The sequence below is a fragment of the Nostoc sp. genome, assembly GCF_036917275.1.
Classification (GTDB): domain Bacteria; phylum Cyanobacteriota; class Cyanobacteriia; order Cyanobacteriales; family Nostocaceae; genus Nostoc.
In genome coordinates, this window is the sequence record NZ_JBALDF010000075.1 from 1 (window position 1) to 48,389 (window position 48,389).

Sequence of the window (48,389 nt, forward strand, 5' to 3'; positions counted from 1 at the left end):
AATAAACGACTACCCGAATTCAATAAACGACTACCCGAATTCAATAAACGACTACCCGAATTCAATAAACGACTACCCGAATTCAATAAACGACTGCCCAAATTCAATAAACGGCTGCCCGAATTTAAGAGGTTGTCTGAAAAATAGTTTGCTGTGATTTTGCATTTGGCGATCGCATTACTACCACCCAAACAATCAACTATATGATAATCAGGAGAAAATCTGAATAAATCACAAAAATGACTCTGTTTCTTTCAGCAAGAGAAGCCTATCACCAACAGCAAAATACTACTGCAATCTCTGAACCGACAAAAACTAACTCATATAATACTGGGTATCTAGCAGTGTTGAACGATTCAAAACAGCAAAGTTGGGGTTATCAACATGTAATGGCTTTCCCCACAGGTATTAACTTGCTAGTAAAACAGTACGACTTAGCCGAGGATTTAATTATTGAGACAAATTTTTATAACCTTCCTTTAATGGAGTTTAGTTTTGCAATTATCGGAGACAATGAGTCAGAAATGATACCTGTAGGACAAAATTTCACTGCAACTTATTTTGATTTCGATCAGGAAATTCCTGGTAGTGGATCTTATTGGCGGGCAGGTCAACGCATTCTGGAGGTAGAGGTTGGGATCAATCCGCAGGAATTCTTTTGCAGAGATGAAGTTAGTGGCTTAGATTTTCTACCTAAATCACTCCAGTTGTACCTAGAAACTGACAATATATCCTTTCTCAACTACTTCCGCATGGGACAAACTACACCCGAAATGCAAATTATTTTGCATCAAATAGTTAATTGTCCTTTCCAAGGTTTAATAAAAGAAATTTACTTGCAAGCCAAGTGTCTAGAATTAATGGCTTTGAAGTTAGAACCCGATACATCTGGAGAACGGGAATTGATGCGATCGCGCATTTTACGAGGAGATGATATTAACCGAATTTACCACGCCAGAGCAATTTTAATCTCCGATTTTGACAATCCACCCTCGTTGCTAGAATTGGCGCGAAAAGTAGGTTTAAACGATTACAAGCTGAAAATCGGGTTCCGTCAGGTTTTTAACACAACAGTATTTGGCTATTTATGGGCATACCGGATGGAAAAAGCTAGAACACTAATCATGAGTCAGCAAATGACTATAAAACAGGTAGCTAAGATAGTGGGTTACGACTGTCCTAGTCGTTTCGCTGTGGCTTTTAAAAAGCGCTTTGGCAACCAACCAAGTCAATACTTAGATAAATTTGTTGTTGCCAAAAACACCTAGAAAAATCCGTTTCGGCATATACCTGGCTCGGATTTTTCACTATAGATTCCCGTATGCTATTGATAATAAATCCCAAATCCAAATTGCTGTGATCTGGGATACTGTGGTGTGTGAGAGAAAAATGAGCAAGCGAATATTCCAAATCTTTAGTTGCAGACTGAAATGGTTGTTGATACTTTTTATGGTTTTGGTGGTTCAGCCAGCCAAAGCGCAAGATATTTCTAAATTTGATTTATTGATTAATCGGCTTCGCCCAGCGAAAAAAGTACAAGAAGCGAAGCCACCTCAAACAACTAAAAAGATTCGACAACTAAGCGAAGTAGAACCCGTTATTACCAGTGCCCAAATGTTACTGGTACAGTCGCCAACACCAAATAACCTCCCTAATCAGGGGGGTGAAGTTGTGCAGGTAACAGGAGTGAAGGCAAATCCCACGAATCAAGGCGTGGAGATAATTTTACAGACAACTAAGGGGCAACAGTTGCAAGTTATAAATCGCAGTGCTGGTAATAGCTTTCTCGCAGATATTCCCAATGCTCAACTGCGTTTACCGTCAAGTGAAGCCTTTACATTCCGCTCGACTAAACCAATTGCAGGTATTACTGAAATAACAGTCACTAACTTTGATGTCAATACAATTCGGGTGAGAGTTATCGGTGAGGGGAGTGTACCAGCAGTTGAGTTATCTGACAGTCCAGATGAGGGTCTAATCTTCTCGGTTGCCAGTGTTGCATCTGTGCAACAACCTCAAACACAAGCAAGTCAGCAACAGAACCAGACACAGCCAAAACCGTCAACACAAGGTGATGAGCCAATTGAGTTGGTGGTGACGGGTGAACAAGACGGATACAATGTACCAGATTCATCAACTGCAACGAGAACTGACACACCGTTGCGCGATATTCCTCAGTCGATTCAGGTGATTCCGCAAGCAGTGATCAAAGACCAACAAATTACGAAGATTACTGATGCTGCCCGCAATGTGTCTGGAGTAACGCTCTTATCAGGCTACGGTGGTTTCATTGATGAATACACAATTCGCGGCTTCACCAACTACAACGTTCTCAGAAATGGCTTTGCAAGTAGCGACGCTTTCAGTTATGGTGCCAACGTAGAAAGAGTTGAAGTTCTTAAAGGTCCTGCCTCTGTCTTATATGGTCAGTTTGAACCCGGTGGTACCGTTAATTATGTCACCAAGCAACCTTTGAGCAGTCCTTACTACGCAGCAGACTTCACTGCTGGGAGCTTCAGTTTTTATCGTGGTGCCATAGACCTTTCTGGACCACTCACTGACGACAAAAAATTACTCTATCGCTTAAATGTTGCCTACGAGAATTCCGGCAGTTTCCGAGATTTCTATCATCAGGAGATTGTCTCTGTGACACCTGTAATTACTTACAAGCCCAGCGAAAACACAATCCTAAGTTTTGAATATGAATATGGCAGACGACGGGGGTCATTTGATCGCGGTTTGCCATCTGGCTCTGTGTTTCTGAATCTTCCCATCAGTCGTTTCTTGGGAGAGCGTAGCGATTTTTTAAATTATGATTACCAACGGGGAACCGCGACAGTAGATCATCGTTTCAGTCAGAATTTACAATTGCGAAGTTCTTTTTCTGTGCAATCGATATTTGACAACAATGCCTATACCCAATCCGGTAGCGATTTTGAACCAGATGGTCGTAGTGTAAAGCGTGGCTACATTGCAAATCTCAATCGCAGAACAGAAGACTACTCCTGGCAAACTGATTTAATTGGTAAGTTCAACACAGGTTCAACAGCCCATCAAGTCCTGTTGGGTTTGGAGTTGCGTCGCAACACAGACATTAATCCTATCTTCGACACTGATGATATTGCCTCAATTGATATTTTTAATCCTGTCTATGGTGCCCGTCCAGGGACACTGAATAAACGTCTATTTGGTACGAAGATAAATACAACAGGTGTTTATTTGCAAGATCAGGTAACTCTACTATCTAATCTGAAGTTATTGGTCGGTGGCAGATACGATTTTGTTTTTAGCGATAACAGTGCAAAAATCGAAGATGCAGATACCACTTACTCTAATTTTTACAACAGTGCTTTTTCGCCCCGTGTGGGATTAGTCTATCAACCCATTAAATCGATTTCGCTTTATGCCAGTTACAGCCGTTCTTTTGTCCCCAACAATGCGACAACGTTTAGTGGGGTATCAATAGAACCTTCTCGCGGTACACAATACGAAGTTGGGATCAAATCTGAGTTTTTTGATCGACGGCTTTCCGCAACCCTAGCAGCCTATGACATCACTAAAACAAATATACTTAATACAGACCCCGACCATATCGAGTTCTCAATTGCGATCGGAGAAGTCAAAAGTCGAGGAATTGAACTGGATGTGGCAGGGGAAATTTTACCCGGTTGGAAGATTATCGCTTCTGGGTATTTGAATGATGCCTTTGTCAGCAAAGATAACACCATTCCAGAAGGAAGCAGGCTAGGAAATACTCCATACCACGGTGCAACTCTGTGGACAACCTATGAGATTCAACAGGGGAGTTTAAAAGGGTTACAGTTTGGAGGAGGGATCTTTTTTGTCGGCTCGAGCATTACTGACCCGAGCGATCCGTTTACTGTTCCTTCTTATCTAAGAACTGATGCTGCTATTTCCTACAAACATGATAACTGGCGGGCGGCGCTCAACTTTAAGAATATCTTTAATGTCAAATATTACGACAATCAGGGCTACTTCGTCGTGCCTCAAGCACCGTTGACTGTGCTAGGAACGATTTCGTTTGAGCTTTGACATTTATTTAGCCACGAATATCTACCGTGACTTACAAAACCCTGCGTAATTTCGTATTTGCTTTACACCGCTACATTAGCTTAAGTGTTGGACTGATTGCGATTCAATATTGCTCGCTTAAGAATATTCGTAGGTTGGGTTTCGTTCCTCAACCCAACCTAGACACTTTTGTTTTTTAGGCAAAACTTACGCAGTATTAGCTTCATAAGCTGTCGCGCTATAGTCTGATAAATGCGGAATTTGTCAACCCCTTAACAAGAGAGGATTTTGAGGCAAATAAGTGTCTGTGTAAATTATAAAAATAACAATTATTACAAAAAACTAGTTAAATATTACTTAGTAACGTTAATTTTATTACTTTAAATAGCAATAGATTTACTAATAATCTTTAAGAAAATTACGCAGAAATCAACTTCAATGAGACAATCTGACCTAATCTTCTCAACCCAAAGGAAGACATGAACGATCGCACAAAGGCTCTCCAGGCTCTCGCGGCTGAACGTTGGCGGGTATCCCTGATTCTCAGTGGAGCCATGATGTTTATTTACTTTGGCTTTATCCTATTAATCGCGTTCAATAAGCCCCTGCTGGGGTCATTAGTAGTTCCTGGCCTTAGCCTGGGAATTTTATTGGGGGCGCTGGTAATTGTCTCAGCATGGATCTTAATTTTTATCTACGTGCGTTGGGCAAATAGCAGTTATGACGACCAAATCGCCAGGCTGACACGCAAGTGAATTAGCTATGAGCAATTTCTAGTCCCAAATCCAAAATACTAAACCAAAAAAGCATGAATAGTGTGTGGTTCGATCTGCCACTAGCGGCTGATATTACCAGTCTTGGTAAGTTTAACCCGTTGGCGATCGCTTTCTTCTTTGTGTTTGTTGCAAGTTCTTTAGGCATTACCTTTTGGGCGGCAAAGCTGACCAAAAATACCGCTCACTTCTATACAGCTGGCGGCAAAATCAGCGGTTTCCAAAATGGGCTAGCTTTAGCAGGAGACTTCATGAGTGCAGCTAGCTTTTTAGGTATCACTGGGCTGGTGGCACTCAACGGCTTTGACGGCTTAATTTATTCTATCGGCTTCCTTGTGGGCTGGCCGATTGTGATGTTTTTGATTGCAGAACCACTCCGTAACTTAGGTAAATACACCTTTGCCGATGTGGTGGCTTATCGCTTACAACAAAAACCAGTCCGCATCGCATCTGCAATTGGAACCCTGGCAGTGATTAGCTTTTACTTAATTGCCCAGATGGTAGGGGCTGGGGAGTTAATCAAACTGCTGTTTGGCTTTGATTATGAATTAGCCGTGGTCATCGTCGGTTGCGTGATGATGGCTTATGTGATTTTTGGTGGGATGATTGCCACCACTTGGGTACAAATTATTAAAGCAGTTCTGTTACTGGGCGGAACAATCTTGCTAGCTATCTTGGTACTGGCACGATTTGGGTTTAACCCACTTGCTCTTTTCGCCGCAGCCGCAGATAAGTATCCAGGTGTATTAGCTCCAGGCAAACAGGTTTCTGATCCCTTTGATGCTATCTCCTTGGGGATGTCGTTGATGTTTGGCACTGCTGGATTACCTCACATCCTGATGCGTTTCTACACAGTACCCGACGCCAAAGCAGCGCGGCTCTCTGTTACTTATGCTACAGCTATTATTGGCGTTTTTTATCTCCTTACCTTCATCCTGGGCTTTGGAGCGATGGTGCTAGTAGGTCAAGATGCGATCAAGCAAATTGGGACTGGTGGTAACATGGCTGCACCGATGTTGGCAGAATTTCTCGGTGGTGATGCTTTCTTAGGCTTTATAGCTGCTGTTTCCTTTGCGACGATTTTGGCGGTTGTGGCTGGGTTGACACTCTCAGGAGCCGCTGCACTGTCTCACGATTTATGGGTGAACGTGGTGCGATCAGGTCATGCTGACGAGTCAGAACAACTAAAGGTAGCTCGTGGTGCGACAATGGTTTTGGGGTTAGTGGCGATACTCTTAGGTATTTTGTTTAAAGGACAAAACGTCGCTTATATGGTAGGTTTAGCATTTGCGATCGCTGCTAGTGCCAACTTCCCAGCGTTGCTCTTATCAATGCTTTGGCGACGCTTTACCACCAACGGGGCGGTTGCGAGTATGTTAGTGGGTACCTTCTCCTCGTTACTGCTGATTTATTTGTCACCTACTATTCAGATAACAATTCTCAAGCACGCTTCTGCACCCTTTGGGCTAAAAAATCCTGGATTAGTTACTATTCCCCTATCGTTTCTGGTGGCGATTGTGGTTTCCCTATTGACTACTGAACAGCAGGCACAGGAAAAATTTGCTGAAGTTGAGGATCGCATCCACATTGGTTCTGGGATGTGATTTTGTCAATGCACAAACAAGTCTAAGCGGCGAAAGCCGCTCATAACTCTGGTGGAAATGCGTAGAATAACGAGTGATAAGCGTTGGGGGTGATCTTGAAGTTTGAGGGTGTTGAACCAGAGAAGTTTGGTCAACTGATCGCATCTGCGCCCGATTGGGTGGAATCGATGGTTTGAGTTGTTAGGCTAAGTAAACCTAAACAGTTACGAGCGATCTTGTGTCCGTAAAATAGTAGTGCCAACAGAACTCGCTAATTCCACATCTTCTAAAAACATTTCATTAATAGTCTTTTGACGGTAAATCATCATTTCCCGCACCCAAGAGTCATGACCTTGCTCGATGTACTTACCAATACAGTAACCAGAGTACTCAATATGCTTAGTTTCGTCGAAAATCAACAAATCAGACATTCGAGTTACTTTTGCTAAGTTATTAGGTGTAGCATATGCTTGCAATACTGGACGCAACAATAATTGTAGAATCAATGCCCGAATTTCTAAGAGATTGATTTGGATAATCTCATCCATCACTAACTTTTCATCCATTATTTGAGCAGAAGAAATGGGTGTTAGGGGCGGATGCTTGTGGTGATAGTATTGTGGAGAGAAGGCTTTCAACTGTGTGCGGAAATCTGCTTCTATTTTCGTCGGAAAAACAATATTCAACAGTGCTACAAACATTAGTGAGTGGCGTGACTCATCAATAGAGTGATTTCTCACCAACTGGGCAAACTCCTGATTTTCGATCTGCTCGGAGAATTGCCAAACTTGTTTAGAACCAGTTCCTTCTTCAACGACGTTAGTAATCAGGGAATTAGAGAACCATTCAGCATTACGAGCAAATTGACGATAGGAATTACCGTACCATGCCATCCCGTGTGGTGGTGGATGAATTTCGCAAGCCTGTCTCAAAACACTTTGATAATCTTCAAGAATCTGGCAGTTATAACGTTGTAGATAATTGAGCGCCAACTCACTAACATTGTTCATATATTTCTATCTAAAAAAACTAGACTTAGTAGAATTACTACGGTTGATTGGATAATTATTAGTAGCACATAGCTCTTAAAGCATAGGTGTAGATACAAAGCTTAGGAATAAGAATTAAATAACATACAATTTATGTCCCTGACTTACCTCACCCTCAATCCCTCTCCGATATATTGGAGAGGGAAGCAAGATAGAGGATGAAGTTTTGTATTTTATTTAATCCACGTTCCTTAGAGGATATTTTAAAAGTCTTGGGCGAATATAATTCGCTATTATACAAACATTGGCGTAGCGTCTCGCAGAGAAGTCCACTTTGAAGTTCTGAACGCCGGAAGTCGGCGCCCAGACTTCTATCTATGCGAACTAATAAAAAATTAAGGGTGTTTAAACCTAAAGAGGTGGGTAAAGTCTCGTGTAGCCGCGATTTATAGTCGCTAGGGCTAGTAATAAATTAGACTTGTTCATTCATCCTCTTAAACTTAATCTTTTAATTTAATGATTAATCGTCCTTGGATTTGGGTGGTACTGCAACGATTGTAATTGTAAAAGGGGGCTTGGGTGGTACTGCAACGATTAAAATTCCAAAAGGGTGCTTGGGTGGTTTTGCAACGATTAGAATTCCATAAGGGTGCTTCGGAGGGGATGGACAGTTACTACCAGTCGAAATAGGTTTTGGCGCACTTATACCACCTTTGATTGCCTCCATGTCTTCTGGACTTAAATCAAAACTAATTAGTTCGTTATCTAGATTCTCTAGTTTTGGATTTTCCATCTGTTCAACCTCAATTTAATTAGTATCAACCGGCAAGGATCTCTAAATACACAAGCTGATTTATGAGTTCAAGAACTTAAACAACGCTTTTCAAAGAATTCGTAGCTTAAATTTATCTTGAAGATTCACTATAATTTTACAAATTAGCATTATTCTTGTACAGTTTGGCAACTATTTTTTTATATAAAAGGGACATAATTAATTTATTTTTACTCGAATATTAATAGGACTTACGCAAAAATTACCAAAAAGCTTAATTTACCGAACCGCCAAGACGCCAAGAGCGCCGAGAATTCGTAGAGTGTGCGTAAGTCCTAATTAATAGTAGCTAGGTCAAAGGCGAATGGCACGCTTGAAAAGCTAAAAGCTGTGAAACAAAGGATTGCAGCCTTTCAATGCCATTGAGCAGTGGTTGGATGGGTCAGGCGATCGCATTCTTGGTAGACGTGGAATCGCCATCGCTCTCCATTGCAGGTACTGCGTAATAGATGCGGTAATGATACAAAAGTTGTCCAAACTGAGCAAGATTCCAGTAGGATTTCTATAAGTAATTATACTTTTTGCAGTGATCGCACTCTCGTCTGCGCTAGACGCAGTTGTAAAATAAAAAATTATTTGTCGTTCCTCACACATTAGTATCGCTCACTTAATGCACCATCAATTTAAAAGTTTAACGACATTAATTTGATAGCACGACAAATAAATTGTTATCCACGAACATAAGGCGATCTGTCTGCTTTTACAGCATTTTGCATCTAAATTAAGTACATCCTTACCCCCCTTAATCTAATCCCCCCTTGTAAAGGGGGGAAATTCCCAATCTAGTTCCCTCCCCTTTCTAAGGGGAGGGTTAGGGAGGGGTATTTTTGTACTTCATTAACTTGCAATCTGCTGTAACTAAAACCCTGCTTTTGCCTACCGTCCAAGTTCTTTGATATTTTTTGTCACTTGTTGGTATAAGTCGTTGTTACCCTGACTTTGAAAAATGCTTGCTGCTTGTTCTAAGTCCTTAAGCGCTCCCTGCTTGTCTCCATTGGTGGCGCGAGCATTTCCTCGGTTATTGTAGGCAGGGGCAAAGTTAGGATTGAGGCGAATGGCTTGATTGTAATCTTCGATCGCTCCCTGTGGATCTCCAGCAGCACGGGCATTTCCCCGGTTATTGTAGGCGATCGCATATTTTGGATCGAGGAGAATAGCTTGGTCAAAATCATCTAGCGCCCCTTTTTTATCTCCAATGGTGGCGTGGGCATTTCCCCGGTTATTGTAGGCTTCGGCATAGTTGGGATTAAGGCGAATCGCTTCACTGTAATCTTTGACTGCTTCTCTGTTGTTTCCTAGTGAGGCGCGGGCATTCCCTAAATTATTGTAGGCTTCGGCGTCGTTAGGGTTGATGCTAAGTGCTTGATTGTAATCTGCGATCGCTTTCTCCTTGTCTCCTAAATCAAAGTAGACTAATCCCCGGCCGTTGTAGGCAGCACCATATTGAGAATTTTGATTAATTGCCTTGTCATAGGAAGCGATCGCAGCTTGTAAGTCGCCGTTTAAATGCTGATTCTTTCCCTCAATATAGAATTCCCCACCTTTGGAAGTTGTAGCTGAACGACGGCTAGGTTGACTGACTCCTATTTCTGTTACCAATACATTGTCATTCTTACTACAAGAAACACTGCTAATTGCGGTCAATGTAGTAAAAATAGCTATGGTAAATACTTGATTTACCCTTGTTCGCTTTTGCCTAAATAAACGCCGTCTCATAAGTTAATATAAACTGCCATAACACCTGAACGAAATTAGTACTGAAATCTAGATTTTAATTCTTTAACTCAATAATTATTCTAACTTTTGATATACATTTAAAGTCAATTGACAAATTTCCCTGATATTTTACCGATTTATAAGAGAAGGTAGTTGTTGCTGGACGAAATAATTATGAAACTTCAAGATTTCTCCTTCACGATAACTCTATAAATTTTGGCATTTGTAGCCTGATGAACAATTTACTCATCCTCAGTTTCACTCGCTTGAGTTTTGGCAATTAGCCTCCAAGAGGTAGTTTTGTCAATATCTACAGACAGTTGTTCCAGATTTTGCCCTAAATCTTTTTGGAGTTTCTGAGTTAGTGTGATTGGAAAATCTAAATTGATACCTTGAGTTTGTGCTAGTCTTGCCAATTCTGTAAATGCGGCTTTGACTGTAGTCCGCTCATAACTAGTCAGTTTATAATCAAAAGTTTCCGCTATATTCTGAGCCTGCATGGCTTTTTTTATACGTTCTTGCAAATGCTCAAATTCTGAATTTAACAACTTCCATTGCTGCTCAAGTTGCGAGTATCTAGTACTTAGTGATATTATGTCTTCCGTTGTGGGTTCGGGGCTGGCTTGGGCTTGTAATCCTAACAAATTTAAGTGGATTTGAGCAAGATAAATACAATCTAAGTAAGCATACTCGATCTGTTCTTCAGTCAGGGGACGTTTTGCCCAATCGCTTTCTTGTTCTTTTTTGTCAATATTGTTAAAGCTACAAAGTGCTGTAGCTATGGTTTTGAGTTGGTAGTTGGGTAATGGCAAAAGATAGTAGGGAATTTTTTTTGCCATTTCCAAAGTACAAGTAATATTTTTGGCTTTCTTGTTACCGAGAAGCTTTAGATCATAACTGGCGTTGTGAAAAACTTTTTCAATAGCAGAATTTATCATAATTTCTTCAATAAATTCAGCTATAATATTAGGCTGATCTAGGACATCTAAAAGGTAGACGCGATCACCACTCATATCTTGAGGATTATCTAATACCTGAATCAGCGATAGTCGGGGATTACGACTTTTATAGTCAGCTACTTCTGTATCTATCCACAGCGTTTTAGCGTTGGTATATTCAGCAACAATGGCACTAATTTCGCGGCCGGAAGTAAGGTACGGCATTGGCTAATTTTTCCTGATATTTGGGGCATTGTAAGCAAGCCATAGTTTTATAAAGTAACATTTTGTTGGTAATTTTGCTGGCACAGGATTGCAAAAATGCTGAAGTTTTGAGTTGCTTAAGCGTAGACATCGCCAAACTTGCCTCAAATCTGATAACATCGAGTCACCACTGTAAGGCTGCATAGTCTACCCTCAAAAAAAAGCTCCTTAGCATCTACGTTAAATTCACAGAGAGCCACAAACTCTATGCACTATGCTAGTTACCAGCCGTCAGAAAAATTGAATTAGGCGCTTCTCATAAATGGCTACAAAATCTCAGCCTGAAGAAATCGTCCAAGTTTAAATTTTCAGTAACCTGAGTGCTTGCTTGGGCATTTTTGCTTCTTCACCTTTAATTGCTTTTTAACATCTGCTCCTCACCATGACACACACCTCAATTAATCGCTTCAAGTACTCAATTCGGAGATAGATAATGAAAAAGCTAATTCCATTACTAGTTAGTAGCATTTTGGTAGTTGGTACTTTTGGTTGCCAAGAGGCTCCTAAAACTGGTTCTGAAACTCCTAGCACTACTAATGAAGCCGCTCAAGCACCAGCAAAACCAGCTTCCCAAACAACTCAAACTGCCAAAATTCCCGGAACAGCAACGACTCCTTTAGCAGCTAGTACAGATACTAAAGTTAAAACCGGTTCTGAAAAAACGGCAGCAACAAAAGTTAAGAGCGACTTAAAAACTGAAGTTAGCAAAAAGTTGAACAAAGGCTTACCAGGCAATAAGTTACAAGTTGAAAACAAACAGGGTGAAATTATTCTTAAAGGCACAGCAGCTTCTGTTGAAGAACTAAAGAAAGCTGAAAACCTGGCTAAAGAAGTTCAAGGTGTAAAAACGGTGAAGATAGAAGCAAAAGTTGATGCTGTAAAAAAGTCATAAAAGAATAACTGAAGCTTTCAGTTAGCATCAGCATAAAAGCCAAACAGAGACTTACATCTGTGTAAGTCTCTGTTGTTTACTTGCTTAGATAAAAGTAAGCAGTAGGTAATTGATACCACTTGAAAGACTTTAGAAACCTATAGCTAATAGTTAAAGTCTTATCAAAAAGACTACAAAATGGTTTCAGTTTAGCTATGACTTCTTTTTATAAATACTTGAAAAGCTTATCTAATTAGCAATCCAATCCTATCAAATAGGTTTGCAGTCATGGTGATATATAGAGTTAAAATTCTATATTTTCATCTTTCAACTTCCATTATTTGAACCTCGATAAATTCGCTCCATTTGCTCTGGAGAAAGGCGTTTCATTGGAAACCACTCAAATGGAGAAACAGACTGCTTCTCATAAGGTTGAACATCATCCTGCTGGTTTTGAGGGGACTGCACTACTACATTGGTATTTGGAAACCGACCTCTCACCGACTCATCTATCTCTGATTCTGAAAGCTGACTTTGAGCTAAAACATAAGCGTGCTTCTGTGGATCGTATGCGAAAACTTCTCCTGTTTCAATGTGATAAATCCAAGCATAAATGCTGAGTTCCCCATGATAAAGCTTAGAGCGAACCACTGGATACGTCCGCAAATTCTCAATTTGAGTAAGAACATTTTCAGCAATCATAATCTCTAGCAGTTCTTCTCCGTCGTAGTCACTGTAGTGGTCTATAACTAACCTTCGAGTTGCCTCTGCATATTTAAGCCAATCATGTACAAGCGGCATTTCATCGCTGAGATTGTGTAACTTCATTAGTCCTTTCATTGCACCGCAATGAGAGTGACCACAAATAATAATTTGGCGAATATCTAAAGCTTGAACAGCATATTCAATTGTCGCACCTTCACCGCCATTACTTGCCCCATACGGTGGAATTATGTTACCTGCATTGCGAATGACAAATAATTCACCGACTTGGGCTTGTGTAATTAGATTTGGATCGAGACGCGAATCAGAACAGGTAATAAACAATACCCTGGGCTTTTGACCATGTGAAAGTTGCTCAAACAATTGTTGATGTGTCGAAAAATAGCTAGATTTAAATTCGCGCAGACCTTTAATTAATCTCTTCATTACTAAGTTCTACAAATATTTGCGGGTTAAGAGCCAAATTACAGAGAGCAGATTGAGGTAGTAAAGAGGGCTTTCTTTCTACGCTTTTACAATCGTAAAGATTACTATATTATAAGTTCCTTTGGTGCTTTTAATATCCTCTGGCATTTGGTTGAGTTGCTTTTTTCCCTTGCTCCCCCTGTTCCTTAACAGGTCATGTTACTGTGTGAAAACGCCTAGAGCGTATTTTCAAACTTGTTATATCCTGAAATAAACATGCGATCGCCTTGCGGTAAGCCCTTCAGGTAAGCCAGTCGCTCATGGGGTAAACCCCCTGTTGCCGTAGTGGTGGCTTCTCAAGACTGCGCTGGCTCACCGCTACGTGTCTACAATGATCCCCAATTCTCCTCTCTACCCTCTTGCGAATTTTTAATTAGTTGATACACTTGTTCTTCATTAGCCCAGTGAACCAGCGCCTATGGTGCACATCAAGCGGGTGGAACTTACGAACTTCAAATCCTTCGGTGGCACTACCTCAGTCCCTTTGCTACCGGGGTGTACTGTCATATCTGGGCCAAATGGTTCCGGTAAATCTAATATTCTAGATGCCCTGCTATTTTGCCTGGGACTCTCTAGTTCTAAGGGAATGCGAGCCGAGCGCCTTCCAGATTTGGTAAATAACACCCAAACGTCTAAAGGACGCGCTTCTATTGAAGCTAGCGTCACTGTGACGTTTGATTTGTCGGGGGAGGATATCTTACCCAAAGCAACAAAAGCGCAAAATGAGGAAGACTTAGAGACAGTTGAGGAAGTTGAGGAAGAAAATCCAAAATCCAAAATCGTTCGACTGAGCAAAGCCGAAGTCCAAAATCCAAAATTGGGAGAGTGGAGTGTCACTAGAAGGCTGCGGGTTACTCACCAAGGAAGTTACACGTCGAATTACTATATCAATGGTGTAGCTTGCACGCTGACGGAATTACATGAGCAACTAAGTAACCTGCGGGTTTATCCTGAAGGCTACAACGTTGTGCTGCAAGGAGATGTCACCAGCATTATCTCGATGAATACGCGGGAACGGCGGGAAATTATTGATGAATTAGCTGGGGTGGCGGCGTTCGATCGCAAAATTATCCAAGCCAAATCAACTTTAGATGAGGTGAAGGAAAAAGAAGATAGTTGTCGGATTATTGAGACGGAATTAACTGCACAGCGTGATCGCCTTTCCCAAGATCGGGCTAAAGCTGAGAAATATCAAAAACTCCGCACGGAATTTTTGGCTAAACAATCCTGGGAAGCTGTTTTATCATGGCGATCGCTACAAGCACAACAAAAAAAATTAGTTAACGAAATTCAAACGGGCGATCGCAATTCTGGTGAACTCACTACCCAACTCACAAATCTAAATTCCGAAATCGTCCAAAAAACGGCTGAACTTGAACAACTTAATGCCCATGTGAAAGCATTGGGAGAAGATGAACTTTTGGCGGTACAATCTACCCTCGCCACCCAAGAAGCAGAACGAAAACAACTCCAGCGTCAGCTAACGGAATTAGAAACAGCTTCTGAAGAAACTGCCAAACGTCTGGCTCAAACTCAGCAAGAGATTCAAAAATACCGTCTTTCCCTAGAAGAAATTGCCGAAACACAAGTTGTAGAGACGCGATTTATCGCGTCTCTACAGCAGCAAAGAGATGAGGCGCAGCAAGCTTTAGAAACTTCCCGCGAAGCAGCAGCAGAAATTGCCTCAGCTTCAGAAGCATGGGTGCAGCAACAAACGGCATTCAACCGTCAAATTGAAACTTTGCTGCAAACTCTGGAACCGCAACGCACGGAACAAGCACAACTTAGGGAACGCAATAATCAGTTACAGCAACTAATTTCCGAACAAACCCTGTTAATTGAACGCGACGAACCCCAATTAGCCCAAAAACAAGCTGAATGCAGTCGAGTTGAAACAGAATTTAATGCCTCTAGCGAACCCATCCAAAATTTAGCCGAAAATCTCTCAGCCACAGAACAAGAATTACAAATCCAACAGGAAACTCAAAAGCGGTTACTTTTTGAACAACGAGAAAAACAACGTCAGTTGGATAAAATAGAAGCGCAAACGCAAGCACAGCAGGAAGTCCAAGGAACCCAAGCTAGTAAAGTCATTTTACAATCGGGAATGCCTGGACTTTGTGGCTTAGTTGTGCAGTTAGGAAAGGTGGAACCCCGCCATCAGCTAGCTTTGGAAATGGCCGGCGGTGGACGTTTGGGACATATTGTGGTGGAAGATGACAGCATCGCCGCAGCAGGAATTGAATTGCTCAAACAAAAACGTGCAGGGAGGGCGACTTTTTTACCGCTGAATAAAATTCACGCTGCCAAATTTACTCAAGATGCAACGCTGCGTTTTGCTAACGGTTTCGTTAATTATGCTGTTAACTTAGTCGATTGCGATCGCCGTTACAAAGATGTATTCAGCTATGTTCTCGGCAACACGGTAGTATTTGCCAACCTGGAGGCGGCGCGGAAAAATTTAGGGCTATATCGCATCGTCACCTTAGATGGGGAATTGTTGGAAACTAGCGGTGCAATGACTGGTGGTAGCAATACTCAGCGTTCAGCGTTACGGTTTGGTACGGGTGAAGCAGCAGAATCTGATGAAGCGATCGCTTTAAAAAGTCGTTTGGTGGACATTGAGCGGGTTTTAGAGCGTTGTACTGAAGCGATCGCTACTTTGTCAACCAGAACCAAAAAACTCACCCAGGAACTCACCGAAGCGCGTCAGGCGCGGCGCGAACAGCAGTTGCAATTGGAACAGTTGCAGAAAGACATTAAGAGTTTGATAGCGCAATTAGAGGGGACGCGATCGCAACTCGCACAAAACAGCCAAAAGCTAGCCACTGCTCAATCCCGATTGGAAATTTTAGAGCGGGAATTACCGGGACAAGAAACTCAATTGCAACAATTGCGACACGCTTTAGCAGAGTTGGAAGCATCTCAAACTCCCAGTGAATGGCAGCAAATCCAGGCAACGATTAAAATTCAAGAGCAACAATTGCAACAACGGGAGACAGCATTACGCGAAGCTGAACAAAGATTAAAAAATTTGGAAAATCAGCAACAGCGTTTGCAAGAGAAAAGCCAAGAAGCAGAGACACGAATTACCGAATACGAAACCCAAAAAATCTCATCTAGAGACGCGATTCATCGCGTCTCTACACAAATCACAACGATAGATGACCAAATCAGCCAAACCCGTCTATCGTTGAGTCAAATGGAACAGAATTTGGGAGAAGAGAAACAAAAACGCGACGCTACAGAACAGGAAGTGCGATCGCATCTTTTGCGCCAACAACAATTGCAATGGGAAATAGAAAAACTCAAAGAAACCCAAGAGAAACGGCGGGAGGAATTAGTTGCACTGCAAAGCCAGTTGCGGGATGTGGGAGCAGAATTACCAAATCCATTGGCAGAAGTTCCAGATCAGGTAGATTTGGAAGAATTGCAGAAAGAATTGCGATCGCTTACCAAACGCTTGCAAGCGATGGAACCCGTTAATATGCTGGCGTTGGAAGAATACGAACGCACCCAAAACCGCCTCCAAGAACTGACGCAAAAATTAGAGACATTAGAAGGAGAACGCACCGAACTACTTTTGCGGATCGAAAACTTTACCACATTGCGGCAACTTGCCTTTAAAGAAGCTTTTGATGCTGTCAACGAAAACTTTCAATCGATTTTTGCTATCCTTTCAGACGGCGACGGCTTCCTGCAACTCGAAAATCCTGAAGATCCCTTTAGTAGTGGGCTGAATTTAGTCGCGCATCCCAAAGGGAAACCCGTACAGCGCCTAGCTTCCATGTCTGGGGGAGAAAAATCACTCACAGCCTTGAGCTTTATCTTTGCCCTGCAACGCTACCGTCCATCGCCATTTTACGCCTTTGACGAAGTGGATATGTTCCTAGATGGGGCAAACGTAGAACGATTAGCTAGAATGATTAAGCAACAATCACAACAAGCGCAATTTATAGTTGTGAGTTTGCGTCGTCCGATGATAGAATCAGCCGAACGCACAATCGGCGTTACTCAAGCACGAGGAGCTTACACTCAAGTTTTGGGGATTAAGTTACAATCATCCAATACATCTGCTTGAATTTTTGTTAATAATAGTGTATAGATAAACCGGATTCGAGATCAGGACTCGGTATAGAATGACCTCTGAACAGATAATTAGGCGTTCCGACATATTAAATACCCAGGTGATTACCCGCGACAACGGTAAGCGGCTAGGCATCGTCAGTCAAGTCTGGGTTGATATTGATCAACGAGAGGTTGTGGCTCTTGGTTTGCGAGACAGCCTGATCTCTATTTCGGGCATACCGCGCTACATGTACCTCAACAACATCAACCAGATTGGTGATGTCATCCTGGTTGATAACGAAGATGTAATTGAAGATATCGAAGTTGAATCTCTCAGTAATCTGATTAACTGGGAAGTAATTACAGAAACAGGTGAAGTATTAGGGAAAGTTCGGGGCTTTAAGTTCAACGCCGAAACCGGGAAGCTTAACTCCATAGTCATTGCTTCTTTAGGATTGCCCCAAATTCCCGACCAATTTTTGAGTACTTACGAGTTCTCAGTCGATGAAATTGTCAGCACTGGCCCTAATCGGTTGATTGTGTTTGAGGGAGCCGAAGAACGGGTAAACCAGTTGACAACTGGTTTGCTAGAGCGCCTGGGTATTGGCAAAGCGCCGTGGGAGAGGGATGCAGATGAAGAATACGGTTATACTCCACCACGCACAATTGCAGCACCCAATCAACTGCCCAGTGGAGTGCCATTACAGCCACCCAAGCAGAGAGTTCGTGCCCCTGAACCCGTAGCGCGGGAAGAGGAATGGACAGAAGACTATGTGGAAGAGCAAAGGCCACAGCGTCAAGTAATGAAGGCGCGCCAGTATGAATCTATTCAATACGAAGAAGACGAGGAAGAAGATAACTGGAGTGAGGCAACGGGCAACGACAGGTATCAACAACCACAACCGCTAAAGTATGAAGCCCAGCCCTATAGCAAGCCATACGTTGACGAATACGATGATTATGACGACGTAGAGGGCGATGCTTGGGAAGATGCGCCAAAGCCCGTGAATATTCCTAAGAAAGTCAAGGAAAGACAGCCAGAATACGAAGAAGAAGGCGGATATTAGGCTAGCCCCATCTCCAACCCCCTCCCCGCGCAAGCGAGGAGGGGGCTTTTTTTATGAACAAAAGCAAAACAAAACGCACCGTCTAAACTAGTACTCCACCACAGGGATTATGCTTACTTTTCACGTTATGTGGAAAAGCCCACGAAAAACCTAACCCCCTTCCCGACACGGGAAGGGGGAAAATTCAAAGTCTCTCTCCTTAAAGGAAGAGAGAAATAGAAGTGATACCAATTCTCCGTGAGCTTGCACTTAATGATTACTCCTTCTGTCTTGGCGTACTTGGCGTACTTGGCGGTTCGTTTAATAATTAAGTGCATCTTCATAGAGAATTGGTATGAGGTTTTCCAGATACCGTGAAAAGTTAGAGGGATTATCACAGGTTAAGGGGAGCTTCTAGTAAAGCGAATCTACATACCCCACTCTTAAGCAAGCTACGCACACGTCTCGTAGAGAAGCGACAGGACTATTTTGTTAATGCTGCATTCGCAGCTTCAGAGAGTACCCTCTAGGGTACTATTAACCTCTAAGTAGTCATGCTACGATGTAATCAAGTAATCAAGCGGTTAATTTATAGATTTAAGTAAGTAGAAAAGTACAAAAAAAGATAGCTATGTAAAGAAAACTAACGGGCTAAAATCCTCTTCGCTTCTGCCCTTCTCCTAATGGAGACGCTTTTGCTAGCAAGATTCCCGTAGGGGTACGATTACTCGCTACCGCTGCGCTAACAACAGTTGCTCATGAAAGAAACCCTTAAGACTGCACTGCTTTACCTTTTGATAAATATCTAGTACAAGTCGGCAAAAATCCAGCTACCATCTCAATTAACCAAGTAAGGGGCCAAATCCCTTGTTAAAGGTATGCAAACTTCCACCGACTTGTACTAGTAGTCTGCCAATCAAATTTTGCTTAGTATAGCAGACTTGAATTACTTCCTAAATAAGCATTTTGGCTCCAATTACCTAGCAAAGTTATCTTGGTATATCGGTCTAAAATACCTAGCTTATCCGCTATTTTGATTAGGATGAGCAGAGGTTATTTTTCACTGCCTATACCTGTAGTTTCTACTATAGCCAACAATATTATTTTTAGAGATTAATCATGGTTTCAATGGATGAATCACCCCTACCTAATATTTTGGGATTTTTATCATTAGCTAGTTATATATTCACATTAATTCCCACAATTATAAGAATTGTTTTTCCGCAAACTAAAGAGACTGGAATTCCCCAATGGCTGCTCAAACACCGCAGGAGCATCGGTATTATTGCTTTCTTTTTGGCTTTAGGTCATGGTTTCCTAATGGTTCAAAAGAGAAACTTTGATTTTTTGGACATCAAGACATTTTGGATATATATCCAGGGTATAAGCACCTTCATGATTTTTACACTTCTGTCTATAACTTCTAATAATTGGAGTGTAAAAAAGCTGAAAAAGAACTGGAAGCAATTACATAAACTCACTTATATAGCTATGGTTCTTTTGATTTGGCATATCTGGGATAAAATGTCAGGTCACTGGACGTATTTAACACCGATTAGCCTTGTTATTACTACCATAATCACAATTTTATTTATCATCAGACTTTGGATTGAACACCAGGGTAAGCAACAAAAAATTGCAAATAAAGTAACGAAAGCAGATTTAGGATAAAAAAACACTAAGTAGTTTCATTAGTACAACATGGCGGAAGTAACTAATTAGTTGAAAAAGTTAAAACAAGCTTTCTTTTCTTCTAGCTTCTGTTTTCTTGGACTATTTGTCACCAAAATTATGTAAATGGAGAGTCCCTCTGTAGTGTCAAACCCAATTGTTAAGAAAATTACAGTAGTACTGGCAATTACATCTACAGCAACCTTGGTTGGGTTTAGCTCTTATCGTTTACCATTAGCGTTCGAGATGGTTACACCTGGCGTTATCTCCTTACCAATCATTCAACCTTATCAAACCCTTAAAGGACATTCAGCATGGATTTATGCGATCGCTATCAGTCCTGATGGTAATACTTTAGCTAGTGGTAGCTATAATGGCACGATCAAGATTTGGAATCTGCACACTGGCAAATTACTCCACACTTTTAAAGGTCATGCTGATGCAGTTGTATCCTTGGCGATTAGCCCTGATCACCGTATACTCGCTAGTGGCAGCTGGGATAATCGAATTAAACTGTGGAATCTGGAAACAGGAACTCTCATCCGTACCCTTAATGGGCATAAAGACGATGTAGAAGCAATTGCGATCAGTGCCAATGGAAAATTGCTTGCTAGTAGCAGTGCTGACAATACTATTAAGCTCTGGAATCTGGACACAGGCAAAGAACTCTTTACGCTCCCGGATGTGGGCTGGGTAAAGTCTGTTGCTTTTAGCCCCGATAGCCAGAAGTTAGCCAGTGGCAGTAGAGATAACTCCATCAGAATTTGGCAGCTAAGTACTGGCACTCCGACACTCATACAGACTTTCACAGGGCATTCCCAAGAAGTATGTTCTGTCGCCTTTAGTCCTGATGGGGAAACCCTTGCCAGTGGCAGTAGGGATAAAACCATCAAACTGTGGCGTCTGGGCGATGGCAAATTGTTGCACACTCTAGCGGGGCATTCCCAAGCCGTATGGTCTGTTGCCTTTAGTCCTAATGGACAGACCTTAGCCAGTAGTAGTTATGACACAACAATCAAGCTCTGGCATCTAGCTACTGGCAAACTCCTTGCTAATTTTGCCGGACATACCAAGTCTGTATGGTCTGTTGCCTTTAGTCCTAATGGGCAAACCCTAGTAAGTGGCAGTGGTGACGAAACCATCAAACTTTGGTCTATACCCCGCGATCGTACTGCTTACACTCAAACACTTGAAAAAATGAAACACAATCAAAGATATTTAACCCCAGTGACATCAAGCCTTCACAAATGGCATTTGTAGCTACGCAGATGCATTGCACCTCTAGGGATTAACAAACAATCATCGATATATTCTGATTCGGCAACGTCACTTTTTGGAACTAATTAGTTAACTATTCAGAAACTCCCTAAAAGCTGATAGCGTCAAACAAAGGAAAGACATCGTTGTGGACCTTCGAGCTTGAAAACGCGTTCTAATTACTGGCAACTTCTGCCTTATATCCGACTCCAGTGGCAAACCATCACCAAGGGACTTATTGGCATCTTGGGATACGTACTGGCGACGTTAGTGTTGATTAATCTCGCCGGTAAATTGGCAATTCCCTTTGCACAAGGTAATGTAGTAGCGATCGCTCAAATAACTGGCAGCTGTGCCTTAGTCTTTCTTGTCAGAGGCTTGTTTCAGTCTATACAAGATATGTACATGGCGAAAGCTGCTTTAAGAGTTGCTTTTCATCTCCGCCAGCAAGTCTACGCCCATCTTCAAAAGTTAAATCTCAGCTATTTTGAAACAGCAAAAGCAGGTGATTTATCTTACCGCCTCACCGAAGATGTTGACCGGGTTGGCGAAGTTGTAAATAAAGTATTTCACGACTTTATCCCTTGTATTTTGCAGTTGCTAGCAATTCCAATTTACATGGTTTACTTGAATTGGCAACTGACACTAGCGACGGTGTTAATTGCGCCACTGATGGGTATTTTAGTCGGCTGGTTTGGTGAACGGTTACGCAAGTATTCTTTAAAAAGTCAAAATCGCGTATCAGGTTTATCAGCCATCCTCGCGGAAGTTTTCAACGGTATTCGTTTGGTACAGGCTTTTGCTGCCGAAAATTACGAAATCGCCCGCTTTGGCCATGAAGCAGAACGCAGTCTCAAAGCCAAATACTCAGCCGAACAGCTAAAAGCGATTCAGATTCCGATTGTGGGATTTCTGGAAGCCTTAAGTGCGTTATCGTTACTGATTGTGGGAGCGTGGCAAATTTCCCAAAATAACTTGACAGTGGCGAATTTTTTCAGTTATCTGGCGGCGGCGGCGTTGTTAATTGATCCCATTGGTCATACTACTAACAACTACAACGAATTTAAGCAGGGTGAAGCATCTGTTGACCGCGTTTTTGAATTGATGGCGATTCAGCCGACGGTGATTGAAAAGATAAATGCGATCGCTCTTTCCCCAGTCAACGGCAAAGTAGAATATCGTCATATTTCTTTTGCTTATAAGCCAGGTGAACCCGTATTAAAAGATATCAGTTTATTCGTATCGCCAGGGGAAGCGATCGCTCTTGTGGGTGCTTCTGGTGCTGGTAAAACTACATTTGTGAATCTTCTTCCCCGTTTTTATGACCCCGAAGTTGGTCAAATATTGATTGACGGTGTTGATATTCGGGATGTGAAGCTGCATAGTCTGCGGCGACAAATTGGGATTGTTCCTCAAGAAACCATCATGTTTTCAGGAACAATTGCCCAAAATATCGCTTTTGGACAAGATGTTTTTGAAATGAAAGCAGTTACAGAGGCAGCGAAAATTGCTAATGCCCATCAGTTTATTAGCAAACTGCCAGAAGGTTATCAAACTTGGGTGGGTGAACGTGGGGTAAACTTATCTGGTGGACAAAGACAAAGAATTGCGATCGCTCGTGCTGTTCTGCTCAATCCCCAAATTTTGATTCTCGATGAGGCGACATCAGCATTAGATTCTGAGTCAGAAGGACTGGTACAGGAAGCACTGGAAAGATTGATGCAAAACCGCACAGTGTTTATTATTGCTCACCGTTTATCGACCGTGAGAAGGTGCGATCGTATTTTAGTTCTTGAACAGGGACAAATTGTCGAATCGGGAACCCATGAAGAATTATTAGCCTTAGAACGTCGCTATGCGCGGTCCTATGCCCAGCAGTTTAGTTAGCCAGAAGAAGAGGTAGGGGGAGAAACAAATTCTTTGTTTTGTACCCCAGTCCCCTTGCTTCTTTATATGTCTATTTCCTAGACTGAATTACCTTGATTAACTCATAAAAAGGTTGCCAATTATCTTCCTGAGCAATTGATTCCCAAATAGATTCAATCACAGGTCTTAATAATACCGTTTGCGGATTATGAACAGCTAGAGTTTGAGCAATTACATCGATGCGATCGTACTCCAAATCATTCAAAATTTGATGATATAGTATGCACCAATCATCAAAAATTCCTGACGCACCCGGTACTGGTATAATATCTGAACTGTTCATCACAAAACCTGGTTCATCTCGCCATTTAGATGAAAAAGTACGAGCCATCTCATAAAAGAATTGGTGATAACCAACTTGGCTCTCTTTCAAGAATTCAATCGTTAGATTCAAGAGTTCCTCATTTCCTGAATGTAGCAAATCCTCAAATCCCAACTTTTTCAACATCAAAGAACTGTACTCAGCTTCATAATATTCGCCAAACTTAACTAATCCAGCTTCCATTTCACCTTTATCAATAATCGCCTTTAAAGGTTCTTGGAGCATTTGCAGATTCAGCTGGCAAATACTTGGTTGATTACCGTAACAGTAGCGTCCAGAATAGTCAAAGTATGCAGCTATAAAGTAGGGATTATAACTAGGGATAAACGCGTAAGGGCCATAATCAAAACTTTCTCCGGTAATTGACATATTGTCAGTATTCAGGACTGCATGACAAAAGCCAGCAGCCATCCACTGCGCTGCTAATTCTGCAACTCGTTTCACTAATTCGGCGTAAAACAAGGCATATTTATCTTGTTCAGCACTTAAGTGAGGATAATACTGCTCAATTACGTGGTCTAACAGCTTCTTAGTTAAATCTGGACGCTGGAAATAGTGCAGTCGCTCAAAAGTGCCAAACCGAATATGAGAACTGCTCATTCTGACCATCACAGCTGAACGGGTAGGCGAAGGTTCATCGCCTCGCCAGAGTGGTAAACCTGTTTCAATCATGCTTAGACAGCGCGAGGTACGTACACCCAAGTAATGCAGTGCTTCCGCAGCCAGAACTTCCCGCATCCCACCTTTGAGCGTGAGCATACCATCGCCACCACGGGAGTAAGGCGTTCTCCCAGAACCTTTCGTACCAAAATCGTACAATTCCCCATCATTGGCTCGTACTTGCCCGTAGAGAAAGCCTCTACCATCACCCAACTGTCCGTTATATTCACCAAATTGATAGCCGTGGTAACGCAGTGCCAACAAGGGTTTACGCCCCTGAAATTTTCCAAAGGCTGTGATAAAATCTTCGTCTTTGACTAGTTGGGGGTCTAAACCTAAACGGGGCAGTAGTGCATCGTTACGCCAACGCAGGAGGTGTTGTGGAAATTCCGCTGCTGCAACCTCATCATAGTAGTCATCGCCTAGAGATTCCAAGGCGCTTTCGTAGTTGAGGGAGAGAAAAGGATTGTTAGAATTCTTGTAGTTTGGAGTTTCAGCCAGAGTCATTACGAGCAAAGCTTAATTCATTCTTCCCTTAATACTACCTCTGGCTTCAAACATCAGCATAGACGCAAAAAGCGACCCATATCTAAAATATGGCAGCGCCACCATCAAAATCTGGAGCGCATAATGGATAAAGTTTTACAATTCAAAAAAAAGTTGACTCAATTAGCTATTTTAGACGCTACATTTGAGGTTTTTGGCTCACAATCACACCAATATCAATTTAAACCTCGCTTGATTAATAAAGATATTCAAGTGTTTGAATCCAGATACAATATTACGCTACCAAGTGAATATCGAAACTTTCTCTTAGAAGTTGGTAATGGTGGTGCGGGGCCAGGATACGGCTTATCGGGACTGTCGGGAATTGAATATGAAGATGTCATCCTAGAAAAACTATACCACGAGAACTACGAAATTCTCTCTAAACCATTTCCTTTTACAGAAGCATGGAATGATTTGGATATGATTGTCAAGAATAATACAGGTTTGATTATTAACAATGATGCCTACTTCGATGATAAATTCATCCAGGGCACTCTTCCCATTACAAATTATGGTTGTGGAATTTATGGGATGTTAGTTATTACCGGGGAGCAGTCAGGAAAAATATGGATAGATGACCGGACTAATGATAATGGAATATATGCTGCTTCTTTGAGTTTTTGTCATGCTTTCCATAACGCTGACCCTGATGAAAATCATTCAAATAGCGATGAAGATAAGCCTTTGAGTTTTTTTGATTGGTATGAAGACTGGCTCAACCGAAGTTTGGATCAAATCCGCCAGTCTTCCGAAACTTAACTTTAATTAAATAAAACTGATTTTTTACTTTTTAATTGGTTGTGGTGTTGATGGAGTAGCTCCTACTGAGTTTGATGTTGGTTGTGATGGCTGTGAAGATAGAATTTGTTTTACTTGCAGGTTATAAGTTTGCAAAACTGATTGAACTTGTTTCTGTTGATCTTGATTCAGATTCAAAGATGTTAACACTGTTCTGACTCTCTGACGGGATTGCAATGCTGCTTTAAATTTAGTAGTTTGGGACGGGTTTAATAAAGCCTCAATATCCTTATCTCTTTGCTGGCGAGCTACTTGGATTTGCTGGCGCTGTTGGTTTGTGAGTTTGATTCGCTGGTGTGATGCAGGACTAGTCTGAGTTGTTAAAGCTGGTGTAGGGACGGAACTTGGAACTGGTGCTGCTAAGACAACTGCATGTAAGATTGTAGCAAAGGCGAAGATAGTAGAAAAGACAGATAAGCGCTTTATAGAATTAATGGACACTTTGAAAAACTCCTCAATTATTTAATAAAATTGGACACATCGGCTAAAACTAACCTTGGTGATTGAGCCGGAGAGTGAACAAACATTACTATTGCATTCGCTTGTGGAGTTGTTGTGTATTTATTATGGATTTACGATGAAATTATAAATATTGCCAAATGATGTCTCGAATTTGTTAATTAACTGTATATAAATAAACATAATACCCAAATCCACTTCTTAGTGTTTTATCTTTCAGTAAGTTGAGCTAATTAAAACAGACTAAATAACCAAAATTATCAGGATGTCGGTTAATAAAATTCAATCGCCAAGGAGAAGACTCGGCTAACTCACTAGAAACTTTAATTTATTTACACCTAGCTACTTATTTGTTTAGAAAAATAGCTGGTTAAAATTTAGGTGTTTGCCAGTTAGTGTTTGTCAGACTTGTGAGAATATGATCTTCCCATTGCCCATTAATTAACAAATAGTCTTTAGCATATCCTTCAATGACAAAGCCTAGTCTTTTAAGTACATTGCCACTACGCCGATTGTGAGGCATATAATTAGCCATGACTCGGTGAAAATTTAACTCTTGAAATAAATATTCAGTTGCGGCTTTTAGCCCTTCTGTCATGTATCCTTTACCTTGTTTACTTTCAGCAAGGCTATATCCCACATAGCAAAAATGAGCGGCTCCTCTGATAAAATTACTAAAATTGATAGTTCCGATAATTATAGTGGGATTTTTTTTGGTAAAAATAAATAGCTTTAACGATTGACCATTAATAAATTCCAGAAAACTATTCTCTATCTGATATTGCCAATATTCTTCAGTGAAAAAACCATCAGCCCAAAGAGGGTAAAATGGAGTCAGATAAGTTTTATTATGAATAAAGTATTTGAGAATTAGGGGTATATCTTCATGGATAGCCGCTCGTAAGAACAGGCGATCGCTTGTAATTAATGGCAGTTCTGATATCATAAACTACTTAATCGACGGGATCTCTTTCCAGAAACATTCTCGCTAATTTTGTAAATTCTCTCATACCTGCGGTTTAACAACAGTGAGATTAGCTGTATTATTATGTACCAAATGGGATGAGCAGTGGTGTAAGTATAGGTCTTTTGCCAAAAACGCCATCCTTTTGCTTTACTTGCAGGTGAGTATTTTTGCTGGTAATCTGCCATTCAACCAAAATCTTGATAAGCTGATGTCTAATATCTAGAGCGGAAGGACTGAGAGCCAATGGGTGATAAAGCATAGTGCGCGGCATAACTTCGATAAAATCGCTTTGCCCAAACGCTGTACCGCAGGAGATTCTACCAAAGGATAGCTCAAAATTTAACCCAGTTTACAAGAAGGATAGTGATGTGGTGGGAATACGCTACGATTGGCAGGAATTAGAGATTCGGGCGATATACAACACGCCATTGCTAGAGCTTATTTATCAAGCTGCTAGCGTGCATCGCCAATATCATGACCCAACAAAAATACAAGTTTGTAAACTCATATCGATTAAAACCGGAGGTTGTCCAGAAGATTGTAGTTACTGTGCTCAATCTTCCCGCTATAAAACAGAGGTAAAGGCGCAAGCACTCCTAGAAAAGGAAACGGTAGTTAACATCGCCCAGAAAGCTAAAGAAACTGGTGTTAGTCGCATTTGTATGGGTGCTGCTTGGCGGGAAGTGCGGGATAACTCACAATTTGAGGAAGTCCTGGAAATGGTCAAGGATGTAACCGCAATGGGTTTAGAAGTGTGCTGCACTCTGGGTATGTTGACAGCAAATCAGGCTAGGAAATTGGAAGAAGCCGGACTTTACGCCTACAACCATAATTTAGATACCTCGCAGGAATATTACAGCACAATTATTACCACGAGGACATATAGCGATCGCTTGAACACAATTGAAAATGTCCGTCAGACAAATGTTACTGTATGTTCCGGCGGTATCCTGGGTTTAGGCGAAACTGTTGATGACCGGGTTGGGATGTTACAAACTTTGGCAAACTTACATCCGCATCCAGAGTCTGTGCCAATTAATATTCTCTCACAAGTACCAGGGACACCCTTAGAAAATCAGCCTGATGTCCCCATTTGGGATATTGTGCGAATGATTGCCACAGCCAGGATTTTAATGCCAGCTTCCGATGTGCGTCTTAGTGCTGGTAGGGCTAGGCTTTCTCAAGTTGAACAAGCTTTCTGCTTTATGGCAGGAGCCAATTCTATCTTTTCTAGCGATGATAACAAGATGTTAACGGTGACAACTCCCTGTCCAGATTACGATACTGACCGAGAAATGCTGAATTTACTTGGTTTGGGAATGCGCCCACCTTCTCAAAGACAGGAAAAGGTAGCAAGTCCGGCTGTTGTGGGATAAATATCTTCTTGTGGGATGGGTGTCTCACCTGTACCTGACTTAGGGCAGGCAAGATGCTTACCCCACAAGAGTCTTAGTTAAATTATTTTGGCAGTCCGCAGACCGAAGAACAGAGCAAGAGCCAAACCAAAGAACAAAGCTAAAAAGCCGATGTAAGCTGCAATTGCAAACATTTATTTTTCTCCACAATACTTCCTAAATCTATTGAATCATTAGTTGTTGGGCATTGGGCATTGGGCATGGGTTATTCCCCTTGTCTCCATTGTCCCCCTCATCTCCCCACTTCTCACTTCCAGATTGCGATACAATACAGCCCACGGGCGCTTGTTTGGGGTTGGGCAATGACTTCTGTAATTAATGTGAATTTACCAGAGCAGTCTTATGAGATTGCGATACCTGCGGTAAGCTACGCTAACGCACCTTCGAGTTTAGATCAACTAGGTCAACAGATGGCCAGTCTCAAGCTAGGCAAGAAGGTATTGCTAGTTTCTAATCCGACGATTTTAAAACATTATGGGGAAAGAGCCATCGCATCCCTCACATCTGCTGGATTTGAAGTTGCTAGCTGCACCCTACCACCTGGGGAACGCTATAAAACCCTCAATTCCATCCAAAAACTTTACGATATCGCTTTGGAAAACCGCCTAGAACGTTCTTCTACGATGGTAGCTTTGGGCGGAGGTGTAATTGGCGATATGACTGGCTTTGCTGCCGCAACTTGGCTGCGCGGCATTAATGTTGTCCAAGTGCCTACCACTCTCTTGGCGATGGTAGATTCGGCAATTGGTGGCAAAACTGGCGTGAATCATCCCCACGGCAAAAACTTGATTGGGGCATTCCATCAACCACGTCTAGTATTAATTGAGCCAGATGTGTTAAAAACTCTTCCTATGCGCGAGTTTCGGGCCGGGATGGCAGAAGTTATTAAGTACGGTGTGATTTGGGATGCCGAATTATTTGCCCAGTTGGAAGCAAGTAAACGCCTCGACCAACTCCGCTATGTAAAACCTGAATTAATAAATTACATATTAACGCACTCTTGTCAAGCTAAAGCCGACGTTGTTAGCAAAGATGAAAAAGAAGGGGGATTACGGGCAATTCTCAACTACGGACATACCATCGGTCATGCAGTGGAAAGCTTGACTGGTTATCGGCTAGTGAATCACGGTGAAGCGGTAGCCATTGGCATGGTAGCAGCCGGTCAAATTGCTGTGGAATTGGGAATGTGGCAAAATGTTGACACTGAACGTCAAAATGCTTTAATTCAAAAAACTGGTTTACCGACTCAGTTACCAACTGGGGTAGATATTGAAGAAATTATTCAAGCGTTGCAGTTAGATAAAAAAGTCAAAGCCGGGAAAGTGCGGTTTGTTTTACCAACAGAGATTGGTGTAGTGACAGTTACCGATGAAGTGCCATCGGATATTATTCGGCAAGTGTTGCGGGGAATGTGAACAATTTGAAGAAGAATTCAGGAGTCAGACTGCGGTCTAAATGATAAGTCTTTAGCCAGACTTGATATTACTCGAAGTTTACAGTTCAGAATTTGAGTTTTATAGGGATGAAAGCCTACCCTATTTTAGTTCCCAGGCTGCTACCCAGGAACTAGAATAACCTTGCTGAAATTAAGCGTTAGAAAACATTGTAAGCATTACTAATAGAACAACTAATGCACTGATCCAAAGGGCTAACGATCCCCAACTAACTGAATCTTTTTGTACTCTTTGCCAGAAATTGGCGACTAAATTATTCCGAATTGCCATTTTATAACCTCCAATTTTTATGAAACTTGTACTGACTCAATGCAGGCTTGATGCATTGAGTAAAAAAGTTCATCCTTGGGGATATCAGTCTTGATTTGCTGATTCCCAAAAATTAACCAACAGAGATTTAAATTAATCCGTGCAGCAATTGCTAATGCACATGTCTCAATGCATTACTGATCTAGAAAACAAAAATTTACAAAAACACATTTGTTGATGCTTAACTTGATTTTCCCATACGTAAGTGTTTACACTCCCAAATTTGGTGATTTTGAGAGAATTCTTAATGTTGTGTTAATCAAGGATAAAATTTAGTGTTTTTCAAATCCCAAACTACGTAAATAGTGAGTCTGTTTCACTTTCACTTGCGATTTCTTTAGACTTGAAAATAGAGACAATTAGGACTTACGCACACTCTACGAATTCTCGGCGCTCTTGGCGTCTTGGCGGTTCGATAAATTAAGCTTTTTGGTAATTTTTGCGTAAGTCCTAACAATAATAAAACTTACGCATTGGACATAAGTACTACACGCAATTCGGGTATTTCAGCCACGTTTAATACTGAGCGATGTCTACGACGGGCTATGCCTACGCAAATATGCGAATAAATCTTTTTTCTGCGAAGCGTCTGAAACGACCAAATACCATTATCCACATTATGGTTAATTTGTACAGTAGCCCTTTCAAGGTGGGTAAAAATGTTAGTCGAAAAACCTCTTTTTAACTTCTTACCTCTGTGTTTTCTGTGCCTCTGTAGTTAAATAAATTACTTTTAAACCGCAGAGTCACAGAGAGCGCTGAGAAAAAATAAGAGATTTTACGAGTCACCTTGAAAGGGCTAGTCCTAGAGTTTTAAAGAGTTTTTGCGTAAGTACCATCATAATCTTTGCAAAAATACAAGTCCCAACAATTGCAAACGGCTTGGCAAAAGTGACCAAAGCCAAGTATCGATATTCTTGATAACCACTGCTAAAGTTGATACAGCATACAATTATGATGTTATAAGTGTAAAACTTAAATCTGTAGGAAGTGCAATCAAAATTAGGTCAATAAATCAGGATTTTCAAGTCAATATTATGGAGCCAATTCAGCCACAACAGCGCCGCGCCGCTGATCAAGTGTTTCAACAATCCCTCGATCAGTTCGAGGATATTTTACAAGAAAGTTCAACTGAGGAAGAAGAAATCCCACAACTGCCGCAACTGGATACTAGTAGTCTCAGTGAAGTCGAAGCTCAAGACTTGATAAATATTGATTTAGCGGCTCTTGAGGACGCAGTTGCTGATATTGAACAATATCTCGAAGAAATAACAAAAACAAAATAGGGGTAAAAAGTTAAAATTCATTACTGACAAATCATTTGCCGCCGAGCTTCGTACAACATTAAAGCGGCTGCGATCGCCACATTCAATGATTCCACCCCAGGACTCAGAGGAATTTTTACTTGCTTGTCTGCGATCGCTGCCAAATCTGCTGACAATCCAGCACCTTCATTTCCTAGTAAAATTAGACTGGGTTTTCGCCAGTCTACCTCCCAATAAGTTAAAGTCGCACTGGGTAAGGTTGCCACTACCTGCATTCCTGCCTGCTGACTTTGTTGGACTGTCGCTTTTAAATCTTCTGTTACCGCCGTTTCTAGGCGAAACCATTGCCCTGCTGAAGCCCGGAGAACTTTGGGGCTATCTAAATCTACACTATCTCCACTTATCCACAACCCAGATGCTCCAGCGGCAGCAGCAGTGCGGATCATCGTACCCAGATTTCCCGGATCTTGCACCGTTTCTAAAGCTAGCACTAAACCAGTCAATGGTAGTTGAGTTTGGCGTTGGCTTCGTTTTGCCGTTGCCACCACACCATCCGGTTGGACTGTAGTAGCGATCGCATTTAATACTTCCTCGCTCACAATTTCGGTGCGATCGCTTTTACTACAAGCTTGTGACCACAGTGAGGAGTGGGCTGCTTGCCAATCTGAAGTACAACATACTGTTTCTAGCGGGTAATTAACCGCGCAAGCTTCCTCTAACAGGTGCGTCCCTTCTAGTAAAAATAACTGTTGCTTGTGCCGCTCTTTGGTGGAGTGGAGTTTGCGAATTTGCTTGACTAGGGAATTTTGTAAACTGGTCAACACGATTTTGAATTTTGGATTTTAGATTTTGGATTTTTGATTAATCTAAAAGACGCTCGTAGACTCTCTAACGCTGCGCTATCGGCAATCTAAAATCCAAAATTAATATGCGGAACCCGGGACTTGAACCCGGAAGCCTTGCGGCACTAGAACCTGAATCTAGCGCGTCTGCCATTCCGCCAGTTCCGCTGGCAATTATCTTTATTGACAATTTCTTACTATTGCGTATTTTTTTACCTTTGTCAAGTGAAAACATCACACTTTCTTAAAAATCAAAATCTCAACCTGGAAACGAGTTTTTCAGGGGATAGGTTGGGATAAAAATATTAACTGAGCAGTACAGCATTAATTTTTAGAGAACACTTAAGTTATTTTACTGAGTATTTAATTTTGCTTAAGCTTACTAATTATTAGTTCTTTTTTATTAAATTTTTCAAAAGCTCAAAAAGCTTGCTATTGCTTGTTATCAGCCCTAATCTTTCACCAAAAAAACAATTTTTTCATCCAAGATGTTGTCCTAAAATGTGGACAAATTGAATCTTTACTGTAGAATCAAAACCAACTTCAAGCATATAAAATACATATTACTTTTGGAGGTAGGCTTATTAATCCTTCTAGCAGCTTACCAGATGCCAAATTTGCTCCAAAAGCAGACTCCTCAGTCTTGCAAATCTGGGGTGGGCATCCTTTGCGAGGTCATGTGAAAATTAGCGGGGCAAAAAATTCAGCACTGGTAATCATGGCTGGAGCCTTACTGTGTCCGGGTGATTGTCGCATCCGCAATGTCCCCTTATTAGCGGACGTGGAGCGGATGGCTCAGGTATTATCGGCTTTAGGTGTACGCCTAACACGGCAAGGTGATATTTTAGACATCAACGCCAGCGAAATTAAAACATCAAAAGCTCCCTACGAACTAGTTACCCAATTGAGGGCGAGTTTTTTCGCTATTGGAGCCATTCTGGCAAGATTGGGAGTAGCACAGATGCCCTTACCAGGCGGTTGTGCTATTGGAGCAAGACCGGTTGACTTGCATGTCCGGGGACTGCAAGCAATGGGAGCTGAGGTACAAATTGAGCATGGCATTTGTAATGCCTACGTCCCTGGCAGCAACCGGAGATTAAAAGGTGCGAAGATTTATTTAGACATCGCTAGCGTCGGAGCGACGGAAAACTTGATGATGGCGGCTACCCTGGCAGAGGGCGAAACAATCATCGAAAATGCTGCCAGAGAACCGGAAGTAGTTGATTTAGCTAACTTCTGTAACGCAATGGGAGCCAAGATTAAAGGGGCAGGGACTAGCAGAATTATTATTGAAGGAGTCCCCAAGTTACATTCTGTTGACTACAGTATTATTCCCGATCGCATTGAGGCCGGGACATTTTTGTTGGCAGCAGCAATTACGCGCTCAGAACTTACCCTTTCGCCGGTGGCTCCAGAACATCTTGTACCAGTGATTGCCAAGTTGCGGGATATTGGGGTGACAATAATTGAGGAAAAACCTGAATACTTACGCGTTCTGCCAGCGGAAACCCTGAAGGCAACGGATATTGAAACTCAATACCATCCAGGTTTTCCCACAGATATGCAAGCGCCGTTCATGGCTTTGCTGGCATTGGCAGAAGGCGACAGCGTGATTAACGAATCCGTCTTTGAAAATCGCTTGCGTCATGCCTCAGAGTTGAATCGCTTGGGGGCAGATATTCGTGTCAAAGGCAACGCTGCTTTCGTTCGGGGAGTACCAAAATTGTCTGGCGCACCAGTATTAGGCACAGACTTACGAGCATCGGCAGCGCTAGTCATCGCAGGACTGGCGGCAGAAGGACAAACCACAATTCAGGGATTACAGCACCTTGATCGTGGCTATGATCGACTTGATGTGAAGTTGCAGCAATTGGGAGCTAAAATCCTGCGTGTGGGCGAAACATCAGCAGATGCAGAAATCGCTTCCAGCATCAGTAGCCTGTCAAGTTGAAATTGATCGGTTGAGACTGACGTTGGAACAAGGGGAATGAGGGAAACGAGGGAGACAAGGTAAAATTTTCTCCCCCTACTCCCCCTGCCCACCCTATTTAAATCGTTATACTAACTGTGGGAGGCTGTTTATTTATCCAGCCAGATTCCAGAGTTGTGTTTTTTATAGCTTGCTGCACTATGTCCTTCTTTAAAACCCCGCTAATTGGTTTAAAAGCCGACTCATTTCGTCATCCATTAGACCTGGAAGCTACCAAAACGCTTAAGCAAATACCAGGCATAGATATGTTGGTGCGAAATTGGCTTGGGCCAATGGCAGAGCAGGTTTTCTATGTGGAAAATATTGCCTCCAGCGTTCTAGTGGGTGAAAAGCAACTGCCCGATTTATATAAGCTGTTGTTAGACGCCTGTAAAATCCTGGATATAGAGCCTCCCCAGTTGTACGTCCGGCAACATCCGGCTCCCAACGCCTATACTTTTGCTGTGCGGGGTAAGCAGCCCTTTGTGGTGCTACACACATCCCTGATTGATATCCTCACACCAGAGGAAATCCAGGCAGTAATTGCCCACGAATTAGGGCATCTAAAGTGTGACCATAGCGTTTATTTGACTCCTGTAAATTTATTAATATTAGCTGCGGCGATTGTGCCCAATGTCGGCACCTTCGTTGCTCAAGCGATACAGGCACAACTTTTAGAATGGGTACGCTGTGCTGAGTTTACTTGCGATCGCGCCGCATTACTAGCAACCCAAGACCCCAAAGTTGTCATGTCAGTGTTGATGAAGCTGGCGGGTGGTTCCCTCACCTTAGCACCACAACTGAATCTCGATGCCTTTGTTGCCCAAGCCCGCGCTTACGATGACATTAGCAAGACTGAATTAGGTGAAATGGTCAAAGCTGCCCGTACAGCCCAATTAACTCATCCAGTGCCAGTCCTGCGGGCGCGAGAAATTGACCGTTGGTCAAGCAGCACAGAATATCAAACTCTGTTGCAAAGTCACGGACTGAAGTCTACAAGTAATGAAGTTGCACCCAAAGGCGGATGGCGAAACTGGTAGAGCTACTAATGAAATTTGGTTATGTAAATTAGATGTGTTTTGGCTTACAATACTCCAGGGATTCGCTAATGCGTTGGCGCAGCCCGTCGTAGACATCGCACTCCCTAAATTTTTTCAGATAAGCTATGGGCAATCGGACTGTGATGTAAAATACTTGTACAGCCCAAAAATCACCTAATGACCAGGTTTCCTTACGACCAGTTCGCCAAAGACTATCTTAAAGAATTGTTACAACAATTGGGACAAGTGGAAACAAGTCGGAAAGTTCCAGCCCAAATCCGAGAGATTGATGTTTATTTTGTACCTCCACCCCAATCCACAAAAAATACAATAGAATTAGGGCTGTTAGGAAAATTTGCGGCTGAACCTGCATTAGTTGAACCATTTAGAAATGCGGCTACAATTGCGGAGATTCGCAGTTGCATGAATAAGTTGTTTGATATCTTTGCTGAAGTAAAACGCCAAGCTAAAGGTGATAAAAATCGGTTTGCAGAATCAGAATTACCACGTTTGTGGATTTTGTCACCCACAGCTTCTGAATCTATATTGGATGGTTTTAGAGCTAACCTAGATGAAGAAAATTGGGGAATAGGAGTACATTTTTTAGGCGATTATTTGAGAACAGCAATTGTGGTAATTCACCAATTACCGTGTACAGAAGAAACACTATGGTTGAGAATTTTAGGTAAGGGAAGAGTCCAGCAACAAGCGATAGATGAACTAGAAGCACTTCCCCAAAATAATCCCTTACGTTCCAAAGCAATTGATTTATTATTGAACTTAAAGATTACCTTAGAATTCAATCAAAATATAGACGAGGAGGATAGAGATTTAATTATGCGCTTATCACCTATTTATGAGCAAAAATTAGCAGAAGTCAAACAAGAAGGAATTCAAGAAGGAATTCAAGAAGGAATTCAAGAAGGAATTCAAGCAGAACGTCGTAATGTTATAGAGAATTTTTTGCGAGTTCGCTTTGGTTCTTTAGATGCAGAATTAAGAGTAATTACTGAAGCTTTATTAGCATTATCTCCAGAGGAATTTACTCCTTTATTACTGCAACTATCCAGAGAAGAATTATTAAATAGGTTCCTTTAAAAGAACTCAGTCTGAGATACTGGATTCTCCACCTTTACTGAGAAATCAATGAAAATTTTAAGCTTGTTCAATCGGACAATTGGATTAAAAACATCCTATTGCTTAAGCCACAGTCGCTACCATGACAGTTATAACCAATGACGATCGCTTTCAACCAATAAATCTCTTTGAGTATGAAAAGCTAGCAAAAGAGCATCTGTCTCAAATGACGCTTGATTACTATAGCAGTGGCGCTTGGGATGAAATAACATTGCGGGATAATCGTGCTGCCTTTGAGCGAGTCAAGCTGCGACCTAGGATATTAGTCGATGTTAGCGATGTCTACGACGGACTACGCCTACGCAATCTAACTACCTCCATTTTAGGACAACCCCTGCAACTACCTTTGTTAATTGCACCGATGGCTTTTCAATGTCTAGCCCATCCAGACGGAGAAGTTGCCACGGCTCTAGCTGCGGCATCAGCTGGTGTGGGCATGGTGTTAAGTACACTGGCAACAAAGAGCATTGAAGAAGTGGCGACTGCATGTGATAAATTTCCCGATTCTCTGCGATGGTTTCAGCTTTACATCCATAAAGATCGGGGATTAACTCGTACTTTAGTAGAAAAAGCCTATAAAGCAGGCTACAAAGCACTTTGTCTGACTGTAGATGCACCTGTTCTCGGACAACGGGAGAGAGATAGACGTAACGAGTTTGCCTTACCCCCAGACTTACATCTGGCTAATCTCGCCACCATCTCAGGGCTAGATATTTCCCAAGAAAAAGGTGAATCTGGGTTATTTACCTATTTTGCCCAACAGCTAAACCCAGCAGTCACTTGGCACGATTTGGAATGGTTGCAGTCTTTATCTCCACTACCTTTAGTGATTAAAGGAATTTTACGGGGAGATGATGCTGTTCGGGCTGTAGAATATGGAGCCAAAGCAATTGTTGTTTCCAATCATGGTGGCAGACAACTCGATGGTGCGATCGCTTCTTTAGATGCCCTAGCTGAAATAGTAGCAGCAGTCGATGGTAAAGTAGAAATATTGTTGGATGGGGGCATTCGTAGGGGTACAGACATTCTCAAAGCTCTGGCATTAGGAGCAAAAGCGGTACTGATCGGACGACCTATTTTGTGGGGACTAGCAGTAGCAGGACAAGTCGGTGTATCTCATGTCATCTCACTGCTACAAGAAGAGTTAAATGTGGGAATGGCACTTAGCGGCTGTGCCAAACTAGAGGATATTGACCCTAGTTTATTGACCCTGCTACGCCTTTAAGCCTTATAAAAGCCATTATTCTAGCAAAACTTTCAGAATTAATTTTCAGACTAGTTACAAAATTCCTTAATTAGAGTACAATAGTTAAGATTGGATATAACGGGCGGGTGGCGAAACTGGTAGACGCACCACACTCAAAATGTGGCGGCCTTGCGGTCATAGGAGTTCGATTCTCCTCCTGCCCACTAGCAAATAAGTACTGGAGAGGTTAAAAGTAATGCGCCTGAAAAGATGGGAATCTCCCCGTAAAGAAGGCAGGAATGACAAAGGTAGAGGCGGTTCTGCAAGGAAGCGGCAACTTAAAAAGCAAAGGCAAATGTTACGGCAAAAACTCAAGGAAAGTAACAAACCAGACAATAACAAAAACAATGTAGCAGGGGAAGATAAGCTTATCTTCCCCTTATTTTTTGAGCTTTTATTTGATAAAAAAATAAATTATAGCGATATTTCAGTATATAGAATAAATCAAATTTGTAATAGATTTGGAAAATAATAAGAAAAAATTATTAGTCATTCTTTAAAATATATTAATTTGAATTAAACCTCTTAAGCATATACTTACGGATCAAAATCATCAGACTAAGTGTCTGGTATTTCACTTCGCCATCTAATTTGTATATGTAGCAAATATTACGCAAAAAATATATATATCCATAGGAATTTATTGTAATTGTAATGCTTGCATGAATCTATCAAAAATTTATTATAAAGGAAGTATGAATTTTGGCAAACAGCGTCTGAAATCCCTAGCTTAAAACAGTAAGCTAGGACACAACAGCAAATAATTCTAGTATTACCGATTAAGCCAAAAGTATACTAAGAAGGCAATTGCACCTCCATGTGTTAACTTCCAATGATGACACAAGCCGACAAAAAGTCAGGAGTCATCCAATCCGAATTATTCAATATTCGGATTGGTCTAGGTAATCTATGGATTTTTTTCTTGGACACAGGAGTTATTGATAGTGGCAAGAGTGCTTCTACCTACTAAAAAAGTGCTTGATTTTCCTATTACTGCTTTACGCTTTGATCACCAGGTACAAACAATACTGAAGTGGGCCAATAAGCGTGAAAGCAAAACTGTATATGTAGCCAATGTACATATGCTCATTGAAGCTCATTGGAATCCAGAGTTTGCTACCGTATTACGAAATGCAGATATAGTTACTCCTGATGGTATGCCTCTTGTATGGATGATGCGAAAAATGGGGGCGCTTTACCAAGACCGTGTGGCAGGGATGGATATTTTCCTAGCATTGTGTCAGCTAACTCAAACACAAAATCTTAGTATTTTCTTTCTAGGTTCCCAAACAGAAATTCTTTCTAGGATGCGAAAAAGGTTAGAGCAGGAATTTCCCCAGATGAAGATTGCGGCGATGGAACCTCTACCCTTTCGTCCCCTGACTGAAACTGAAGACGAAGCTTTAGTTCAAAAGATTAATTCTAGTGGTGCCAGCACCGTCTTAGTGTCTCTGGGATGTCCCAAACAAGAAAATTGGATAGCTCAACATAAGGGTAAGATACAAGCTGTAATGATTGGACTGGGTGGAGTTTTCCCAGTTTATGCAGGAATTCACAAGCGGGCACCCCGCATAGTTCGAGACTTAGGACTTGAATGGCTGTATCGATGGATTCAAGAACCGCGCCGACTTTGCAGTCGCTATGCTAAGACCATTCCACTATTTATATGGCTGGCTATGAAGCAACTACTATCATCAAGTCGTATTGCAGCGGTCTTCCTTCACGACACTGGGGATTAAGGAAAAGGAAATAGGGTAAGACTAACTGGCGTGAAAAGAAATAATCTAGTTGCCCCTAGCTTTGCATATTAAAGTTACATGTAACAGCTTCTGGAGCAATAGTTGGTATGATATTAAGCACTAAACATTTCTTGGGAACATTCCTAGAAGCATGGATGTTGCTAGCTTTTTATTGTTACAGCACAAATATTGACGTTAGTTGTGTTGAAATCCACTGTATTCAGGATCTCGATTTACATTTTTACTTTCTCAGTCATATCGCCGTTGATGGCAATTTACCAACAAGTTATCCATAAAAATAAATAATAGACCTCTTGCATAAGTCGAATAGACCCCCCTTAATCCCACGCCACTTGCTACAACGGAGGGAACCTCCGCAACGCAGTGGCTCCCCGATATATTGGGGGGAAACTTTAAATCTTGCCCCCTCCCCTTCATAAGGGGAGGGTTGGGGAGGGGTGATTCAAGGATTTTTGCAAGAGGTCTAATGTGTTTATAGTCAGCAGGAACAGACCCTAAAGCGTTCATAATCAAGTGAAGCACATTTTAAATTCAAAGCGAATTGCGATCGCACAATTTTTCCTCTTAACCCTCTTTCATCACTATCGGATAAATTAACGTCAGTTCGACGATACAGCCAAACGTTGATTCTAGGGTTCACCCCAAAATGATCAAAGAGTCTAAGTGTAAGCATTCCGACTAATCAATGTCCTGCTGTAAAAATCCATTACCTGAAACCAACTATTAAAGTACTTGACATTAACCCAGAACTAAGTGCTATATTAACTATAGTGAAATCATTGGGGCGTCGCCAAGTGGTAAGGCAGCGGGTTTTGGTCTCGCCATCCCTGGGTTCGAATCCTAGCGCCCCAGTTAATTTAAAGACAGGCTGTCATGCCTGTCTTTTAGAATATTTAATTACATTTTTAAGATGCGTATCAATGCATCTAATTCTGAAAATGTTACTTGTCAGGCGATTTGAGAGCTTGATCCAGAGTTTGCCTAGCCTGTTCTGCTTTAGATCGCGCTTCTTGGTAACGCACATTAGCTTGGGCAAAATTTTTGAGAACTTTAAAACCTTCCTTGAGTCGAGTAATTTCCTCTTCAGTTACCGACTCGTCAGAGAACAGAACATCAACAGCTTTGCGAATTTCTAACGCTTCAGTTCGTGACTCCTGAACTTTGAGCTTGAGTGTGGCCAAGTTACTCAGCACCTGAACAGCTTGTGTAATGGTATCCTCACCGCTAGCAATATCAATAGTTGGCTCTTTAACCTCAATTAATTGTTGAGGGCCAAATCCTTCTTCCAGTTCCGTGGGTAGCTTACCTGCATCCATCAGTTCCATCAGCTGATCCATTGCTTTGTCACGGGTTTTGGCTGAATCTTTTCCAGAAACAGTGAGAATAATTTCTGGGCTTTGAGCGAGAGTGTATTGAACCATATTTGATTTGAGCAGAAAAGTTGCTGGTTAACCAAGCTGAGGAAACTAATTATAACATCTTGCGTGTCAGGTTCTTTGTTGGTAAATCTATTTCAGTCTCGGTTTCCCAAATTCATGTGATTTATATTTTTAATGATCTCATGCTTCAATCCTCCGCCTGCCAAGTTGCTCCAAATAAAATCTTTATACTGAAGAAAAGGGGAATAAGTTTAACAGGAGGGGAGAGCAATGGCTCCCAGTCCCACCATCATGCAAGCTGTAGAACAGCTGGGCTATCGTGTCACCGTTGGTGATGTGGCAACTCAGGCAGGATTGAACGTCGCTGAAGCTAATCAAAGCTTGTTAGCCCTGGCATCTGATGCTGGGGGACATTTGCAGGTAGCGGATTCGGGTGATATAGTTTACCTTTTTCCACCAAATTTTCGAGCAATTTTGCGTAATAAATACTTCCGGTTACGATTGCAGGAATGGTGGAAAAAGGTCTGGAGTGTTCTGTTTTACCTGATTCGCATTTCTTTTGGAATTTTCTTAACTCTTTCTATCGTTCTGATAACTGTTACCATCTTCATTATTATTACTGCTGCCAATTCAGACCGTGACGGCAACAATCGGGGCAGTAATTCTGGCGGTGGGGGGTTTTTCTATTTTCCAAATTTATTTTGGTATCTTAGCCCAAATTATGACACCCACTACCAGGAACGACGACGTGGAAGCCGCGAAGAAAGCAATCTAAATTTCTTTGAAGCTGTGTTTTCGTTTTTGTTTGGTGATGGGAATCCAAACGCCAACTTAGAAGAACGCCGCTGGCAAGAAATTGCTACGGTGATTCGGAGTAACCGTGGTGCAGTGGTAGCAGAACAAATTGCCCCATATTTGGATGACATTGGCGAGGGATATACAAGAGAGTACGAAGATTATATGCTGCCTGTTCTGACGCGATTTAATGGGCAACCGACGGTAAGTCCGGAAGGGCAAATTGTTTATTACTTCCCAGAGTTGCAGGTGAGTGCAGTTAAAAAACGCCGTCATTCAATATCAGCTTATTTGGAGGAATTACTCTGGCGTTTTAGTGCTGCAAGTTCAGGGCAAATTATGCTGAGTGCTGGGTTGGGTGTACTAAATTTTGTTGGTGCTTTAGTACTGGGAAGTTTGTTGAGAGATGGGACAGTAGCTGTCCAATTAGGTGGACTGGTAGCTTTTGTGCAAGGAATTTATTGGCTGCTATTGGCTTACGGAGCAGGTTTCTTAGGTGTACCGTTATTGCGTTATTTTTGGATTCGGTGGCGTAATCGCAAAATTGTTGATCGCAACCGCGATCGCCTTTCCCGATCAAGGCTATTAGCAAGTCCTGATGCACCTTTGCAACAAAAAATCGACTATGCTCAACAATTTGCAACAGAAAAAGTTATTGGCAATGAAGATTTAGTGTATTCTAGCGAAACCGACTTACTCGACCAGGAAGTTGAGTATTCTGCACAAACTGATGCTGAATGGCAACGGCGCTTGGAACGTGGGAGTGGGGAATAGAGTGAAGAGTTGAGAGTGAGGAGTGAATAATTAAGATTTATTTAAAACTCCTAACTTTTAACTCCTAACTTTCTCCTTACTTCGCCTGAATTGGTGTTAAGGCTACACCTTGATAATAATGCCCCAAAATTTGCAAGTGGTTCACTCCCTGCCGAGCCAGATTATACGCCCCCCACTGACTCATACCCAACCCATGACCGAAGCCAAGCCCTTGCAGTACAAAACTCCCATCGGCTCCCTTGGTGACGCTAAAGCGGGTACTTTTTAACTTGAGGGCTGTCCGCACTTGCTCGCCCTGTAGCACCTTTGTACCCCTGTTGCCGACAATTTTCAAGACTTTAACACTGCGGAAAGGTGAGTATGTTTCTGGAATCATATCCAAGACATTGCCCACCTCAGGAAATTTAGCGCTAATTTCAGTAGGTGAGAAGGTTTTCACCCAATTACACTCGCGGATATTTTGATCGTAGTCTTCAACAGCCCGTAGGTAAGGCTCGTTGCTTCCCCAAACATCTTCCACATTTTCAGTGTGTCCCCCAGAACAAGCGTGGAAAACTGAAAGAATAATCCGGTTTTTGTAAGTTAGTACTTGCCCTAATGTGGAATCCACTGCGGCGTAAGTAGCAGGAGCTTCACTAATGACACCTTTGTAAATTTGCCAACGATCCGGGGTATTGCCTAAATCATAAATAGGATTATTCCGCTGTTTTTCTCGTTCGTAGAGGGCATAGGTGCGGGCAGCGATCGCTTGGGCTTTTAAAGCTTCTTGGGGCCAGCTAGCATCCATTTCGCCACCGAGAACGCTGTAGAGATATTCTTGGTCATCAACCCAGTTAACAGCGGTTAAGCCTTTTTCTGTAGGGACAACCAGAGTTCTACCCCGATACCAGCGATCGCCAATATAAACGAATCCTTTACCAGTTGGCTCAATCCAAAATAAACCAGACTGCCACTTATCTAAAGCAACTCCGCCAGGAATGGTTTGGGCATAATATGCACTCATCGCTGGTAACTCTCCGAGAGTCCGGCCAGTACTATCCTTGACGATCCCAGTGGTGGAACTGCCCACTTTTACCTGATTAACCCCTCTCTCAATTGCCACACGCAGAATTACAGATGCTTGGGCTGGGGCAACCAAAGCTATCCACAAAAGGACACTTACCCACGAATAACGTACTTTAATCTGGGAAAAGAAAGAGCCTAAGTAAAGTTGGAATTTCATGCTGATCATCTAATCACACTAGTATCTAATTGACGCTCTTAACTATGGCGTCTACTACTTGATGAGACACTTCTCCAACGCAGGAGGTTGCCACCTCCTACTAATTATGCATTTTGCTTTAACTATAAAGTAGAAATCAGATGATCTTGACACTCGCTCTTGGCAAGGCTCAGATCCCCGACTTCTCACAGAAGTCGGGGATCTCGTTGTTCACGAATGATTTAAGATTGTTACTGCGATCGCGCATATCAGAAGTTCTTACCCGTGCTTCATCCTACAAATATCAGTGCGGTTGCATTTAAAAACTGGACAAAAGAGAACACAGGGACATAAGAACACTGAGAGTTTCAAGAGCGTCGGTGCGTCTCCCACTCTTGGCGTCTTCTTTGATCTGCCTACGATGCCAATACCTTTTGAGAATTGCTCACTTCATTAGCGATAATTCCAATTAAATTCAACTTACTCAAAATTTCTGTAGCTTGAGTCAGTTCAGTTCGGGTTACTTTACCCATGCGCTCTACCATTACGATACCATTGCAAAGAGATGCCACAATTCTGGCATCAACTCTGCCTAAAATAGGCGGAGCATCTATCAGTACTAAGTCATATGTTTGCTCAAACAACTCTATTAGTTCTTTCATCCTTCGAGAACTGAGCAACTTCACCGTGTCTTCTGGTACAGGTCCAGCAGTCAAAATATCAATAGAGGGGTGAATAGGCTGGATATAATCTTGAAAATGAGTAGTTGTCTCATCAACTAATAACAGAGATAGTCCCCAGTCATTGGATAGTTCCAGGATTTTGTGTAGGCTAGGATTATGTAGGTTGGCATCAATAACTAATACCCGTCGATGCATTCGGGTAGCGCTAGCCACAAGCCCTAATACTAAGGTTGTCTTCCCTTCGCCTGGTAGTGCTGAAGTCAACATCAATGACTTGAAGGGTAAGGGATATTTTAATATTTGAATATTTTGGTAGATCATGTCCAAGGTTTCATGGACGGGTAATTTAGTAGTGGCTTCTACTACAGAGGAATCTGAGGTTCGCTGCCCATTCCAAGGCAGGTTCAGCCGCCGCTTTTTGACACCACGCGACGGTAGTTTTGGTACTGACCCCAGTACACGTAGGTTCGTCAGTTTCTTTAAATCTCCCGCACAATAAATAGCGTCATTAAACTTTTCCAAAATCAGGGCTGCTAAGATACCTAAAATCGGCCCAATTACTCCTCCCCCAACCAAAAGTAATAATATGTTGCTCCCCATATAAGTACCTAGAGCCGGTTCTGCTAAAACTTGCCAGTTATATCCTTCCTGAGCAATTTTCAGTCCCAAGGACTGTTGCGCCTGAAGTAATTGTTCAAGGCTTTTGTGACTAGTTTGTACCTTTGGCAACAGACGGTTATACTCTGCTATTAAGCTTGGGTATTTATTTAGCTCAGAGCGGAGTCCCTGTTCTGACTCGGCTAGATTCTTTTCATTGGCAGTTAGTCCTAAAACAGTTGTCTGCACCAAAATAAATTCGTCTACTAGTGTTGGATCAACCCCTACCATTTGCCCTTTTAAGAGCGGTTCTCCCTTACTGCTAGTAGTAATAACTTTCACCTCTTGTCGTAATAGCGACAGTTGACTTTGGCGTTGCTGTTTTAGTTTTTGTACCGATGGATAATCGTCTGTATAGCGCAGCCGCTCCTTAGCCAATGCTAGTTCAGTCTTTTGAATTTCACTCAATAGTGCTTGGTAGCGGCTTGAGTGATTTAAACGAGAAGAAATTAGTTCATTCTGCTGAGATGAAGAGGCTATTTGTTGCTCTAGGTTATCGTAGCGAGCATTTACGTCTTGAAGATTGGCACGAGTGGTTTGTAGCTGTTGTTGAATATCGGCTAGAGATTCTAACAGGATTTTACTTTGGACTTCGGGATTGAGTAATTTATGTTTATTGCGAAACTGTTCCAAATTTTTATCAGCTTTACTCACCTCTTTTTTGATCTCAGGTAGGCGAGCATTTACAAAAGCTAGTCCCTTATTCAGACGTTCTTTTTGTTGCTCTTTGTTGTAGTTTTGATAGACTTTCTGTAGAGATTGAAGTACTCTTTGTGCTTTGACTGGATCGTTATCATCGAAGGAAACTTTAAATACTTGACTAAAAACTTTATTAGCTCCTATGCCTCCTTCTTCTGGTGTCACTTTTAGAGATGTTTTTTTGTTCCATTCTGTTTGACCATTAATATCCTCTAAGGTAATATTAGGATAATCAGAATGAAGTAAATCTACGGCTTTCTGAAGCAACTTAGAACTCAGCATGAGTTTCATCTGAGTAGCGGAATCAACAACTTGAGAATTGGAATCAGTAACCTGATTATCTGCATCTACTGGGATATTATTTGACTGTGCCCCTTCAGATAAATTGGAACTCACCAATATCTGCATGTTGCTCTGGTAAGTAGGTTTAGCAATGACAGCCACGAGGCTAGCAGCAGACATAACTACACAGGAAACCCCCAAGATCAAAAAGCGGTGACGAAGCAAAATAGTAAATAGTTGTCTGATGTCAACTGCGCCTTGTGCTGAAGTAGTAACCTGTTGCTCTTGATTCAGACTAGTCTTAGCCACTATCAAACTCCTCTAATATCGAAACACTATATTTATTTGCAAGATTTATGAGAAATGTGAAAGGTTTTTTTACACCTATAGCTGCAACAACATACTTAATTATTCTTCCAATAATGACAAGCTCACTTGGCACAATATTATGCCAACTGGCACTTTCATGTTCATCAATTCATGCATATAAATTCTTAATCAGTGTTGAAAGAATAAATTTTCAATAAACATTTTCTTTAAAGAAGAAAAATCTTGACGGAAAATTAATTATTTTTCATAAGTATTTAAGTAAAAAATTCTCAGATTCACAACACTACTATATGTTAAAGTTACTTTGATAAGTTTTAATATAAAAATCAAATTAAGAAAAATATTTGAACCATACTATTTATTGATTATTGATACACTTACTTGCCCGTAATTTTGCAGTTAAATAGTTTACTTTATGGTAAAACTAAACTGCTGTTTATTTGCTAGACGTTATGAGTTGGACTACTAAACTCTAAGATAGAGCCTGGTTAATTTTAGATTTTAGATTAGAAGGGTTCAAGAGGAAATCTAGAATCTAAAATCAAAATTTAAACGCCTAGCTTGGTTAACTCTACTTCCCGCCGCCTGGGTACTTCATGAATCATGAAATCATAAGCCATATCAGTACAGGGAAAAATAGCACGGGCTTCCTTGAGTAGATCCTTCAACTCCAAGGTATTGCCAGGAGCATAGCGGGGACTAAAATGACTCATAATCAGTCGATGTGCCCCAGCAGCTAAAGCTGTTTGCGCTGCCATTGTGGTAGTGGAATGCAATCGCTGAAAAGCCATGTCTGCATCTTGATGGGCAAAGGTTGCTTCGTGAATTAATACATCTGCATCATGAGCTAATTGCACTGCACCATCACAATAAATTGTGTCTGTACAATAGGCAATTTTTCGACCTATTTCTATAGGTCCGCATAATTGGGTGCCATCAATCACCCGTCCGTCGCCAAGGGTCACTGTTTCACCGCGCTTGAGTTGACCGTAAATGCGACCAGGAGGAATTTGCAACGCCTTGGCTTTTTCAATATCAAAGCGTCCTGCTCGATCTTTTTCGGCTACGCGGTAGCCGAAAGCTGTAATGCGGTGATGCAAATTACCACAGCTAACGGTGAAGTCATCGTCTTCATAAATTACTCCTGGACGGATGGCATGGACTTTAATGGGGTAGGAAAAGTGTGTGTAAGAGTAACGGGAGGCAGCTTGAATGTAATCATTTAATCCAGGTGGCCCATATATATCAATTCGTTCCACATTGCCAGCCAAGCCGCAAGTGGCAAGAAGTCCCATCAACCCAAAGATGTGGTCGCCGTGCATATGAGTGATAAAAATTCGGGAGAGTTGACTAATTTTCAGTTCACTCCGCATAATTTGATGTTGGGTGCCTTCACCACAGTCGAATAACCACAGTTCTGCCCTTTGGGGTAATCTCAGGGCGACACTGGAAACATTACGCGATCGTGTGGGTACACCGGAACTGGTCCCTAAGAATGTTATCTGCACAGCGTTCTTTAGTCTTCCTATTGCTCAATTTGCAGCTATATTTTCTATAGTGACACGGTTAATGAGCAAAATACTTTTGAGAAGAAGTCGCCTTTTCTCGCTTTCATAATGATTATCATTCTTTAATGAATGCTGTCTCTTGTTTTTTCTGGAATAATATCAAGTCCGATCATAGAAGAGTCCAGATCGTGGACTATGGAATGGTACAAAGGTGGCAGATTGGTTGAGCGAACTAAAAGGTGAAAAAATAGATCGTAGACGTGGTTGACAGTACCTCAAACAAATTATATTTTGTCTGCGTGTACCACGACCTGAATATAGAGAAGCTGACCCAATTGAACAAGAAAGCTGGAAAAAAACTCAATTTGAAACTGCAATTTATTTAAGCTAAACTATCCGTTCGCAGAAATAAAAGTATGAAATAGGGATGAGGACCTAAACGGTATTCATCCGATTCTAGTCCTATTAATAATTGGTTTTTGCCACGGAAGCGGAGAATCGGATTATCGAGATGATAGATTTTTGTTCCAGAGATGACTCACCCGGACATCCATGATAATAGTTTGCAGTCCTGCTTATAATTGAGATTAGTAAAGATAACTGAGTGGCAGAAACTAGCACAGTCAAAAGTTGACGATTCTCAGCAAAAACAAAAGCCTACCCGAAGATAATCGGGAGGCTTTGGTTAGATTATTGTCCCTGGCATCGAGCTATTTTTGCGTAGGGCTACCCCTA

The 48,389-nt window shown here is 41.7% G+C and carries 37 protein-coding genes and 3 tRNA genes; 24 read left to right on the plus strand and 16 right to left on the minus strand.

Going from position 1 to position 48,389, the window contains the following annotated elements; translation table 11 throughout:
• The first annotated feature begins 239 nt into the window (after positions 1-239).
• The 4 genes from V7K35_RS29060 to V7K35_RS29075 all read left to right on the plus strand — a co-directional run bounded on the left by V7K35_RS29060 (position 240) and on the right by V7K35_RS29075 (position 6,409).
• On the plus strand, positions 240-1,268 hold the full coding sequence (locus tag V7K35_RS29060) for a helix-turn-helix transcriptional regulator (protein WP_335083893.1): 1,029 nt from the start codon (positions 240-242) through the stop codon (positions 1,266-1,268).
• 121 nt (positions 1,269-1,389) lie between these two features.
• Complete coding sequence (locus V7K35_RS29065; protein WP_335083894.1) at positions 1,390-4,053, plus strand: TonB-dependent siderophore receptor; 2,664 nt, start codon at positions 1,390-1,392, stop codon at positions 4,051-4,053.
• A gap of 458 nt (positions 4,054-4,511) precedes the next feature.
• Complete coding sequence (locus V7K35_RS29070; protein WP_334774352.1) at positions 4,512-4,787, plus strand: DUF485 domain-containing protein; 276 nt, start codon at positions 4,512-4,514, stop codon at positions 4,785-4,787.
• A gap of 53 nt (positions 4,788-4,840) precedes the next feature.
• Positions 4,841-6,409, plus strand: a complete 1,569-nt coding sequence (locus V7K35_RS29075; protein WP_335083896.1) for a sodium:solute symporter family transporter — start codon at positions 4,841-4,843, stop codon at positions 6,407-6,409.
• Positions 6,410-6,612: 203 nt separating this feature from the next.
• Here V7K35_RS29075 and V7K35_RS29080 read toward each other — a convergent pair whose 3' ends face one another.
• From V7K35_RS29080 to V7K35_RS29095, 4 genes are all read right to left on the minus strand, one after another.
• Positions 6,613-7,398 carry a hypothetical protein gene (locus V7K35_RS29080; protein ID WP_335083898.1) on the minus strand — a complete coding sequence of 262 codons (786 nt, stop codon included), beginning with the start codon at positions 7,396-7,398 and terminating at the stop codon, positions 6,613-6,615.
• A 499-nt stretch (positions 7,399-7,897) separates the two neighbouring features.
• Positions 7,898-8,170 (minus strand): hypothetical protein, encoded by a 273-nt coding sequence (locus tag V7K35_RS29085; RefSeq protein ID WP_335083900.1) that lies wholly within the window; start codon positions 8,168-8,170, stop codon positions 7,898-7,900.
• Between the two features lie 915 nt (positions 8,171-9,085).
• A complete protein-coding gene (locus V7K35_RS29090; protein ID WP_335083902.1) occupies positions 9,086-9,925 on the minus strand; it encodes a tetratricopeptide repeat protein in 840 nt (279 codons plus the stop codon).
• A 242-nt stretch (positions 9,926-10,167) separates the two neighbouring features.
• Positions 10,168-11,088: a ribonuclease D gene (locus V7K35_RS29095; RefSeq protein WP_335083903.1), complete on the minus strand. Its 921-nt coding sequence runs from the start codon at positions 11,086-11,088 to the stop codon at positions 10,168-10,170.
• 472 nt (positions 11,089-11,560) lie between these two features.
• Between V7K35_RS29095 and V7K35_RS29100 the strand changes: the two genes are divergently transcribed.
• Entirely contained in the window at positions 11,561-12,019 is a 459-nt protein-coding gene (locus V7K35_RS29100; RefSeq protein WP_334798415.1) for a BON domain-containing protein, read from the plus strand.
• Between the two features lie 306 nt (positions 12,020-12,325).
• Here the strand turns inward: V7K35_RS29100 and V7K35_RS29105 are convergent, their stop codons facing one another.
• On the minus strand, positions 12,326-13,147 hold the full coding sequence (locus tag V7K35_RS29105; protein ID WP_335083905.1) for a carbonic anhydrase: 822 nt from the start codon (positions 13,145-13,147) through the stop codon (positions 12,326-12,328).
• 457 nt (positions 13,148-13,604) lie between these two features.
• Between V7K35_RS29105 and smc the strand changes: the two genes are divergently transcribed.
• From smc to V7K35_RS29130, 5 genes are all read left to right on the plus strand, one after another.
• Positions 13,605-17,267 (plus strand): chromosome segregation protein SMC, encoded by a 3,663-nt coding sequence (gene smc / locus V7K35_RS29110; protein ID WP_335083907.1) that lies wholly within the window; start codon positions 13,605-13,607, stop codon positions 17,265-17,267.
• 58 nt (positions 17,268-17,325) lie between these two features.
• Positions 17,326-18,321 carry a PRC-barrel domain-containing protein gene (locus V7K35_RS29115; protein ID WP_334798419.1) on the plus strand — a complete coding sequence of 332 codons (996 nt, stop codon included), beginning with the start codon at positions 17,326-17,328 and terminating at the stop codon, positions 18,319-18,321.
• Positions 18,322-19,419: 1,098 nt separating this feature from the next.
• Positions 19,420-19,971 carry a ferric reductase-like transmembrane domain-containing protein gene (locus V7K35_RS29120; protein WP_335083909.1) on the plus strand — a complete coding sequence of 184 codons (552 nt, stop codon included), beginning with the start codon at positions 19,420-19,422 and terminating at the stop codon, positions 19,969-19,971.
• A gap of 144 nt (positions 19,972-20,115) precedes the next feature.
• Positions 20,116-21,231 carry a WD40 repeat domain-containing protein gene (locus V7K35_RS29125; protein ID WP_335083911.1) on the plus strand — a complete coding sequence of 372 codons (1,116 nt, stop codon included), beginning with the start codon at positions 20,116-20,118 and terminating at the stop codon, positions 21,229-21,231.
• Between the two features lie 159 nt (positions 21,232-21,390).
• On the plus strand, positions 21,391-23,115 hold the full coding sequence (locus V7K35_RS29130; RefSeq protein WP_335083914.1) for an ABC transporter ATP-binding protein: 1,725 nt from the start codon (positions 21,391-21,393) through the stop codon (positions 23,113-23,115).
• 70 nt (positions 23,116-23,185) lie between these two features.
• Here V7K35_RS29130 and V7K35_RS29135 read toward each other — a convergent pair whose 3' ends face one another.
• Positions 23,186-24,643, minus strand: a complete 1,458-nt coding sequence (locus tag V7K35_RS29135) for a protein adenylyltransferase SelO (RefSeq protein WP_335083915.1) — start codon at positions 24,641-24,643, stop codon at positions 23,186-23,188.
• Positions 24,644-24,766: 123 nt separating this feature from the next.
• Here V7K35_RS29135 and V7K35_RS29140 point away from each other — a divergent pair, with 123 nt between their 5' ends.
• On the plus strand, positions 24,767-25,444 hold the full coding sequence (locus tag V7K35_RS29140) for an SMI1/KNR4 family protein (RefSeq protein ID WP_335083916.1): 678 nt from the start codon (positions 24,767-24,769) through the stop codon (positions 25,442-25,444).
• A gap of 24 nt (positions 25,445-25,468) precedes the next feature.
• On the opposite strand, the gene V7K35_RS29145 is transcribed toward V7K35_RS29140, so the two are convergent.
• The 3 genes from V7K35_RS29145 to V7K35_RS29155 all read right to left on the minus strand — a co-directional run bounded on the left by V7K35_RS29145 (position 25,469) and on the right by V7K35_RS29155 (position 27,180).
• The gene (locus V7K35_RS29145) at positions 25,469-25,924 is read right to left on the minus strand and encodes a hypothetical protein (RefSeq protein ID WP_335083917.1); all 456 of its coding nucleotides are present in this window, start codon (positions 25,922-25,924) and stop codon (positions 25,469-25,471) included.
• Between the two features lie 388 nt (positions 25,925-26,312).
• Positions 26,313-26,888, minus strand: a complete 576-nt coding sequence (locus V7K35_RS29150; protein ID WP_335083919.1) for a GNAT family N-acetyltransferase — start codon at positions 26,886-26,888, stop codon at positions 26,313-26,315.
• A 100-nt stretch (positions 26,889-26,988) separates the two neighbouring features.
• Entirely contained in the window at positions 26,989-27,180 is a 192-nt protein-coding gene (locus tag V7K35_RS29155; RefSeq protein WP_335083921.1) for a hypothetical protein, read from the minus strand.
• Positions 27,181-27,277: 97 nt separating this feature from the next.
• Here V7K35_RS29155 and bioB point away from each other — a divergent pair, with 97 nt between their 5' ends.
• Positions 27,278-28,285 carry a biotin synthase BioB gene (bioB, locus tag V7K35_RS29160; RefSeq protein WP_335083943.1) on the plus strand — a complete coding sequence of 336 codons (1,008 nt, stop codon included), beginning with the start codon at positions 27,278-27,280 and terminating at the stop codon, positions 28,283-28,285.
• A gap of 77 nt (positions 28,286-28,362) precedes the next feature.
• On the opposite strand, the gene petL is transcribed toward bioB, so the two are convergent.
• Positions 28,363-28,458 carry a cytochrome b6-f complex subunit PetL gene (petL, locus tag V7K35_RS29165; protein WP_273765714.1) on the minus strand — a complete coding sequence of 32 codons (96 nt, stop codon included), beginning with the start codon at positions 28,456-28,458 and terminating at the stop codon, positions 28,363-28,365.
• A 168-nt stretch (positions 28,459-28,626) separates the two neighbouring features.
• On the opposite strand from petL, the gene aroB reads away from it, so the two are divergent.
• Positions 28,627-29,739, plus strand: a complete 1,113-nt coding sequence (aroB, locus tag V7K35_RS29170; RefSeq protein WP_335083923.1) for a 3-dehydroquinate synthase — start codon at positions 28,627-28,629, stop codon at positions 29,737-29,739.
• Between the two features lie 1,385 nt (positions 29,740-31,124).
• Complete coding sequence (locus V7K35_RS29175; protein ID WP_335083925.1) at positions 31,125-31,373, plus strand: hypothetical protein; 249 nt, start codon at positions 31,125-31,127, stop codon at positions 31,371-31,373.
• Positions 31,374-31,393: 20 nt separating this feature from the next.
• Here the strand turns inward: V7K35_RS29175 and V7K35_RS29180 are convergent, their stop codons facing one another.
• Complete coding sequence (locus V7K35_RS29180; RefSeq protein ID WP_335083927.1) at positions 31,394-32,176, minus strand: TrmH family RNA methyltransferase; 783 nt, start codon at positions 32,174-32,176, stop codon at positions 31,394-31,396.
• A gap of 105 nt (positions 32,177-32,281) precedes the next feature.
• Positions 32,282-32,362: transfer RNA gene (locus tag V7K35_RS29185), tRNA-Leu, on the minus strand.
• A gap of 415 nt (positions 32,363-32,777) precedes the next feature.
• Here V7K35_RS29185 and murA point away from each other — a divergent pair.
• From murA to V7K35_RS29230, 9 genes are all read left to right on the plus strand, one after another.
• Positions 32,778-34,145, plus strand: coding sequence for a UDP-N-acetylglucosamine 1-carboxyvinyltransferase (gene murA, locus V7K35_RS29190; protein ID WP_334793458.1), 1,368 nt, complete (start codon positions 32,778-32,780; stop codon positions 34,143-34,145).
• Positions 34,146-34,324: 179 nt separating this feature from the next.
• Complete coding sequence (locus V7K35_RS29195) at positions 34,325-35,203, plus strand: M48 family metallopeptidase (RefSeq protein ID WP_335083929.1); 879 nt, start codon at positions 34,325-34,327, stop codon at positions 35,201-35,203.
• Between the two features lie 177 nt (positions 35,204-35,380).
• Positions 35,381-36,301 carry a hypothetical protein gene (locus V7K35_RS29200; protein WP_335083931.1) on the plus strand — a complete coding sequence of 307 codons (921 nt, stop codon included), beginning with the start codon at positions 35,381-35,383 and terminating at the stop codon, positions 36,299-36,301.
• Positions 36,302-36,422: 121 nt separating this feature from the next.
• Positions 36,423-37,565: an alpha-hydroxy acid oxidase gene (locus V7K35_RS29205; RefSeq protein WP_334793447.1), complete on the plus strand. Its 1,143-nt coding sequence runs from the start codon at positions 36,423-36,425 to the stop codon at positions 37,563-37,565.
• A gap of 101 nt (positions 37,566-37,666) precedes the next feature.
• Positions 37,667-37,750 (plus strand) — tRNA-Leu (locus tag V7K35_RS29210).
• Positions 37,751-37,782: 32 nt separating this feature from the next.
• Positions 37,783-38,058 (plus strand): hypothetical protein, encoded by a 276-nt coding sequence (locus V7K35_RS29215; RefSeq protein ID WP_335083933.1) that lies wholly within the window; start codon positions 37,783-37,785, stop codon positions 38,056-38,058.
• 469 nt (positions 38,059-38,527) lie between these two features.
• A complete protein-coding gene (locus V7K35_RS29220) occupies positions 38,528-39,325 on the plus strand; it encodes a WecB/TagA/CpsF family glycosyltransferase (protein WP_335083945.1) in 798 nt (265 codons plus the stop codon).
• 107 nt (positions 39,326-39,432) lie between these two features.
• Positions 39,433-39,621, plus strand: a complete 189-nt coding sequence (locus tag V7K35_RS29225; protein ID WP_335083935.1) for a hypothetical protein — start codon at positions 39,433-39,435, stop codon at positions 39,619-39,621.
• A gap of 505 nt (positions 39,622-40,126) precedes the next feature.
• A tRNA-Gln gene (locus V7K35_RS29230) sits at positions 40,127-40,198 on the plus strand.
• An 89-nt stretch (positions 40,199-40,287) separates the two neighbouring features.
• Here V7K35_RS29230 and V7K35_RS29235 read toward each other — a convergent pair.
• Positions 40,288-40,767 (minus strand): hypothetical protein, encoded by a 480-nt coding sequence (locus V7K35_RS29235; RefSeq protein ID WP_334793451.1) that lies wholly within the window; start codon positions 40,765-40,767, stop codon positions 40,288-40,290.
• A gap of 228 nt (positions 40,768-40,995) precedes the next feature.
• Here V7K35_RS29235 and V7K35_RS29240 point away from each other — a divergent pair, with 228 nt between their 5' ends.
• The gene (locus V7K35_RS29240) at positions 40,996-42,294 is read left to right on the plus strand and encodes a hypothetical protein (protein ID WP_335083937.1); all 1,299 of its coding nucleotides are present in this window, start codon (positions 40,996-40,998) and stop codon (positions 42,292-42,294) included.
• 76 nt (positions 42,295-42,370) lie between these two features.
• Here the strand turns inward: V7K35_RS29240 and V7K35_RS29245 are convergent, their stop codons facing one another.
• From V7K35_RS29245 to V7K35_RS29255, 3 genes are all read right to left on the minus strand, one after another.
• On the minus strand, positions 42,371-43,516 hold the full coding sequence (locus tag V7K35_RS29245; protein ID WP_335083939.1) for a SpoIID/LytB domain-containing protein: 1,146 nt from the start codon (positions 43,514-43,516) through the stop codon (positions 42,371-42,373).
• A 395-nt stretch (positions 43,517-43,911) separates the two neighbouring features.
• Positions 43,912-46,125: a GumC family protein gene (locus V7K35_RS29250; RefSeq protein ID WP_335083941.1), complete on the minus strand. Its 2,214-nt coding sequence runs from the start codon at positions 46,123-46,125 to the stop codon at positions 43,912-43,914.
• A gap of 569 nt (positions 46,126-46,694) precedes the next feature.
• Entirely contained in the window at positions 46,695-47,654 is a 960-nt protein-coding gene (locus tag V7K35_RS29255) for a ribonuclease Z (protein WP_334793456.1), read from the minus strand.
• Positions 47,655-48,389 lie beyond the last annotated feature (735 nt).

Excerpts from the sequence above, each read along its gene's own strand:
- V7K35_RS29060 (WP_335083893.1), top strand. The coding sequence starts at position 240 with ATGACTCTGTTTCTTTCAGCAAGAGAAGCCTATCACCAACAGCAAAAT.
- V7K35_RS29065 (WP_335083894.1), top strand. The coding sequence starts at position 1,390 with ATGAGCAAGCGAATATTCCAAATCTTTAGTTGCAGACTGAAATGGTTG.
- V7K35_RS29070 (WP_334774352.1), top strand. The coding sequence starts at position 4,512 with ATGAACGATCGCACAAAGGCTCTCCAGGCTCTCGCGGCTGAACGTTGG.
- V7K35_RS29075 (WP_335083896.1), top strand. The coding sequence starts at position 4,841 with ATGAATAGTGTGTGGTTCGATCTGCCACTAGCGGCTGATATTACCAGT.
- V7K35_RS29080 (WP_335083898.1), bottom strand. The coding sequence starts at position 7,398 with ATGAACAATGTTAGTGAGTTGGCGCTCAATTATCTACAACGTTATAAC.
- V7K35_RS29085 (WP_335083900.1), bottom strand. The coding sequence starts at position 8,170 with ATGGAAAATCCAAAACTAGAGAATCTAGATAACGAACTAATTAGTTTT.
- V7K35_RS29090 (WP_335083902.1), bottom strand. The coding sequence starts at position 9,925 with ATGAGACGGCGTTTATTTAGGCAAAAGCGAACAAGGGTAAATCAAGTA.
- V7K35_RS29095 (WP_335083903.1), bottom strand. The coding sequence starts at position 11,088 with ATGCCGTACCTTACTTCCGGCCGCGAAATTAGTGCCATTGTTGCTGAA.
- V7K35_RS29100 (WP_334798415.1), top strand. The coding sequence starts at position 11,561 with ATGAAAAAGCTAATTCCATTACTAGTTAGTAGCATTTTGGTAGTTGGT.
- V7K35_RS29105 (WP_335083905.1), bottom strand. The coding sequence starts at position 13,147 with ATGAAGAGATTAATTAAAGGTCTGCGCGAATTTAAATCTAGCTATTTT.
- smc (WP_335083907.1), top strand. The coding sequence starts at position 13,605 with ATGGTGCACATCAAGCGGGTGGAACTTACGAACTTCAAATCCTTCGGT.
- V7K35_RS29115 (WP_334798419.1), top strand. The coding sequence starts at position 17,326 with ATGACCTCTGAACAGATAATTAGGCGTTCCGACATATTAAATACCCAG.
- V7K35_RS29120 (WP_335083909.1), top strand. The coding sequence starts at position 19,420 with ATGGTTTCAATGGATGAATCACCCCTACCTAATATTTTGGGATTTTTA.
- V7K35_RS29135 (WP_335083915.1), bottom strand. The coding sequence starts at position 24,643 with ATGACTCTGGCTGAAACTCCAAACTACAAGAATTCTAACAATCCTTTT.
- V7K35_RS29140 (WP_335083916.1), top strand. The coding sequence starts at position 24,767 with ATGGATAAAGTTTTACAATTCAAAAAAAAGTTGACTCAATTAGCTATT.
- V7K35_RS29150 (WP_335083919.1), bottom strand. The coding sequence starts at position 26,888 with ATGATATCAGAACTGCCATTAATTACAAGCGATCGCCTGTTCTTACGA.
- V7K35_RS29155 (WP_335083921.1), bottom strand. The coding sequence starts at position 27,180 with ATGCCGCGCACTATGCTTTATCACCCATTGGCTCTCAGTCCTTCCGCT.
- petL (WP_273765714.1), bottom strand. The coding sequence starts at position 28,458 with ATGTTTGCAATTGCAGCTTACATCGGCTTTTTAGCTTTGTTCTTTGGT.
- aroB (WP_335083923.1), top strand. The coding sequence starts at position 28,627 with ATGACTTCTGTAATTAATGTGAATTTACCAGAGCAGTCTTATGAGATT.
- V7K35_RS29175 (WP_335083925.1), top strand. The coding sequence starts at position 31,125 with ATGGAGCCAATTCAGCCACAACAGCGCCGCGCCGCTGATCAAGTGTTT.
- V7K35_RS29195 (WP_335083929.1), top strand. The coding sequence starts at position 34,325 with ATGTCCTTCTTTAAAACCCCGCTAATTGGTTTAAAAGCCGACTCATTT.
- V7K35_RS29200 (WP_335083931.1), top strand. The coding sequence starts at position 35,381 with ATGACCAGGTTTCCTTACGACCAGTTCGCCAAAGACTATCTTAAAGAA.
- V7K35_RS29205 (WP_334793447.1), top strand. The coding sequence starts at position 36,423 with ATGACAGTTATAACCAATGACGATCGCTTTCAACCAATAAATCTCTTT.
- V7K35_RS29215 (WP_335083933.1), top strand. The coding sequence starts at position 37,783 with ATGCGCCTGAAAAGATGGGAATCTCCCCGTAAAGAAGGCAGGAATGAC.
- V7K35_RS29225 (WP_335083935.1), top strand. The coding sequence starts at position 39,433 with ATGATATTAAGCACTAAACATTTCTTGGGAACATTCCTAGAAGCATGG.
- V7K35_RS29235 (WP_334793451.1), bottom strand. The coding sequence starts at position 40,767 with ATGGTTCAATACACTCTCGCTCAAAGCCCAGAAATTATTCTCACTGTT.
- V7K35_RS29240 (WP_335083937.1), top strand. The coding sequence starts at position 40,996 with ATGGCTCCCAGTCCCACCATCATGCAAGCTGTAGAACAGCTGGGCTAT.
- V7K35_RS29245 (WP_335083939.1), bottom strand. The coding sequence starts at position 43,516 with ATGAAATTCCAACTTTACTTAGGCTCTTTCTTTTCCCAGATTAAAGTA.